At 62.6% G+C, this 54,829-nt stretch carries 48 protein-coding genes; 35 read left to right on the plus strand and 13 right to left on the minus strand.

Annotated features, from left to right (window positions below; genetic code table 11):
- The first annotated feature begins 4 nt into the window (after window positions 1-4).
- Entirely contained in the window at window positions 5-2,020 is a 2,016-nt protein-coding gene (locus tag E2I15_RS37810) for an acetyl-CoA carboxylase biotin carboxylase subunit (protein WP_155262204.1), read from the plus strand.
- A gap of 191 nt (window positions 2,021-2,211) precedes the next feature.
- On the opposite strand, the gene E2I15_RS37815 is transcribed toward E2I15_RS37810, so the two are convergent.
- Window positions 2,212-2,553, minus strand: a complete 342-nt coding sequence (locus tag E2I15_RS37815; RefSeq protein WP_137483562.1) for a hypothetical protein — start codon at window positions 2,551-2,553, stop codon at window positions 2,212-2,214.
- An 87-nt stretch (window positions 2,554-2,640) separates the two neighbouring features.
- On the opposite strand from E2I15_RS37815, the gene E2I15_RS37820 reads away from it, so the two are divergent.
- The 12 genes from E2I15_RS37820 to E2I15_RS37875 all read left to right on the plus strand — a co-directional run bounded on the left by E2I15_RS37820 (window position 2,641) and on the right by E2I15_RS37875 (window position 14,286).
- Window positions 2,641-3,000 (plus strand): VOC family protein, encoded by a 360-nt coding sequence (locus E2I15_RS37820; protein ID WP_137483561.1) that lies wholly within the window; start codon window positions 2,641-2,643, stop codon window positions 2,998-3,000.
- 118 nt (window positions 3,001-3,118) lie between these two features.
- Complete coding sequence (locus tag E2I15_RS37825) at window positions 3,119-3,574, plus strand: flavin reductase family protein (RefSeq protein ID WP_229197888.1); 456 nt, start codon at window positions 3,119-3,121, stop codon at window positions 3,572-3,574.
- 298 nt (window positions 3,575-3,872) lie between these two features.
- Window positions 3,873-4,742, plus strand: coding sequence for a branched-chain amino acid ABC transporter permease (locus E2I15_RS37830; protein WP_137483560.1), 870 nt, complete (start codon window positions 3,873-3,875; stop codon window positions 4,740-4,742).
- Window positions 4,743-4,809: 67 nt separating this feature from the next.
- The gene (locus tag E2I15_RS37835; RefSeq protein WP_137483559.1) at window positions 4,810-5,757 is read left to right on the plus strand and encodes a branched-chain amino acid ABC transporter permease; all 948 of its coding nucleotides are present in this window, start codon (window positions 4,810-4,812) and stop codon (window positions 5,755-5,757) included.
- Window positions 5,754-6,479: an ABC transporter ATP-binding protein gene (locus E2I15_RS37840; protein ID WP_018268995.1), complete on the plus strand. Its 726-nt coding sequence runs from the start codon at window positions 5,754-5,756 to the stop codon at window positions 6,477-6,479. Before E2I15_RS37835 ends, E2I15_RS37840 begins: the two co-directional genes overlap by 4 nt.
- 55 nt (window positions 6,480-6,534) lie before the next feature.
- A complete protein-coding gene (locus E2I15_RS37845; RefSeq protein ID WP_246668437.1) occupies window positions 6,535-7,191 on the plus strand; it encodes an ABC transporter ATP-binding protein in 657 nt (218 codons plus the stop codon).
- Between the two features lie 164 nt (window positions 7,192-7,355).
- The gene (locus tag E2I15_RS37850; RefSeq protein WP_137483557.1) at window positions 7,356-8,123 is read left to right on the plus strand and encodes an enoyl-CoA hydratase/isomerase family protein; all 768 of its coding nucleotides are present in this window, start codon (window positions 7,356-7,358) and stop codon (window positions 8,121-8,123) included.
- Complete coding sequence (locus E2I15_RS37855) at window positions 8,124-8,906, plus strand: creatininase family protein (RefSeq protein WP_137483556.1); 783 nt, start codon at window positions 8,124-8,126, stop codon at window positions 8,904-8,906.
- Window positions 8,907-9,106: 200 nt separating this feature from the next.
- Entirely contained in the window at window positions 9,107-10,237 is a 1,131-nt protein-coding gene (locus E2I15_RS37860) for an LLM class flavin-dependent oxidoreductase (RefSeq protein WP_137483555.1), read from the plus strand.
- A gap of 27 nt (window positions 10,238-10,264) precedes the next feature.
- Complete coding sequence (locus E2I15_RS37865) at window positions 10,265-11,044, plus strand: enoyl-CoA hydratase/isomerase family protein (RefSeq protein ID WP_018268991.1); 780 nt, start codon at window positions 10,265-10,267, stop codon at window positions 11,042-11,044.
- Window position 11,045: 1 nt separating this feature from the next.
- On the plus strand, window positions 11,046-12,917 hold the full coding sequence (locus E2I15_RS37870) for an AMP-dependent synthetase/ligase (RefSeq protein ID WP_137483554.1): 1,872 nt from the start codon (window positions 11,046-11,048) through the stop codon (window positions 12,915-12,917).
- 136 nt (window positions 12,918-13,053) lie between these two features.
- Entirely contained in the window at window positions 13,054-14,286 is a 1,233-nt protein-coding gene (locus E2I15_RS37875; RefSeq protein ID WP_137483553.1) for an ABC transporter substrate-binding protein, read from the plus strand.
- A 63-nt stretch (window positions 14,287-14,349) separates the two neighbouring features.
- Here the strand turns inward: E2I15_RS37875 and E2I15_RS37880 are convergent, their stop codons facing one another.
- The gene (locus tag E2I15_RS37880; protein ID WP_246668436.1) at window positions 14,350-15,213 is read right to left on the minus strand and encodes an AraC family transcriptional regulator; all 864 of its coding nucleotides are present in this window, start codon (window positions 15,211-15,213) and stop codon (window positions 14,350-14,352) included.
- Between the two features lie 1,270 nt (window positions 15,214-16,483).
- Complete coding sequence (locus E2I15_RS37885; protein ID WP_050994044.1) at window positions 16,484-16,951, minus strand: MarR family winged helix-turn-helix transcriptional regulator; 468 nt, start codon at window positions 16,949-16,951, stop codon at window positions 16,484-16,486.
- A 287-nt stretch (window positions 16,952-17,238) separates the two neighbouring features.
- Between E2I15_RS37885 and E2I15_RS37890 the strand changes: the two genes are divergently transcribed.
- The 10 genes from E2I15_RS37890 (at window position 17,239) to E2I15_RS37935 (ending at window position 28,961) form a co-directional block, all read left to right on the plus strand.
- Window positions 17,239-19,497: a xanthine dehydrogenase family protein molybdopterin-binding subunit gene (locus tag E2I15_RS37890; RefSeq protein ID WP_137483551.1), complete on the plus strand. Its 2,259-nt coding sequence runs from the start codon at window positions 17,239-17,241 to the stop codon at window positions 19,495-19,497.
- 2 nt (window positions 19,498-19,499) lie between these two features.
- On the plus strand, window positions 19,500-19,949 hold the full coding sequence (locus tag E2I15_RS37895; protein ID WP_137483550.1) for an SRPBCC family protein: 450 nt from the start codon (window positions 19,500-19,502) through the stop codon (window positions 19,947-19,949).
- A 2-nt stretch (window positions 19,950-19,951) separates the two neighbouring features.
- Window positions 19,952-20,827 (plus strand): FAD binding domain-containing protein, encoded by an 876-nt coding sequence (locus E2I15_RS37900; protein ID WP_137483549.1) that lies wholly within the window; start codon window positions 19,952-19,954, stop codon window positions 20,825-20,827.
- Window positions 20,824-21,303 carry a (2Fe-2S)-binding protein gene (locus E2I15_RS37905; protein WP_137483548.1) on the plus strand — a complete coding sequence of 160 codons (480 nt, stop codon included), beginning with the start codon at window positions 20,824-20,826 and terminating at the stop codon, window positions 21,301-21,303. Before E2I15_RS37900 ends, E2I15_RS37905 begins: the two co-directional genes overlap by 4 nt.
- A 38-nt stretch (window positions 21,304-21,341) precedes the next feature.
- Window positions 21,342-22,553 carry an FAD-dependent monooxygenase gene (locus E2I15_RS37910; RefSeq protein ID WP_246668435.1) on the plus strand — a complete coding sequence of 404 codons (1,212 nt, stop codon included), beginning with the start codon at window positions 21,342-21,344 and terminating at the stop codon, window positions 22,551-22,553.
- 31 nt (window positions 22,554-22,584) lie between these two features.
- The gene (locus E2I15_RS37915; protein ID WP_137483547.1) at window positions 22,585-23,301 is read left to right on the plus strand and encodes an isochorismatase family protein; all 717 of its coding nucleotides are present in this window, start codon (window positions 22,585-22,587) and stop codon (window positions 23,299-23,301) included.
- Window positions 23,298-24,110 (plus strand): alpha/beta fold hydrolase, encoded by an 813-nt coding sequence (locus E2I15_RS37920; protein WP_137483546.1) that lies wholly within the window; start codon window positions 23,298-23,300, stop codon window positions 24,108-24,110. The genes E2I15_RS37915 and E2I15_RS37920 overlap by 4 nt, the downstream gene beginning before the upstream one ends.
- A 60-nt stretch (window positions 24,111-24,170) precedes the next feature.
- A complete protein-coding gene (locus E2I15_RS37925) occupies window positions 24,171-25,223 on the plus strand; it encodes a 2,5-dihydroxypyridine 5,6-dioxygenase NicX family protein (RefSeq protein ID WP_137483545.1) in 1,053 nt (350 codons plus the stop codon).
- Between the two features lie 110 nt (window positions 25,224-25,333).
- On the plus strand, window positions 25,334-26,683 hold the full coding sequence (locus E2I15_RS37930) for an MFS transporter (protein ID WP_170991810.1): 1,350 nt from the start codon (window positions 25,334-25,336) through the stop codon (window positions 26,681-26,683).
- A gap of 2,041 nt (window positions 26,684-28,724) precedes the next feature.
- Entirely contained in the window at window positions 28,725-28,961 is a 237-nt protein-coding gene (locus tag E2I15_RS37935) for a hypothetical protein (RefSeq protein ID WP_137483541.1), read from the plus strand.
- 145 nt (window positions 28,962-29,106) lie between these two features.
- Here the strand turns inward: E2I15_RS37935 and E2I15_RS37940 are convergent, their stop codons facing one another.
- On the minus strand, window positions 29,107-30,894 hold the full coding sequence (locus E2I15_RS37940; RefSeq protein ID WP_246668434.1) for a tetratricopeptide repeat protein: 1,788 nt from the start codon (window positions 30,892-30,894) through the stop codon (window positions 29,107-29,109).
- A gap of 275 nt (window positions 30,895-31,169) precedes the next feature.
- Between E2I15_RS37940 and E2I15_RS37945 the strand changes: the two genes are divergently transcribed.
- From E2I15_RS37945 to E2I15_RS37975, 7 genes are all read left to right on the plus strand, one after another.
- Window positions 31,170-31,415, plus strand: coding sequence for a hypothetical protein (locus tag E2I15_RS37945; RefSeq protein WP_246668433.1), 246 nt, complete (start codon window positions 31,170-31,172; stop codon window positions 31,413-31,415).
- A gap of 223 nt (window positions 31,416-31,638) precedes the next feature.
- Entirely contained in the window at window positions 31,639-32,583 is a 945-nt protein-coding gene (locus E2I15_RS37950; protein ID WP_502707225.1) for a formylglycine-generating enzyme family protein, read from the plus strand.
- A complete protein-coding gene (locus E2I15_RS37955; protein ID WP_170991809.1) occupies window positions 32,583-34,292 on the plus strand; it encodes an arylsulfatase in 1,710 nt (569 codons plus the stop codon). The genes E2I15_RS37950 and E2I15_RS37955 overlap by 1 nt, the downstream gene beginning before the upstream one ends.
- A gap of 77 nt (window positions 34,293-34,369) precedes the next feature.
- Window positions 34,370-35,380, plus strand: a complete 1,011-nt coding sequence (locus tag E2I15_RS37960; protein WP_137483538.1) for an HAD family hydrolase — start codon at window positions 34,370-34,372, stop codon at window positions 35,378-35,380.
- 30 nt (window positions 35,381-35,410) lie between these two features.
- Window positions 35,411-36,706: a DUF3300 domain-containing protein gene (locus tag E2I15_RS37965; RefSeq protein ID WP_137483537.1), complete on the plus strand. Its 1,296-nt coding sequence runs from the start codon at window positions 35,411-35,413 to the stop codon at window positions 36,704-36,706.
- Between the two features lie 310 nt (window positions 36,707-37,016).
- Window positions 37,017-37,226 carry a hypervirulence associated TUDOR domain-containing protein gene (locus E2I15_RS37970; protein WP_137483536.1) on the plus strand — a complete coding sequence of 70 codons (210 nt, stop codon included), beginning with the start codon at window positions 37,017-37,019 and terminating at the stop codon, window positions 37,224-37,226.
- Window positions 37,219-37,782: a DUF488 domain-containing protein gene (locus tag E2I15_RS37975; RefSeq protein WP_137483535.1), complete on the plus strand. Its 564-nt coding sequence runs from the start codon at window positions 37,219-37,221 to the stop codon at window positions 37,780-37,782. The genes E2I15_RS37970 and E2I15_RS37975 overlap by 8 nt, the downstream gene beginning before the upstream one ends.
- A gap of 451 nt (window positions 37,783-38,233) precedes the next feature.
- Here E2I15_RS37975 and E2I15_RS37980 read toward each other — a convergent pair whose 3' ends face one another.
- Entirely contained in the window at window positions 38,234-38,521 is a 288-nt protein-coding gene (locus E2I15_RS37980) for a hypothetical protein (RefSeq protein WP_137483534.1), read from the minus strand.
- A gap of 462 nt (window positions 38,522-38,983) precedes the next feature.
- Between E2I15_RS37980 and E2I15_RS37985 the strand changes: the two genes are divergently transcribed.
- Complete coding sequence (locus E2I15_RS37985; protein ID WP_137483533.1) at window positions 38,984-40,285, plus strand: PQQ-dependent sugar dehydrogenase; 1,302 nt, start codon at window positions 38,984-38,986, stop codon at window positions 40,283-40,285.
- Window positions 40,286-40,428: 143 nt separating this feature from the next.
- Here E2I15_RS37985 and E2I15_RS37990 read toward each other — a convergent pair whose 3' ends face one another.
- The 4 genes from E2I15_RS37990 to E2I15_RS38005 form a co-directional block, all read right to left on the minus strand.
- Window positions 40,429-40,692, minus strand: coding sequence for a hypothetical protein (locus tag E2I15_RS37990; protein ID WP_137483532.1), 264 nt, complete (start codon window positions 40,690-40,692; stop codon window positions 40,429-40,431).
- A gap of 81 nt (window positions 40,693-40,773) precedes the next feature.
- Complete coding sequence (locus tag E2I15_RS37995; RefSeq protein WP_137483531.1) at window positions 40,774-41,628, minus strand: alpha/beta fold hydrolase; 855 nt, start codon at window positions 41,626-41,628, stop codon at window positions 40,774-40,776.
- A gap of 40 nt (window positions 41,629-41,668) precedes the next feature.
- Window positions 41,669-42,268, minus strand: coding sequence for a TMEM175 family protein (locus E2I15_RS38000; RefSeq protein ID WP_137483530.1), 600 nt, complete (start codon window positions 42,266-42,268; stop codon window positions 41,669-41,671).
- Between the two features lie 33 nt (window positions 42,269-42,301).
- Complete coding sequence (locus tag E2I15_RS38005; protein WP_137483529.1) at window positions 42,302-42,997, minus strand: alpha/beta fold hydrolase; 696 nt, start codon at window positions 42,995-42,997, stop codon at window positions 42,302-42,304.
- A gap of 187 nt (window positions 42,998-43,184) precedes the next feature.
- Between E2I15_RS38005 and E2I15_RS38010 the strand changes: the two genes are divergently transcribed.
- From E2I15_RS38010 to E2I15_RS38020, 3 genes are all read left to right on the plus strand, one after another.
- Window positions 43,185-43,790 carry a CGNR zinc finger domain-containing protein gene (locus tag E2I15_RS38010; protein WP_137483565.1) on the plus strand — a complete coding sequence of 202 codons (606 nt, stop codon included), beginning with the start codon at window positions 43,185-43,187 and terminating at the stop codon, window positions 43,788-43,790.
- A 209-nt stretch (window positions 43,791-43,999) separates the two neighbouring features.
- Window positions 44,000-44,347 carry a hypothetical protein gene (locus tag E2I15_RS38015; protein WP_137483528.1) on the plus strand — a complete coding sequence of 116 codons (348 nt, stop codon included), beginning with the start codon at window positions 44,000-44,002 and terminating at the stop codon, window positions 44,345-44,347.
- A 280-nt stretch (window positions 44,348-44,627) separates the two neighbouring features.
- Window positions 44,628-46,664 (plus strand): DEAD/DEAH box helicase, encoded by a 2,037-nt coding sequence (locus E2I15_RS38020; RefSeq protein ID WP_137483527.1) that lies wholly within the window; start codon window positions 44,628-44,630, stop codon window positions 46,662-46,664.
- A 247-nt stretch (window positions 46,665-46,911) separates the two neighbouring features.
- Here the strand turns inward: E2I15_RS38020 and E2I15_RS38025 are convergent, their stop codons facing one another.
- Entirely contained in the window at window positions 46,912-48,405 is a 1,494-nt protein-coding gene (locus E2I15_RS38025) for a sensor domain-containing diguanylate cyclase (protein WP_137483526.1), read from the minus strand.
- Window positions 48,406-48,520: 115 nt separating this feature from the next.
- Here E2I15_RS38025 and E2I15_RS38030 point away from each other — a divergent pair, with 115 nt between their 5' ends.
- Complete coding sequence (locus E2I15_RS38030; protein ID WP_137483525.1) at window positions 48,521-48,799, plus strand: DUF7662 domain-containing protein; 279 nt, start codon at window positions 48,521-48,523, stop codon at window positions 48,797-48,799.
- A gap of 94 nt (window positions 48,800-48,893) precedes the next feature.
- Here the strand turns inward: E2I15_RS38030 and E2I15_RS38035 are convergent, their stop codons facing one another.
- The 3 genes from E2I15_RS38035 to metG all read right to left on the minus strand — a co-directional run bounded on the left by E2I15_RS38035 (window position 48,894) and on the right by metG (window position 54,638).
- A complete protein-coding gene (locus tag E2I15_RS38035; protein WP_018268976.1) occupies window positions 48,894-51,770 on the minus strand; it encodes an EAL domain-containing protein in 2,877 nt (958 codons plus the stop codon).
- A gap of 120 nt (window positions 51,771-51,890) precedes the next feature.
- Window positions 51,891-52,889 (minus strand): NAD(P)H-quinone oxidoreductase, encoded by a 999-nt coding sequence (locus E2I15_RS38040; protein WP_137483524.1) that lies wholly within the window; start codon window positions 52,887-52,889, stop codon window positions 51,891-51,893.
- Window positions 52,890-52,958: 69 nt separating this feature from the next.
- Window positions 52,959-54,638 (minus strand): methionine--tRNA ligase, encoded by a 1,680-nt coding sequence (gene metG, locus E2I15_RS38045; RefSeq protein WP_137483523.1) that lies wholly within the window; start codon window positions 54,636-54,638, stop codon window positions 52,959-52,961.
- Window positions 54,639-54,829 lie beyond the last annotated feature (191 nt).

Genomic DNA, 54,829 nt, shown 5'->3' on the forward strand with positions numbered 1-54,829 from the left:
GACCATGTTCAAGAAAATCCTGATCGCCAACCGCGGCGAGATCGCCTGCCGGGTCATCAAGACTGCGCGCCGTATGGGGATTGCGACGGTCGCCGTCTATTCCGAGGCCGACCGCGATGCGCTGCATGTCGAGATGGCGGACGAAGCCGTGCTGATCGGCCCGCCCGCCGCGGCCGAGAGCTATCTTCTGATCGACAAGATCGTCGAGGCCTGCCGCAAGACCGGCGCGCAGGCGGTGCATCCCGGCTACGGCTTCCTGTCCGAGCGCGAGGCGTTTCCGCGCGCGCTGGAAGCCGCCGGCATCGTCTTCATCGGCCCGAACCCCGGCGCCATCGCCGCGATGGGCGACAAGATCGAATCCAAGAAGGCGGCTGCGAAGGCCAAGGTCTCGACCGTGCCGGGTCATCTCGGCGTCATCGAGGACGACAAGCACGCCGTCCAGATCGCCGACGAGATCGGCTACCCCGTGATGATCAAGGCCTCCGCCGGCGGCGGCGGCAAGGGCATGCGCATCGCGCATTCGAAGGCCGAGGTCGCCGAAGGTTTCAACCTCGCCAAGGCCGAGGCGAAGTCGTCGTTCGGCGACGACCGCGTCTTCATCGAGAAGTTCATCGTCGATCCCCGCCACATCGAGATCCAGGTGCTCGGCGACAAGCATGGCAATGTGATCTATCTCGGCGAGCGCGAGTGCTCGATCCAGCGCCGCAACCAGAAGGTCATCGAGGAGGCGCCGTCGCCGCTGCTCGACGAGATCACCCGCCGGAAGATGGGCGAGCAGGCGGTCGCGCTGGCGAAGGCGGTGAACTACGATTCGGCCGGCACCGTGGAATTCGTCGCCGGCCAGGACAAGAGCTTCTACTTCCTGGAGATGAACACCCGCCTGCAGGTCGAGCATCCCGTCACCGAATTGATCACCGGCATCGACCTGGTCGAGCAGATGATCCGCGTCGCCGCCGGCGAGAAGCTCGCGATCGCGCAGAAGGACGTGACGCTGACCGGCTGGGCGGTGGAATCCCGCGTCTATGCCGAGGATCCGTTCCGCAACTTCCTGCCGTCGATCGGACGGCTGGTGAAATATCGTCCGCCGGCCGAAGCCAGCCATGACGGCATCACGATCCGCAACGACACCGGCGTGCAGGAGGGCGGCGAGATCTCGATCCATTACGATCCGATGATCGCCAAGCTCGTCACCCACGCCCCGTCGCGCGCCGCGGCGATCGAGGCGCAGGCGACCGCGCTCGACGGCTTCTATGTCGACGGCATCAGGCACAACATTCCGTTCCTGTCGGCGTTGATGAACCATCCGCGCTGGCGCGAAGGGCGGCTCTCGACCGGCTTCATCGCGGAAGAGTTCCCCACGGGATTTTCGGCGCGCGCCCCCGAAGGCGAGATTGCGCGGCGGCTGGCCGCGGTCGGCGCTGCCATCGATCACGTGCTCGGCGAGCGCAAGCGGCAGATTTCCGGCCAGATGGGCGGCCGCGTGGTGCAACGCGAGCGCCGCCGCGCGGTGTGGCTCGACCACGCCGAGATCGCACTCGACGTCGCGCGCGAGGCTGACGCGATTGCAGTGCGCTTCATCGGCGCCGACGGGCTGCCCGGCAATCCGCACAATCTGGTGTCGAACTGGGTGCCGGGCGAGCCGGTCTGGCAGGGCACCGTCGACGGCAATTTTGTCGCCGTGCAGGTGCGGGCGATCAACAACGGCTTCCGCCTCGCGCATCAGGGCTTTGAGGTCCCGGTCTATGTCTTCACCGAGACCGAGGCGACCTCGGCGCGGCTGATGCCGGTGGTCTCGGCCGCCGACACCGGCAAGAAGTTGTTGTGTCCGATGCCCGGACTCGTGGTGTCGATCGCGGTGACCGAAGGGCAGGAGGTCAAGGCCGGCGAGACCCTGGCGGTTGTGGAAGCCATGAAGATGCAGAACGTGCTGCGCGCGGAGCGCGACGGCACGGTCAAGAAGATCCACGCCGCCGCCGGCGCCACGCTCGCGGTCGATGCGCTGATCCTGGAGTTCGCCTGACAATAGGGATCGCGATCTTCGCATTCTACCCTAAGGATATGTCGGCTAACCCAAGGCGGAAAAAGGGCGACCGCCCCCATATGCAACGGGCTGCGGGCGATCAAGGTTGACCGATTTTGCGCCCGCATCTGGCTTTCAGTTCCCACCACATCAAGGCGTGCGTAGTTCCACGACACGACGAAGTGAGCATTCTAAAAGCCTTGTTCATGCGACATGCGACTGCTCAAGAATCGAGCTTGTTCGCAGATGCGCGAATGCGCCGGCAGGGTCCAATAAAGGACAATTCGGTCATCGGATAACTCGCGAACTGCCCAAGCGCTCACCAGCGGCGGGTTGACATGGATGATCAAAAGAGAGCGCCAGGAAAATCGCAGCCGGCGCAAGCGATGATACGCGCCCGAAGGCTCTGTCGGGAAGATGACGCAATGAATCGTCTCTCGTCGTCGCATGCGCTGAAAATTCAACAAGCCGGCCCCGATAGCCTGCAGCATAATATGCTGATGGGCGATGCGCGCGGTGAAAACTTCGAACATTAATGCCGACCGCGCGGCGCAAAGATCATCGGACAAGCGTGGCCGGAGGTCACGGATTGATGGTGCGCTCGGAATCGAAAGCAAGAGATGAAGCTCAAGCACATCTATCTTACCGCCCAGGAACCTGAAGCGTTAGCCGGCTTCTATGAAGCGCTTGGACTGACGATCCGCTTCGCCGACGGCGCCAAATGGATTCAATTCGCCGGAGAGAAGGCCGCCTTCTGCATCGCAGGCCCCGGAGAGTCGGCCTCCGAAGGGGCTCGGAACGCGGTCGTCGTATTTGAAGTGGATGATCTGGAGCTGACGCTCGATCGGGCCCGCGCCCTGGGAGCCGAGATTTTCGGCGAAATGCGGGACATGGGGGCGCATGGCCGTGTGGCTTGCTTGAAGGATCCGCAAAACAACACGATCCAGCTCTTTCAAGCGTCGAACAAGCAGGGCGGCTAGCCGACTCCGGACAACTCGGTTCGAGTATTTGCGGGAACCCATCACCATGAACTTCCGAGTGTCACCGATGCCAAACCAACCATCCCCGGTGTTCAGCAGCGCGGAATTCCGGAGCGCAATGCGCAACGTGCCCGGCGCGGTGTCTATCGTGACGACGGGCGTGCGACCGGGCAGGCACGGTTTGACGTTGACGGCCGGGTGCTCATTGTCAACCGAACCATCGAGCGTGCTCGTTTGCGTCAACAAGTCCGCCGGTGGCCACGACACAATAAAGCAGAGCGGATCATTCTGCTGGAACATTCTCACGGCGGATCACGCCGAGCTGGCAAAGAAGTTTGCCGGGCAGGACGGAAGCAAGGGCGACATACGCTTTGCTGACGGTTTGTGGCGTCAACTCACGACAGGTGCGCCGAGTCTCATCGAGGCAATTTGCAGCTTCGACTGTCGCGTGTCCGGTTCGTACGATGCCGGCAGCCATACGATCTTCGTCGGCGAAGTCGTTGCCCAAACAACCAACCTCGATCGCGAGCCGCTTGTCTACGTAAACGGCGAATTCACCGTACCGAAGCGTTAGAAGGTCCCGCGCATGGGCTGCCGAATGAGTGTCGAACTCAGTGAGAATAGCGGCCGGACGCCGACCGAGAATGCGAAGCAAAGGCTCAGGTCATAGCGTCCGGCGGCCAAGAGGATATCTGCACAAACGCAGGAGGAATGCCAATGCGGGGGATCATGTTCGCTGACCAGATCAGGTGGGAATTCAACGCTGGGGTGGTCTCGATCCTATCCGAGCGCGGCCAGCTGCGGGTGGCAGCCTTACTGAGTGTTGCGGTGTCCAATACCCGGCATTCGCTCGCGCCGGTCAGTGCTTGCTGATGCTCTCGCTCTGGCTAAATGTTCTTGCGAGCGGCATTCTGCTCGGTCTCGTTTACGGCCTCGTTGCATTAGGCCTGACCATCATATTCGGCGTCATGCGCGTCGTAAATTTTGCGCACGGCGAGATGGTCGTGTTCGGTGTCTACATCGGCTATTGGACTGTTCGGCTGTGGAACGTCCCAATCATCGTGGCGGCAGCAATCGCCGCGGTCGTGATGTTCGTCTTCGGATATCTGTTAGAAGCGCTGATCGTGAAGCGGTTCGTGAACCGGCCGCATCACTATCAGTTCATTGTTTTCATCGGCCTGTCGTTGCTCTTTAGCGGAGCCCTGTTGGTCGCGTTCGGGCCGGATCCGCGTCCCACTGCTTCGCAGCTGTCGTTTCAGACCGTATCTCTCGGCCTTATGACGCTCGACTTGGCGAGATTGCAGGCGGCAGCGACCGCCGGGCTGCTTATAGCTCTGCTTGGAGCGTATCTGAAGTTCTCCTCGTTCGGCCGCTCGCTGCGGGCGGCGGCGGACAATCGTTTGGGCGGCCTCATCGTTGGACTGAACATTCCACGAGTCTATGCCGTTACCTTTGGCATCGGGGCAGCTTGCGCAGGGGTCGCCGGCGCCCTGATATCTCCCCTGTTCGACGCTCAACCATATCTCGCCGTCGATTTCACTCTCCTTGCTTTCGTGACGGTCATCGTGGGCGGGCTCGGCAGCTTTGGCGGAGCACTCCTCGGAGGTCTGGTGATCGGCGTCGCCGAGGCAATCGCGGCGTTGATGTTCACGCCTTCGATGAAGACGGCGCTTCCTTACGCGCTCCTGATCATCATCCTGGTTTTCCGTCCGAGGGGGTTTTTTGGTGCAAAAGAAATTTGACCGTGGGCTGGAAAGGACTCGGTGGCTTGCCGGAATAACGGTCTTCGCTGTCCTGGGATTGGTCGGGATGCTGGCAAACCCGTACGTCATCTCGCTGATGACGATCGTATTGTTGTTCACCTTCCTCGGACAGTCCTGGAACCTGATGCTTGGGATCGGCGGGCAGCTATCGATCGGTCACGCCCTCTTTGTCGGGCTGGGAGCCTATTCCGTCGGTGTCCTCTACGTAAAGTACGGCATTTCGCCTTGGGTCGGGCTCTTGACCGGAATGATCCTCGCCGGATCCGTTGGCGCGTCGATCGCCTGGTTGAGCTTTCGGTTCGAGGTTCGCGGTATCTATTTCGCGCTGCTCACGATTGCCGCCGCCGAGTTCGCCAGGATTATGTTCAGTGGCTGGGAGTTCGTGGGCGCAATGCAGGGATTGTTCTTTCCTGCGCCAACAGGCGGGATTGAGATCTCCATGCTTCGCGGCGATGCCCGCTTCTACTACTTCGTCGCGCTTGCACTGGCGGCGTTGGGAATAATCGGAACCGAATATATTTCACGATCCTACCTCGGATACGTATGGCGGGCGATGCGCGACGACGAATCGGCCGCACGCGCACTTGGCGTCCGGACCTTCCAGCACAAGATTCTCGTGATCTCGATATCGGCCGCAACGGCTGCCGCGGGCGGTGGAGTTCTGGCGCTCGTTCAAGGGTCGATATTCCCGGACTCGATCATGGGGATGGGGCTATCGGTAGACGTCCTGATAGGGCCCGTGGTCGGGGGGCTGGGGACCACGTTCGGTCCGCTGGTCGGGTCGCTCGCCGCGATTCCGCTCAATCACTTGATGAGCGCGCTCGGCGACAGTCTTCGGATCCCGGGACTGAACAATATTACCTACGGTGTTGTCCTGATCTCGGTCGTCTGGTTCCTGCCAGACGGCATCTGGCCGGCGATTGTGCGCCTTTGCAAAGCTATCCAGGCGCCACCCACGGCATGGCTGTGGCAGTCCCGAAAGGTCGAAGAATGACAACTCTGCTCGAGGTCGAGAACCTGTCCCGATCGTTCGGAGGCTTGGTCGCGGTGAAGGATGTAAGCTTCTCACTTCGAGCCGGGCGGATCACAGCGCTGATTGGACCGAATGGAGCGGGAAAGACGACATGCTTCAACCTGGTCGCTGGTGCCCTGAAGCCGACCAGCGGCCGGGTGCTGTTCGAAGGCCGCCAAATCGACAATTCGCCACCCGAGACGGTTTGCAGGATGGGCATCGCGCGAACATTTCAGATCGTGCGGCCGATGCGTGAGATGTCGGTGCTTGAGAATGCCATGATCGGAGCCTTCAGCTGGACCAGAAACGTAAGCGAGGCCAGATCGAAGGCGTACGAGTCTCTTGAAAGCGTTGGTCTGGCCGCCAAGGCCCACGCGAGGACGGATCAATTAACGCTACCGGACCGGAAAATGCTGGAAACGGCCAAGGCGCTGTCGACCCGGCCCAAATTGCTGTTGCTGGACGAGGTTATGGCGGGTCTGAGACCGACTGAAGCTGCGGGTATTGTAGGCGTACTGCAGAAGCTTGCCGAAGGTGGATTGACGATCCTCCTTGTCGAGCACGTGATGCGCATCGTGATGGAAGTGGCCTCGCGTGTGGTGGTTCTGCATCACGGCGCCAAGATCGCAGAGGGACCTCCCGGAGAGGTGGTTGCAGATCCGAAAGTCCTCGAGAGCTACCTGGGGGCAGGCTTCCATGCTTAGTGGTGCGCTTCTGACGATCGACGGACTTTGTGTCGCGTACGATGGATCCTGCGCATTGAACGGCGTCTCCCTGCAGATCCACAAAGGCGAATTGATCTGCGTCGTTGGCGCGAACGGCGCAGGGAAGACCTCACTCATCAGATCTATCTCGGGCATCGTTCGGTCGTCGAGCGGTGTCATCAAGATGAACGGTGTTGATATCACCGGGATGCCGCCGTGGGAGATCTGCGAGCGCGGCATTGCCCAGGTCGCGGAAGGTCGGCAGATCTTCGGAAGTCTTTCTGTGGAAGAAAACCTGCTGCTCGGAGGGGCGCTGAAGCGCGCGAAGGCCGGGCGGTCCGAAACGCTCGATTTCGTTTATCAGTTGTTTGAGAAGCTTCGGGAGCGCCGGGGGCAGTTGGCCGGCACGCTATCGGGCGGCGAGCAGCAGATGCTGGCTATCGGCCGTGCAATCATGTCGAAGCCCGAGGTCGTCATGTTCGACGAGCCTTCCATCGGGCTCTCGCCCGCCCTGACGGACGTCATGTTTCGTGTGGTGAAGTCCCTGCACGAGCAGGGCGCCACGGTACTGCTGGTAGAGCAGAATGTGGCGAAATCGCTTGCGTTGGCCAATCGCGGCTACGTTCTGGAGAACGGCTCAATCGTGCTCCACGGATCCAGCGACGCGTTGCTGGACAATCCCGAGATTCAGCGCGCTTATCTTGGATTGTAACGGTCCTGAATGGCGGGACTAGCCCGCCATCCGAAAAGGCGGCCGAGCGATCGCGGCAGAAGATGCCGCGAAATAGCCCGGGCACGACCATTTGTGTCGAGCAGCGGCGTCGGGGAAAGGGTGTACCGCAATCAATTCCACAAGGCTTCGCTTAAGCTATTTGTATGGAAGCCGATGACGCCCTTCTAATCGAACGCGACCGCGATGTGGTCACCATGACAATGAACAGGCCGCCGGCGAACGCATTGAATAACGCCCTTGTTGGCCGGCTGCTGGAGGCGTTTCGCGCATTGTCTCGCGAGACGTCGCCGCCGGGCATTGTCCTGACCGGCCAGGGCGAGCGCTTCTTCAGCGCGGGCGGAGACATAAAGGAGGTCGCCGGCATCGAAATATCAAAGCCTCGGATGAGGAGCTTCCACGCGCTTCTTTGCGAGATGGAGAGATACCCCGGGCCCTTCGTGTGTGCCGTGCGTGGATACGCCGTCGGCGGGGCCTTGGAGTTTCTTCTTCACGCCGACTACGTCGTGGCGAACCTTGAATGCAAGATCGGATTTCCGGAGATCAACCACGGCCTCTTGCCTGCAGCCAAGGGAATCCGGAAGGCAGTCGAGAGGCTTGGGCTTCGTGAGGCGCAGGCATTGCTCTACTGGGGCGACTTGACCGACGCCCAAAGGGCACGCCAAATCGGGGCGATCAACGAGATCGCAAGCACCGCGGAAGTGATGGTGAGGGCCGGGGAGGTATGCAGGTATCTTCGTGGAAAGGAGCGCAAGCTGTTTGCGGCGATCAAGCGTTCGCTGAACCTGACGGGCCAAATGGACGATGCTGCGCTCGAGGCGGTGACGATCGAGGATCTTGCGGCCTATCTGGTAGACGATAGTTCGGCACAGGCGCGTTCGCGCTTCCTGTCGAAACAGCCAAGGAAAGCGTGAATGACCGCACCGGCATTGCCTGACGAGCTCCGTCTTGAACTGATGAGCTTCGAACAGGTATCGGTCGCCCTTGCTGCGGGGGTATCGACCGTCCTGATACCCTGCGGAGCTGTGGAGCAACATGGACCGCACCTTCCGCTCTGCATGGATGCGGATCATGCAGACGCCATCGCGGCGAGGCTGGCGCGGCATCTGGGACGCACCCTGATCGCGCCCACCATCAAGGTCGGCTGTTCAGCCCACCATCTGGTCTTTCCGGGGACGATCTCCATTCGCCCGGAGACGTTCGAATCGATCTGCCTGGATTATTGCACAAGCCTTGCGAGGCACGGCTTCAGGCGCATTCTGCTGTTCTCAGGCCACATCGGGAATTTTCCCGCGCTCCAGGACATGCTTCCCCGGCTGAGGAGCGCCGTTCCGGCAGACGTCGAGATCGACGCGTACTGCGATGCAGTCGCCTGGATCGAGAGATGGCGAAGCGCCGTCGAGCAAGCGGGTGGTGACCCGAATGCGGTTGGAGGACATGCCGATATCGCGGAGACCTCGCTCATGATGTTGCTCCGGCCCGATAGCGTTCGGCTCGATCGGTTCGAGGTCGGCCATCTCGGTGCGCTATCCGAGGAGCAGCTTCAGGCAATGTGGAAAAACGGCATCAAGTCCGTCACCGCCAACGGCATCATCGGCAACCCGTTCGGCTCGACAGCCCGGATCGGCGAGCGATGTCTCGCGGCGATAGCAGATCTTCTGGCTGTCTCGTTTGGAAGCCGAAGCAACGTTGTCTGAATCTCTCGTGCTCCTCCGCAGACGAACGCCGAGAATGGTTGTCGAGCCACGCTCAGCGGCGTTGGCTGCGAAAGGGGCAGGCATTGACTGCTCACAGCACAAAATTTGGAAAGTCATGTAACTGCGGGGCGCATTCGAACAAAAATGTTGCCGCGCCCATGAAATGCTTCGCCATCTGACACTCCATGAGGATCCAGAAGATGGCACTTACGTTCGGGTTTTGGTCGGAGCAAGAAACCCAGGTCGGGCAGAGCTATGCCCGCCGACTCCATGAACTCGTGGACGAGGTGCGTCTGGCGGAAAAAGTCGGATTCGACTGCGTCGCGCTTTCCGAGCAACACGTTGCACTCGGCGGCATCTCGAGCTCCGCGCCGGAGGTCGTCTACGGGTACCTTGCAGCCGTTACGTCGCGCGTGAAGCTGAGGTCAGCGGTGACGCTGATGCCCCAGAAGATCAATCATGCCTTGCGATCGGCGGAGCGATTGGCAGTCACCGACATCCTGTCGCATGGCCGCATGGAATTCTACGCCGGCCGAGCCAATACGACTATCGCCATGCGCGCCTTCAACGTTGATCCGAGTGAAACTCTCGCTCAGATGGAGGAAGGTATCGCGCTCCTGAAGAAATCGATGCGCGAAGATATCTTCACCTTCGAGGGCAAGTACTATCAGATCCCGCCGCGGATGCTGGTACCGAAGCCGATACAGAAGCCGCATCCGGTGATCGGCATCGCTGCGACCAGCGAGCGGAGCCACAGCTGGGCCGGATCCGAAGGCCTCGCCGTCATGAGCAACTGCATCTACCAGGGATGGGAGGTCCAGGAAAAACTTCTAAACACTTACCTTCGCGGCTGGAAGCGTGACGAGCAAGGTCCGCTCGATCGGCCGCGCATCGGCATTCCACTTTTCTTCGGCATCGGGTCAACCGATCAGAAAGCGAAGGACGATTACGCCGAGCCCCTCATGCACTATGCGAGGATTTCAACGGACGCCTATCCCCGTCTCGCGAAGCTTGCCGACGACTATGCGTATATGAGCGAGAGCGTGCCAGCCATGGAGCGAGCGGGAAAGGACTGGGACTACTTGCTCAACCACTCCGCGACAACGGTCTGCGGAAGCCCGGACACTGTCATTCGTCAGATCGAGAAGTTCCAGGCGATGGGCGTCGACGAGGTGCTTCTCCATCTCGACTCCGTCAATCACGAGAAAATCATGGAAGCGATCGACATGTGTGGCCGCTATGTGATCCCGCACTTCAACGACAGAAACAATGTCGTCCGGCCTACGGAAGACATTCTCGGACAGATCCGCGCCATGCGACCACACAAGTAAGCCAACCGGAACCAACGGAAGATAGCCATGTCGAAGCAGAACTACAAATATCTGATCGTCGAGAAGCGGCCGAGCGGTGTCGCCATTGTCACGATGAACCGGCCGGAGATTCTCAATGCGATCAATTGGGATATGCACAGCGAGCTCGAGCGGGTCTTCGTCGAGCTGGACGAGGACAAGGCGGTCCGCGCGATCGTTCTGACGGGGGCGGGACGGGGGTTCTGTTCGGGCGGCGATCAGAAAACGCTCGACAAGAGTCCGATCCCGTCGCCGACCCGGGGCGGACGCCATCTGATCCGGAACATGCTGGAAGTCGAGGCGCCCATCATCGCCGCGGTCAACGGCGTCGCGGTCGGTCTCGGGGCGACTCTCGCCTTGTTCTGCGATGTCATCTTCGCGAGTCCGGCCGCGAGGTTTGCCGACACGCACGTTACTGCCGGCGTGGTTGCGGGCGATGGCGGAGCTGTGATGTGGCCCCTGTTGATGGGGCCCGTCCGTGCGAAGCACTATCTGATGACCGGCGACTTCATCTCCGCCGAAAAAGCGGCGTCCATCGGCATGATTAACGAAGTCATTTCGAACAGGGACGTCAAGGATGCTGCAATCGAGTACGCAGAGATGCTCGCGAGCGGTCCAAGAGAATCAATCATCTGGACCAAGTATTGCGTGAACAAGATTATCAAGCAGTACGCGCATCTGCTCCTAGACACCTCGACCGCCCTCGAGACGATCACCTTTGCCGCGCCCGAACGGCGCGATGCCGTTGCCGCCTTCGCTGAAAAGCGCAAGCGCTTCGCGGAGCGTTGAGGTGAGCGCCGAGGGTTTTGCGTCGGGCGCCCAACTCGCCGACGTGACCATTCCGCAGCTCCTGAGCCAGCGGAGGGTAGAGCTTTCTGACGAGATCGCGTTCAAGCAAAAACGTCGCGGTGAGTGGATCGCCACGACCTGGAAGCAGTATTCGGACCTGGTGGCTAAGTTGGCGGCCACTCTGCAAAAGGCTGGATTCGAACGCGGCGATCGCGCGGCGATCATGGGGGATGTGTCCCAGGAATGGCTTCTTGCCGACATGGCGATCATTTGTGCCGGCGGCATCATGGTCGGCGTCTACTTCACCTCATCGGCGGAGGAGGTCGGCTATTATCTCGGCGACTCCGGAACGTCGTTCATGTTCGTCGGGAGTGAACTTCAGCTCGGTACCGTCCTTGCATCGGGCCTTGCTGACCAGCTGAAAAGAATCATCGTGCTCGATCCCGCTTGGAAGAAGGCAGGCGGGCCGGCGAACGTCGTCTCTCTTCATGATTTCTGGAGCGAAACATCGGTTGACGCCGACATCTTGCTGCAGGAGCAGGTCGCGAAAGCAAAGGCGAGCGACCTGACCAGCATCGGGTACACGTCCGGAACGACGGGATTTCCGAAGGGAGCGATGCTGACCCATCTGTCGCTGCTCGCCGGCGCGCACAGCGTAACCCTGTTCACGCCGAAGTTGCGCTCCGATGTCCACCGTGTCGTCGTGCACCTGCCGATGTCACACACGGTGGCACGCGCACAGGCAACGACACTGCCTCTGCTCATCCGCCTGGTGCCGTATTTCGGCGAGAACAGCGCAGAGTTCGCTCAGACGGTCAAGGAAGTGAAGCCGACCTACTTCATGGCTCCGCCGCGGTTCTTCCAGCGGTATGCTACCCAGATTCTCAGCAAGGTTCACTCCGGGTCCGAGAAGCAGAAGCAGGACTATCAGCTCGCGATGACCATCGCCCGCAAGGCCCTTGATGATCGTCAGGCCGGAGGCGTGCCGGAACCGTTCATTTCCAGCCTCTTTGCCGTGTGCCAGCAACAGGTTTTCCGTCCGCTGCTTTGTGACGTCGGGTTCGAGGAACTCACGGTTACATACACCTCGTCTGCGGCGATGCCTCCCGAGCTGATGTCGCTGTGGCAGCTATGGGGATTGCAGCTGAAGGAATGTTACGGACAGACAGAGCTGGTTGGCGCCAACCTAGTGCAGATGGCGGAATGGCCGGAAGCCGGCACCGTGGGCGTACCTCTGCGGGATCCGGCTTGGGAGACCGCTGTTCTCGAAGACGGGGAAATGATTGTCAGGGGGCCCGGACTCTTTGTCGGTTACTGGAATAAGCCGGAAGAGACCAAATCCGCTCTGCGCGATGGCTGGCTCTACACCGGGGACATCGTGGATGTCGATTCGACCGGCCTCTTCAGGCTGGTCGATCGAAAAAAGGAGATCATCAACACTTCCAATGGAAAATCCATCAGCCCGACGCAGATCGAAAACGAGCTCAGGCGCAGCCCGTTTATCTCTGAGGCGGCTGTGCTTGGTGAAGGAAAGAAGTACCTCACCGCGCTGATCGAGGTGAACGCGACCGCGACGACGGATTGGGCCAGATCGCACGGTCTTCGGATCGATCGGTACTCGGAACTGGCGAACTCCGAAATCGTGGTGCGGATGATCGAAGCAGAGATCGGCAAGGCGAATGGCAGGCTCGCCAGGGCCGAGCAGATCAAAGCGTTCCAGATACTGCCGGAAGAGCTTTCTCCCGAGAACGGCACGATGACGCCGACTCGGAAGAAGCGTCGGAAGCAGATCATGGAGAGGTATCGATCACTAATCGATACGCTTTATGACGAGAGCGAAGAAAACCTCGTCAAGGCAGAAATCAGACCCTGAGCCAAATCACGCGGGCGGCGGATCTCGTGAAGCGCCGGGGCGCGAGTACACGTCCCTGGCGCGATAGCGCCTGACTGTTCAGTGAGAGCTATTAGACCGCATCATCATTCTTGCAGCCAACCAAAGGGGGAACTACATGAGAAAGCACAGCGAAAGCGGTTTGACCCGCCGGTCCTTGATCGGTAGCGGAATTGGCGCCGCCGTCGGGTTCGCATCGTGGCGGTCAAGAGCGGCCACCCCGGCCAAGGTCCGCGTCGGCGCAATCAATCCGAGCAGTGGCGTCCTGGCGTTTCCGGGGCAGGCTTGCGTACGCGGCATCGATGTGGGTGCGAAGTTCGCAAAGGAGAAGTTCGGTATAGAGCTGCAAATCATCCATGCGGACACGCAAAGCCGGCCGGAAAACGGACGGATTGCCGCCGAGAACCTGATCAGGCAGGGGTGCACGGTACTTATCGGCGCGTGGGATTCCGGAGCAACCATCTCCGCGCTTCAGGCCGCAGAAGCCGCAAAAGTGCCTATGGTCGTTCACATCGCGAGCGCGACCCAGGTGACCTCCCAAGGATTCACCGAGGTGTTCAGGTATTACCCGACGTCCCTGACAATCGTCAGGAAGTCCCTCATGGAGCTGAAGTCCATCCTGTCCTCGATCAAGGACGCTCCGACAAGCGCCGTCGTCATGCACCTCAACAATACGATGGGACAGTCGACCGCGGCGAGCATCGATCAGGCCTGGAAGGAGGTCGAAGTGCCGCTCAGGATTGCCGAGTATATTCCATACGATGAAAGAGCCAAGGATCTCTCGGTCGAGGTTGCAAAAGCCAAAGCGTCAGGCGCGGACGCGTTGGTCTCCGTCACGCGTGTCAACGATGCCATCATGATCATTCGGGAATGCACCAAGCAGGGGTGGAATCCCAAAATGATCTTCTCACCCAACTCGAATGGCGCGCAGGACAAGGCGTACTATGACGCGTTGGGCAAGTACGGTGACGGCGCGATACTCTCGACCCTGTGGTACAATCCGAAGGCGCCCGACGCCGCGGCGATCTTGAAGCGATTTGCGTCCGATTATCCAAATGACTGGGTCGACGGGAATTCAGGGTGTGCCTTCGAATCTGTTCAGATTGTTGCGGACGCCGTAAGCCGCGCCGGTTCTTCCGAGTCCGCTGCGATCCACGCCGCGCTTAAAGGAACGGACATGATGCCTATCCTGATGTCCAGCGGCAAGATCAAGTTCGACGCCAATGGCCAGAATATGGGCAGCGACGTGACCATCCTTCAAGGGCAGAACGGGAAGCCTCGCGTGGTGGCGCCGCAGTCGGTCGCCGAAGCTGCGCTCCAATACCCTCTCGTCCCATTCAACTCGCGATAGCAGACGCCGCGAGCTGCGGCCCCAGCGGGCGATGTTGGGGCCAGGGCTCCCGGGCGAAGGTCTTCAAGCCAAGGGCTCACGGCCTACGAAACTGGATCGCTCGGCAAGAAAGCGGCGCGGGCTCTTGCCCATTGCCTTTTTGAACATGGTTATGAAGGCGCTGGGGGTCTCATAGCCCAGATCGAGCGAGACGGCCTGAACGGAAGATCCCGCAGACAGCCTCTGCAGCGCGACGAGGATGTGAAGGCGCTGTCGCCAGCGTCCGAACGTCATCCCGGTTTCCTTCAGCACCAGGCGGGCGAAGGTCCGGACACTCATCGCATATCTGGTCGCTAGTTCGTCGATCGTGCTGCGATCGCCGGGGTCATTGAGCAGCGATGCCGCGAGATGCTGAAGTCGGCTGTCGGTGGAGATGGGCAAGTACATCTGTTCGGTGGACATCTGCACTAATTCGTCGAGCAGCACGCGTCCGAGCCGGCTGGTCGGCCCGTCGACCGGATACAGGGGAGGAAAGACGGAGAGCCGATGGATCAGTTCACGGACGAGCGATGATATCGTGAATGTGCAGCATGTGCTCGGAAGCGTACTCGCCTGCGGATCGATGAAGACGACGTAGACCTTGCCATTGTCCGAGACGCAATTGCTGTGCATGACGCCGGCCGGTATCCACACGGCACCCTGTGGCGGAACGATCCATAGTCCGCCGGGGGCACGACACATCACCGATCCATGTGAAGCGACAACGAGTTGCCCTTTCTTGTGTGAGTGGAGCGGAAGCTCGTCGTTGTCTTCACCGGTTTCGATGCAGAATGAGGTGATCGGCCGATCGAACTGATCCGGATCAATCGGATCGTAGTTGATCCGAAGCTCGGGCAAATTCATTCTGGCAAAACCAGGATCCATTTCGGACGTGGATAACATGCTCATCGAATTCGCTCGTTATTGGCTACGGCTCCCGCAATTCAGGAGGCGGAGATAAGAGGCGCGCCTGGAGTCCGGGTGACGATAGCGCTCCGGGACATGCTCGTCACCGAAAAGTAACGCGAGGATGCAAGAATCCGATCCTGCGGGTTAGCCTCGTCCCTTCCCGGAACGAGAATCTTGGTGACTGTCACGGCTGCTCATCGCCGGGCTCCGCGATGGGGAAAGCAGCCGGAAGGCTCAACGAGGAAGCTGCTGCGACAAGACGCGTCTTGGGGCGTGACCGGGCACTGCCCCGACGGTAGAAAATGCCGCGTTCCCGCGTCAATCGGCTCCACCGATCGCGCTTTCACGGCTGTCCGCAAGGGTTTTCGTCAGCAAATGCCGCGACCCCCAATGCTACCAAGGAGCATTGCGCAGAAAGTCGGCACGTACGTGTTGCCGATTGGAAGGCGAAAGCCATGCCGCGCAGGCTGTGAGGTCGAGAGACGGAAGGCCGCGCCGTGCGATCGTTCGGGGGCAATTGAATATGGCGGAGGATAATCGAACTGTCTTCTGCATATCCTTGAGCGCTCAGGAACTGGAGTTCGCGGCAGCGTGCCGAGACTTTGTTCTGCAGAAGAAACCAGAGCTCAGATCGTCCATCGTTGTAGCGAACAATATGCTTTCGATCGCCAACCAGCCACATGTCCGGCAGGCATTCATGGAATTGGGCCTGGCTAGATTGGTCCGCGTTCTGCGGCTCTCGATCGTGGGTAAAGCGATTGCGATCAGGAGAGCACCCAGATTGCTGTTTGATCTCGCGCGCTTCAGGACAAAAATCGTCCGCGCCCTGCGCAGGCGCGCGGGATAGCCGCTCAGGGAACGGCGTCGATCGATCGTGCGATGAAGCCGGCATTCGAAAGATGGCCGGTGATGGGCTCAATCGATTGTTGTGATCGGGTCGTCGTCGGCTATCGACCGACTGGCCTCCGGTTCATGCAGCATGGCGCGGACCGATGTGGCTCATCCCGGCCTTGTCACGCGAAAATGCCGGAAATTAGTGCAAGTCCATCTTCTTCAGCACAAAATGCCGGGCGGTATACCGGATAGTTCTGTCGCTGAGATCGTTCGTTGAGCTGTCTTCGATCGAGATCCGCGTTCGGCGTTTGCGAAGGATCCACATCCTTCGCTTCCTCCCTGGACTTGGCCCGGCTCGTGCCGGGCCATTTTTTTGCTTGGCGGGACCTGAAGCGTTTACGGGATCAGCTTGTCGGCCGGCTCAGCGCTGTGGGGCTCAGCGGCGTATGATTTTCTTGAGGATCTCGGTCAGGGTCCGAAATTCTTCCCTCGTCAAGGGGGCGAATGTCTCGCCGGAAATCTCGCCAATGGTCTCGATCGCAGCGTCCGCCGTCCGCCTCCCTTTGTCCGTTAGTTCGATCTGCCGTCGTCGTGGATCCAAAGGATCCTTGGAGCTCTTGATCAGCCCGCGCGACTTGAGGCGATTGATGACGCCGGTGATCGTTGCTGAATCATAGTGGATCAGTCGTCCCAGGTGATTTTGAGAACATGATCCGACTTCCCTCAGTTTCGCCAGCGTCGAGAATTGGGGTGGGGTCAGTTCTTCGATCATTTTCGCGACAAAGATCGATGTGTGGGTCCGGAGCGCGACGCGCAACAGGAATCCTGGTGCATCGTCCAACCTGTAAGGCTGTGCGGCCTCTTTCGGCTTCTCCGTCGGAGCCGTCTTGGTTTTCGGTTGCACGATTTTCGTCCTCTTGCGGCATTTGGCCGTGGCTCGGCTTGAACAAAGCTGGATGGCTCGGCCTCGGAAGTTCCGAGTTGGTCATTTGTCTACATTCGTTGCCGCCAAGAATCCATGCCGTCTGACCGCGAGCGTGATCCGTCCGGTGCGACAGAAGAGATCACTCGCATACAAGTGTAGCACTTGCATACGAGTGATAAATGGGATAAGCGTTGAGAATTGCCGCCTGGGAGGAGCCGCGCAGGCTTTCTGACCTTCGGCGGCGACCTCGCACCCCGGATCCGAGCATGTCGGTGAATGACAGCATGAGTGCCGTACGACCCGACCTCATCGAGAAGGTAACGGGGCGGGCTGAATACGTTACCGACCTCGTGATCCCGGGGATGTTGCACGGCTTTGTGGTTCGTTCGCCGGCTACTCACGCGCGCATCTCGTCGATTGACGCGAGCGTCGCCAGGTCCATGCCCGGCGTCGTCGACGTGCTCATCGGAGCGGATGTCGTCTCGTTCGGTTGCTGGGGTGTCGTGCTCAAGGACCGGCCGATCATGGCAATCGACCGAGTCCGGTATGTGGGCGAGCCGGTCGCCGTGGTGATCGCTGAGACCATCGAGATCGCCGAAGCTGCCGCGGAGCTCGTCGAGATCGCGTACGACGAACTCCCTCATGCGACGACCATCCGTGAAGCGATGATGGCGGATGCGCCGCTCATCCATGAGCGTCACGAAAACCTCGAAGACTTCTACTTCAAGGGCGGCGCCAGGCCGACACCGGGCAGCAACATCTTCCACACTTACAGGAACAAGGTTGGAGATGTTGACGCTGCGGAGGCGGTCGCGGCGTACATTCACGAAGACCACTTCACGTTTCCGGCGATCTCGCATTTCGCGATGGAGCCGCACACGGTCATCGCCGACTTCCAGGGAGACTCCCTGACGGTCTGGGCAGGTGCGCAGACGCCGACCGCGGTTCAGAAGGTCCTGTCCAGGCTGTTTGGCCTGGCGTTGGCCAAAGTCCGCGTGATCGTCCCATTCGTTGGCGGGGGATTCGGCGGCAAGGCATCCGTCAAGATCGAACCATTGGTCGCCGCCGCATCCTGGAAGGTGCGGCGCCCAGTTCGTGTCGCTCAATCCATGGCGGAATCGATGCTCACCTGTCGAAGGCTCGGCGCTGACATCACGATTCGAACCGCGGTCGATGCCGACGGACGGATCCTCGCGAAGAGTGCCAGGCTTCTGCTCGACGGCGGAGCGTATTCAGATACGGGCTCAGCAGTCGCTACGAAATCGGCAAATCGCATCATGGGACCATACGTGGTGCCGAACATGCGGCTCGAAGCATGTGCGGTTTACACGAACACCGTCCCTGGCGCGGCATTCCGCTCAATCGGTGGCCCGCAGGCGGTTTGGGCCAAGGAATCGCACATGGACAATGTGGCTGCGGCAATCGGCATGGACCCGATCGAGTTCCGCATGCTGAATCTGGCCTCCCGTGGTGAGCGCATCCGCCCCGACCTGCGCGCGCTCGACATGGACATGAGCGAGTTGATCGGCCGGGTGACGCGGTCGTTCGCGCCAGAAGCGAAACCCTCCAACCGAAAGGCGCATGGATTGGCGCTTGCCGCAACCGATCCGGCGAATACGCCGATCAGCAACGCGATCGTGCGTCTCAAGATCGACGGGTCGATTCTCGTTTCGGTCTCCAGCATCGAGGTTGGTCAGGGTGCGCACGCGACGATGGCCCAAATCGCGGCGCAGACATTGAAGCAGAAGGTGTCTGCGGTCACCGTCCTGCGCCCGGATACAGCGGTCGCCCCTTACGACTGGGGTACCGGTGCGAGCCGCTCGACCGTCGTCGTCGGCCTCTCTGTCGAGAGCGCCGCTCTCGACGCAGCCGATCAGATCCTCGATATGGTTGCCGAGGTCTGGGAGCTTCCCCGCGCCGGCCTGTCACTCGTCGAGGGAGGCGTCTCGACCGGTCCAGACGTTCTCACTTTCCATCAGATATTTCACCGCAGCCTGGGTGTCGATTCGGGAGAAGTCGTCGGCCGCGGCGCCATCACGCCCCGTTCGAAGAAAGGCTCCCTGGCGGAGTCACCTCTGTTCTGGGAGACATCCGCGGGTCTCGCAGAGATCGTGGTCGATGAGGAAACCGGCGAGATCCGTGTGCCTCGGTACGCCAGCGCCGCCGACGTCGGTCGTGTGATCAATCGCGTCGCTGCGGAAGGTCAGGATGAGGGGGCTGCTGTCATGGGGCTCGGTCACGCGCTTCACGAGGCGCTCGAGTTCGAGGACGGGCAACCCGTCAACGCGACGCCGATCGATTATTCGATACCGCGGATCTCCGACGTGCCGCCCTCGTTCGACACGATACTTGTCGAAAACGGCGACGGCCCCGGGCCTGGCGGCGCCAAAGGAATGGGCGAGGGAGCAATCCTGCCGGTCGCACCGGCGATCGCCAACGCGCTGTTCGCCGCCTACGGCATCCGAATAACCGATCTGCCAATGACACCCGAAAAAGTGTGGCGCGCACTCCAGAAGAGGAACTGAACATGGAATTCAACATGTCAATGGCGGTGCCGGCGACTCCGGCGCAGCTTTGGAGCACGCTGCTCGACGTTCCACGCATATCGAGCTGCATTCCCGGGTGCGAAAGCGTCGAGGAGATCCAGCGGCTTGCAGCCTACAAAGCAACCGTCAAGCAGAAGATCGGTCCTTTCAAGCTCGAAGTGCCGGCTGACATCATCGTTGAATCGATCACCGAGCCGTCTCACGTGCGCACCCGCGCTACGGGCCGCGACAAGATCACAGGAACGCGGCTGGCGGTTGTCCTCGACGTGACCGTCACGCAGGCCGGTTCTGGATCCACATTTGCCGTGGACGCGAAAGTCGACGTGCAGGGCCGGCTTGCGACCATGGGGTTCGGCATCATCAAACGCCGGGTCGATCAGAACTTCGAAGAATTCGAGAAGCGGCTCAAAGAAATGCTGGGCGCGGCCTGATCATGCTGCCGTCACCCTTCCAATTTGAGCAGCCTTCGACGATTGCCGACGCCGTGCGTGCCGTCGGCGATTCCGGCGATGGCATGTTCTATGCTGGCGGAACCGAATTGCTGCTCGCGCTGAAAATGCGCGTTATCCGCGCAGACCGCCTCATCGACATCAAGGGTATCCCCGGGCTCGATTGCATCGCCGTCAACGGCGTGAACGAGATCGAGATCGGCGCGCGCTGCACGCATAGGAAGATCAGCGGCGACCCCGTTATCCGCGAACACGTGCCGGCGCTTGCGTCGCTCTGCGCCGAGATCGCAAACATCAGGGTCCGGAACGTTGGAACAATCGGCGGCAATCTCTGCTTCGGAGAGCCTCACGCCGATCCGCCGACGATGCTCGCCGCCCTCAACGCACGGCTGGTGCTGGAGGGATCCAAGGGCACGCGTGAAATTCACGCTGATGATTTCATCCGAAGCGAAATGGAAACGGTGCGCGAGCCTGACGAGCTGCTGAGAGTGATTGTGTTCCCGCGGCCCGCGGGACCGGTAACTTATCGCCGGTTCAAGCATGGTGAGAGGCCCTCCGTGAACGTCGCGATGTCCTGGTCACTGAACGCCGGCGGGAGTACGATCAGGAGCGCCCGTGTACGGGTCGGCGCACTTGGTTCGCGGCCACAGCCTTTGACGGTCGTCGAGGGTGCCCTCCGAAACGTAGCGGTAGCAGAGGCCCGTCGGGCGATTGAGACAGCTCTTCCCGCAGCCTTGGATCAGCTCGAAGTCAACGCCGATCGGCATGGCGCGGCCGATTACAAGCGTCACCTTGCAGGCGTGCTTCTTCTGCGTAACGCCGATGAGGCGATCATCGCCGGCGGGAGCTGGCCGAAATGACGCAGGTATTGGCTATCTCGTTCTCGCTGAACGGCAAGACGATCGCCGTCGACGTCCCGGCCCATGTGCTCCTGATCGACCTCATCCGAGATCGTTTGGGCCTCAGGGGAACGAAACGTTCCTGCGACATGGAAGTATGCGGCGCCTGCACGGTCCTTCTTGACGGTGAACCGATCTCGAGCTGCACAACGCTCGCGGTCGATGTGGACCGGCGCGCGGTCACCACAATCGAGGGGGTGACGCCGCCGGACGGACTGTCCCGGATCCAGGAGGCGTTCGTGCTTCATGGCGGTCTGCAGTGCGGCTTCTGCACGCCCGGGTTCATCATGGCGGTCACGGCGCTCTTGGAGACGACGCCACACCCGACAGACGCGGAAATCCGGCACTATCTCGACGGCAATCTTTGCCGCTGCACCGGTTACACCAAGATTTTCGAAGCCGTGAAGAGCCTTGCGGGCCGGCAGGATGCCGCTTGAAACCGCGCGAGACGGCGCAGCTAGTTTTTGGAGGTATCATGAGTATTGATCAGGTCAAAAGAACGAGCGTCTTGATCGCGGGCGCGGGCATCGGCGGCTTGGCGGTGGCGTTATCGCTGCTCCGACGCGGCATCGATTGCGATGTTTTCGAGCAGGCGTCCGAGTTGCGTGAAGTTGGCGCCGGCCTTTGGGTCTCCATGAACGGTGTGCGCGTACTTCGCGATCTCGGCCTCGCCGAGCAAGTCGAACAGAATTGCATCGCGGCCGAGCGACGTTCCATCCGGCTCTGGAACACCGGTGATACGTGGCCCCTCTATAACAAAAGCTCCGACGCGGCCCGCAACCAACCCTATCTTCTGCTGCGCGCGCACCTGTTGAAGATCCTTGTCGACGGCGTACGGCGAGCGAAGGCGGACGCCATCCATCTGAACGCCCATGTTGTCGGATTCAGCCAGAGCCGGGACGAAATTCGGGTCCGGCTCGCGGACGGCCGCGAGATCGAAGGTCTGGCGCTGATCGGCGCCGACGGTTCGCATTCGAAGGTCCGAACCGGGCTGATCGGCCAAATCGAAAGCCAGTACACCAACGCAATCGCCTGGCGTGGTCTTGTGCCGGTCGACCGGCTCGAGCCGCATCAACGGCAGCCCGTGGTGTCGACATGGATCGGGCCGACCGCGCATGTCACGGCATATCCGGTCCGCTGGCAGGACACGGAATTGATGACGTTCTCGGGTCAGGTCGATCGCAACGACTGGCTCCTGGAATCCTGGTCGGAGAAAGGATCTGTCGAGGAGTGCTTGAAGGACTTCGTGGGCTGGCATCCCGACATCATCGCGCTCGTCAGCAATGTACAAAGCCTTCACAAGTGGGGCCTGTTCGTGCGGCCCACGCTGGCTGGTTGGTCGCAAGGACGGGTCACGCTTCTTGGAGATGCGTGCCACTCCATGCTGCCATATCTCGGTCAAGGAGTGAACATGGCGTTGGAGGACGCCTCCGTTCTCGCCCGGTGCCTCGAGCAGCACCCAGGCGATCCAGCGAGCGCTTTCCAGACATATCAGAGCCTGCGCCTGGATCGCACAACCAGGGTTGTGAACTCCGCTGCCGGAATGCTGCCGATCTTTCATAACTCGGCGCTCTCCAGGGCCGAAACGGCGGGAGACTACATCAGGACGCAGTGGGCGCCGGAAGCGACCGCCGCTCGTTACGACTGGATCTACCAGTACGACGCGACCGCCGTTCCTCTTCATTGACATTTCTCCCCACGAGTACCGGTGCACAAGGATGATCGGCAAAGAGCAGCCCTGGGACAGGGTGATACCGCTCGAAGAGCGAGAGACCTATGCGATCACAGGATTGGGTGGCGCAGCTGGATTCGGCAAGCGGCCCGCGCTCCTGGTGATTGACGTGCAGTACCGCTCGGTCGGTGACCGGCCGATGCCGATCCGCGAGGCGATCAAGCAATATCCAACCAGCTGCGGCGAGGCTGGTTGGCAGGCCATGGCGCAGATTTCCGATCTGATAGGGTTGTTTCGCGGCAGAAGATGGCCGGTGATATTTCCGCATGTCGCCTGCAAGGTCAGCCATGACCGGGGGGCATTCGCGGCAAAAATTCCAGCCATCATGCAGATTCCGCCCGAGGGCTACGACTTTGTTCGCGAGGTGGCTCCTGAGCCGGGAGAGCTGCTGCTGCCAAAGACGCAGGCAAGCGCGTTCTTCGGCACCCCGCTCACGACGTATCTCGTCGGGGCCGGGATCGATTCACTGGTGGTGACCGGCTGCACGACAAGCGGCTGCGTCCGGGCATCGGTCGTCGATGCATGCGCGCTGAATTTCAAATCGATCGTGCCGAGCGATGCCGTCTACGATCGTTCGCCGACTTCGCACGCCGTCAACCTGTTCGATATAGCCAGCAAGTACGCAGATGTGATGCCCACCTCGGAAGCCATCGAGCGGCTTCATTCGCTGCCGGCCGATCGTACGCAGGATCGCCCGACATGAGTGTCGCCCAGGTCTCCGGTCTGCTCTACGGCGCTCACGTACGCGCAAACGGCATCCGCCAGCATTACCTGCGCTTCGGCGGAGCCGGTCCTGCCATCATCGTCGTCCCGGGCATCTCGACGGCCGCGGCACAATGGGCGTTCATCGCGGAACGTTTGTGCATCGGACATGACGTTTATGTACTCGACGTCCGGGGGCGCGGCCTTTCCGAAAGCGGGCCGCATCTCAATTATTCGCTGGATGCCTGCGCCTCCGATCTGGTCTCGTTCGCCGAGGCGCTGGAAATAGGCGCATATACCCTGCTCGGCCACTCCATGGGCGCCCGGATCGGAATTCGTGCCGCGCGCTGGCGGCCATCGTCCATGAGACAGTTGATCCTGGTCGATCCGCCGGTCTCCGGACCCGGACGCCGCGCCTATCCAAGTCCGATCGGGCCTCTTCTCAAGCTGCTTCATAGCGCAAGCCTTGGGGAAGCAGACGCGGTGCTGCGAAGCCCGTCCGCGCCGCGCTGGCCAGAAAGGCACATTCGTGCCCGGGCCGAGTGGATGCACACCTGCGACGAGCGCGCCCTGATCGAAAGTCACAAGGGCTTTCATCACGATGACATTCACAATGATCTTGCCAACCTCAGCGTCCGTACTTGGCTACTCGTTGCAGGCAAAGGCGACGTCATCCGCCCCGAAGATGAAAGAGAGATTCAAAGACTATTGCCGTCCATCGAGATCAAGCGACTGGAGAGCGCAGGTCACCAAATGCACATCGACGACACGGAAGGCTTCCTTTCGATCGTCAGCGACGTCCTCGCCTGACCCCTCGAAGGACCGGTCGGAGCGCTGCGAATACATGCCTGGCAAAGGAGATGACTGAAGATGACCCGGCAACGCATCGATGTTGAAATGCTGGAATTGTTCAAGGCCGAACTTGCACTCTGCAAGGTGAGGGAAGGCGAGGTCGTGGCTGTCCTGAGCGGCGGCGAGGATCAGTCGGAGTATGCCCAGACGTTCATGCTGGCCGCGCGGAGCCTTGGCGCGACAACCTTCCACCTCAATGTTCCAAAGTACGGCCAGAGCAAGGTTGCGGGCCAGCAGGGCAGGCACGCGTTGAGCGGCAACCAGCCGGCAATCGACACGCTCAAGCGCGTGGATATGGTGATTGATCTTCTGGGCCTGCTGTTCTCGCGCGAGCAGCTCGAGATTCAGGAGGCGGGCACGCGCATTCTGCGCGTCATGGAGCCGTTCCACATTCTCAAGAAGATGTTCCCGACTGAGGATCTCCGCCGGCGGACCGAGCTCTCGCGAACGCTCCTGCAGTCAGCCAGAACCATGCGCATCACGTCGCCGGGCGGAACGGATGTGACCTACGGCTTAAAGCAGTATCCGGTCATTTCCGAGTACGGATACACCGATGAACCGGGCCGCTGGGATCATTTCCCGTCAGGATTTGCTTTCACGCAAGCCACGGATGGGGACGTCAACGGCACTGTCGTTCTGATGCCGGGCGACATTCTCTGCGCATTCAAGCGCTACATCCAGTCTCCGGTCACGCTCACCATCAAGGAGGGCTACATCGTCGACCTCAAGGGCGAGGGCACCGACGCGACGCTCATCAGGAACTATATCGACAGTTTCGGCGATTCGCGAGGTTGGGCAATCTCGCATATCGGGTGGGGATCGAATGAGCGGGCTGACTGGCACTATATAGCTGCATCTCAGCAGCTCGCGTCGGAGCACATCATGAATGCGCTTTCCTTTTATGGAAACGTTCTGTTCTCGACCGGACCGAATACCGAGCTTGGCGGCACGAACGACACGCCGTGTCATCTCGATATCCCGCTTCGCGGCTGCAGTCTCTGGCTCGACGATATTCACATCCTCGACAAGGGCGAGTTCGCCTACCCGGAGTTGAGGGCACCCGGCCGCTAGGCCTCGCCATCGAACCGGGACCCGGAGCCGCAGTTGCGGCTCCCATGACGCGGAAAGCGCTTCGGCGACGATCATCCACTGTTCAGCTCTTTCAACGGGGAACGCATTGCATGTCTAAAACCGTCTCAGGCGCGGAAGATTACACGGCCAGGCAACGCTATTCGATCATGATCTCGGCGATGCTGGGATACATTCTCGACTTCTACGATGTCCTGATCTTTCCGTTCCTCCTGCCCGCGATCCAGCGCTCAATGTCGCTATCGTTGACCGAGATCGGCTCTCTGCAGGCCCTGACACTCTTCGGATCGGCGATCGGCGGGGCCCTGTTCGGCGTCATCGGTGATCGCCTTGGCCGAAAGACCTCGCTTCAGCTCACGATCGCGCTGTTCTCGGTCGCGGCGATTATTTCCGCGTTCGCATGGAATTACTGGTCGCTTGCGGTGCTGCGGTTCATCACCGGCATCGGTCTTGGCGGCGAGTACGGCGTTGGCATGGTGCTTTTCAACGAGGCCTGGAAGAAAGGCAGCCGCGGCCTGGGCGCGGCTGCGCTGCAGGGCTGCGCCGTGATCGCATCGTCCACGGCGTCGATCGTGGGAATCTGGCTTATCGCGACGTTCAGCGACGAGTGGAGCTGGCGCATCGGCCTGCTGAGCGGCGGAGTGCCGATCCTGCTGATCATCTTCATCCGCTTCTTCATGCCTGAATCGAAAATCTGGCTGGAGTACGAGGCGCAACGCAAGGCCGGTCAGGCTGCGGAGGCGGCCCGCACGCTTCCCCTGGCAGATCTGTTCCGCAACGGGCTGGCGCGCCAGACCGTCACCGCCTGCGTGTGGCTGATGAGCTACATGCTTTGCTACTACAGCATCGTCTCCTTCATTCCGACGCTGTTGCTCCGGGACATGCACACGCCGGGCGACGTCGTTCGCACCACGGCCGTTCTTCTTTCCGTGGTCAGCGGCATCTGCTACCTCGCCAACGGCTTTTTCAACGACAGGGCTGGCCGCCGGTTCGGTGCTCTCGTGCCGGCATTGTTCTGGATCGGGTCCCTGGTTGGCATGGCGGTATGGGGAGGTCAGCTCTATGCCGGCTCGAAGACCGAGTGGCCGATGTTCTGGCTCTATATCGGTTTCGGGATTGGCAATGTCGCGCTTGGCGTGACGGGCGTCTGGATATCGGAGCTCTATCCGGTCAATTTGCGCGCGACGGCGGTGTCCACATTCTATATGGGCGGCCGTGGCCTTGGCAGCATCGCGCCGGTTATCGTGCCCCTTGCGGCCGCTCATTTCGGCGGAAGCCTGCTGAACGGCATGGTTGCCGTGGCCCTTCCCGCTGCAGCTGTCTTCGTTCTTGCCTCTCTTCTGCTTCCTGAGACGCTCGGTCGGGATTTGTCCGCGAAAGGCTTCAAGGCCGATGCGGACTCGGAGCCGGCGATGAAGGCTGCTCCGGTCTCGAGCGTATGATGCACTCGTGAAATGACGAGCAACCGGGGAGATGAGAGCTTGGCGCGCTCATCTCGCCGGCCACCTAGCGTGGGCATAAGTTGGTGCCTCCCAGTGAATTAGGCTGCCAACAGCAAAGCAGGCTCCCGCCATTGCGGATTTTGCGATGTACCGAAGCTCCCGCACCGTGCCGAGCGCTCACGCCACCATACGAAGGACAAACAGCGGTTCTTCGTGTCGGTGGTTGCGTATGATTCTCGCCCCTGGCCACCACCACCCTTGACGCTGCCGGAATCAGCAATCGCTCCATGCAGGCGCTCGTCCCGGCGTAGCCCGGAGGGCGAAGCCGGATGGTTCGATCCCGCCCCCGGGGCACCATCACCATAATCAGCAATCGATGCGTCGATGGCTCACCCGCGAACACGGTCTTCAGTCGCGCCGGGGATGCCGCTGCCGCCAGCGACAGGGCAAGAAGCAGGCGGCCCTTGCAGGCCGCCTGGTAGATTAGCCTGTGGGCAGAGGCTCTATTGGCAGAGATGCTGGAGTCCGTCGGACCCCTTGAAAGTGGTACCGGGCCTGCAGACAATGCCATTGTGCGACGCGTAGGTGTTCCAGTCGCCGTTCCAGGCATAGTAGTCGCCATATGCACCGGGTTGATCATACGTGCCGTATGCGGCGTAGGAATTGCGCCAGCCGCTGAAGGGAGCGGTCGCGATCGCCGCGGCTGTTCCGACGGCAGCGCCGGCCACACCGGCAGCGGCCCCTACCGGCCCGACGGGTTCGCGATAGGCGGTTCGCCGATAATAACCCCGCCTGCTGTCGTACGGGCTCCCGGCTCCTCTGTTGAGACAGTTGGCGCTGGCGAATTGAGATGAACAGGCGGCCGGGTTGGAGAAGACCGCTTGCGCCGATGCGGGGCTCGAAACTGCGGACGCCACTATCACGGCTGCGCCAAGAACTCTTAGACTCATCATGGCTTGCTCCTGGATTTGGTTTGTCTGCGACGCTTGCGAAGCTTGGCATGATCGAATGCCAAACCTGCAAGTTCCCGTTTTCTCGCACGTAACCAAATGCAACCTCCGGAAGTGGTTCCTGTGCATCTCGTGCGCAGCATCAAATCGACGTGACTGATGGACGATTGGAAGGATGACTTCGCAGCGGCACCAGCGCGGCGCAGTGCCGACTGAGGACGGGCCAAGCGACACGACAGGAATCAAAATGCCGCTTTCCGTCGGCGAAGACGCAAAGCTGCGTTCGCCACGCGCGCGCAGGCCTCGTCGCCGAACGCGCTCGCGCAGACCCGGCCAAATTGGCCGGACGCTCCGTGATCTCGAACGCGGTGGAAATGCAGTCAGTCCGGCATCGCGGACGAGGCGATGCCTAACAGACCCTCACGCTTTGCTGAACATACGTGTAACCGTTCCACACGTTTCGCGTCTGATAGCAGGAGTTGTAGGCCGTCGCGGCTCCGATCGCTGCGCCAGTCGCCAAACCGGCCGCGGCAGCTCCGGGGCCCCAACCGCCGCGATAGTAACCGCCCCCGCGGTAATAGCCGCCGCCGGCCCAACGCGCGCGGCCGCCGTGCCAGCCGCCGGCATGCCATCGCGTACCGCCGCCGTGCCAACCAGGTCGCATTCCTCCTCCGTGGAAGTGAGCCGATCGAGCGCCGGCTCCTCCGCGCCGGGCTTGCGCGTCATAAGGAAGTATCATTGCTGCAGATGCGATGAAGCTGAGAACCAGCAAAGCCTTGGTTGGTCGCATATCCGGACTCCTTGCAAGGGTGTCCCGATCAATCCCGCTGAACGGGCTTCGTTCCGTCGATTCAACCGCGTGCCACGTTGGCACAAAATACATATTCAAAAAGCGCGTCGCGGCTTCGGGGGCAAGTGCAACTCGCGGTAATGATGAGTTCGATCCTTCGGACCTCGGCGGCGCAAGGCAGGTACGAACGTGTTCGTACCTTGAAGAACCTCCCCGCATGGAACAATGCTGATGCTCACGTGCCGGCGCAGCAGGATTGGCGAGCTGGTACGGCAGCTGGGTCCACTACAGGGAGACGACTATGTGGAAGACAGGAGTGCTTGGCACGTTGGTTTTGCTCATTGCGGTTCCGGCAAACGCGGCTCCGAAGACGAGTGGCAAGAATGTCGATGCAATTCGTGCTGAATGCTTCAGACAGGCGAATGAAGCCGCCGCCGCCGGCGGCGCGAACATGACAAGCGGAGCGACTGCCGCCCGAAACTCGGCGGGCTATTCCGCCTATCGGGATTGCGCGCGAAAGAACGGCATTCGCCCGTAGGCGTCGCTTTGGTTGCCGCAAGCTTATGGAAGGCCGCCCTCGGGCGGTCCATTCCATGCGCAGTTGCAGCAAATGAGAATTGTGACGGCGGAATGGCCGTCGGAAACTGAAAGCGCAACTGCAAAATGCCAGCTGGCATGGAACGTCAGCTTGCGACGAGAGCCTGGGCTTTGCGCAGTCCGGTCATGAGAGCGTCGACAACCTGATCCGCCGCTCCGTTGCGGCGCAAGAAGCCGGCCGGATCATCGGCGAGCGCTTTGTAGCGCGACATTCCTTTCAAGGCCGTTTGCGTCGCGTCGCGGCGTCCCAGCTCTGCGTTCGCCATCGCAATCAACAGTTGGCTGAATCCGGAATCGCGCAAGGATGCCGTCTCGGCGACATCGAGCATTTTGTCGTATTCACCCCTCAAATAGAGGTCGACTGCAACAAAATGAAAATACCACCCTGGCGGATGCATCGTGCGCTCGATCGCGCGTTTGAGCATCGGAACTCCTTCCGAGAAGTTCCCGCGGATGGAAAGACGCCAGCCGAACTGGGCAAGTATGTCGGGATCGTTGGGGTTGAGATCGATCGCCAGATGGCTGATGCGATCACTATCGGCGTAACGTCCCGTGAAATGATAGGCCGAAGCCAGGGCCTTCAGCGCCAGGGGGTTGTTCGGCTGCAGGGTGATCGCGCGCGACGTCGCTTCGAGGGCCTTGCCATACTCCGTTTGCGGGTTGCCGTCGCCTGAATAGCCCAACCGTCCGGCGTCGAGATGCAACCACCCGAGCATGGCCCATCCATCGCTATACTGCGGATCCCGCTGAACGGTTTGCTGAAGACACTGCATGGCCGGATCGAAGTCGACGCGTCGGAAAGTGCTGCGATAGGCCTGAGCGCGCAGGACGCAGAGATAGCTTTCCATATTCTTGGGTGGATCCGCGCGAATGTCGTTTCTAACCACGCCGTAGGATTGGCCAACGACAGTTGCGATTTCGCTTGCGAGCTCGCGCTGGACATTCATGAGCGACTGAGGATCGAACGGTCGAGCATATGTCCGCATCCATACGATCTGGTCATTCTCGGCGTTGAAGACAGTCGTTGTGACTTGCACTTCTTCGGCGCTCGTTTGAACGCTTCCACGGACGACATAGGAAGTACCGAGAAGACGACCAGGTTGGGGCGCTTCGTCGCCTTTTGCGGACGACCCGTTCGGGGGCGACGTGTAGAGCCGGAATCCTCCGAATCGAAACAGGTTGCTGGTCAGTTCCTGTCCCATGCCGATGGCGAAGAGCCGCGCGTTATCCCCGGGAGTTAGTGGCTCGAATGGCATCACGAGAACCGCGGGTTCGCGTGGCGTCATTGGCGACGGAGGCGGACTTGCTGCAAGCCATATCCAGGCCACCACGCCCGCTGCCAGCGCGGCAGCGACGGGCGCATAGCGCCTGATGCCAGGCTTGGTCGTCCAATTCGCGCGCGTAGCAGCAGCAGTTGCAGAACGATCGTGGAGTTCGAGGGCAGGTTCGCGAGGTGAAGCGTCGGCAATATGCATTTTGTGCCACTCAAAATGGGGCACATAGGAGCCTTTTGGAATTGTGATGCGGACGGGATCGTCCCGGCCCGAATCCACGTAGTAGCTATCGAGGTCGCGGCGCAATCGTCGCGCTTCAAGACGGACGACGGGGTCAGCCTGGGGATCGAAAGAATGGTCGCGCCGAAATACGGCCAACGCAATTGTGTAGCCTTTCAGGCTTTCAGCGCGGCCTGCAAGCGTCTCGTCGACGATGAAACGAAGGAAAGCCTGCCGCCTTTCGCTCGCCTGGAAATGCGGGCTCGAGAGGATGCGGTCCAGCTCTTTCGCTACATGCGCTGGCGGCACCGCGGACTCACCACGCGGCGGGACCTTGGATGAATCGCCGGCGGGATCGTGAGCGAAGGGTACATCAGTCATCAACCGGCATCCCAATCGTCGATCGACCCTAGGCCTTCCCAGCCCATGTTGCAACTCGTAAGCGAAGTAGGCCGCCGGCGCCGATGCGACAACTTTCGATCATCAGAACAATGAGTTCCCGATGGCAGCGACAGCTGGTCGCATCGGGCTTTGAAGCCCTCGCGCCCGAGACAGCAGCGCGCCAACGGGGCGTCGTGCCGTGTACGAACATGTTCGTACCTTGAAGCCCCAATGAACCAGCAGCAAAGGTCACGTTGGCCACAAGCGAGTTCATCATGGAGGAGTTTCGCGCGATTGTGACCCGCTTTCCGCAGCGCGAATTCGAAATTCGGCGCTGCTTCAATCGCGACGCGCAGTTTCGAGCGATTTGCGCAGATTATGACGAAGCTGTGAAAGCGCTTCGTCGTTGGCAACAAGCGGCAAAGGAAGGCGACCGCGAAGGAAGTCGGAAGGCCGCGGATTACGAAAGGCTCGTTGCCGAACTGGAAACCGAGGCCCTGGTTCATCTGAACCGGCCGTGATCGAGGGAGCGTTCGCATAAGCATAACTGGAGCAGTGCGTGAACAATACGATTCTTATCAACCTTTCGATATCAGGCGTGCTTGCCGGGGCACGGTGCATGCTGCGAGCGATCAGACATAGGATCGGCGCGAGGATGCAACCGAGCGGACAAAGCAGGCAATTCGCTACAGCGCGTAGCTGGAGGCAACGTTCGTGAATATTGCGCAGAGAACGGTCGCGAACGTGGACGAAACCCTCGCCTCCGACAGCATGTTCATTCCCGGCGGCACGTTTCGCATGGGATCGGATCATCATTATCCCGAAGAAGCTCCATGCCACACGGTGAGCGTCGACGGCTTCTGGATCGATCGAACACCGGTGACGAACCGGCAGTTCAAGGAATTCGTGCGGGCCACCGGCCATGTGACGTTCGCCGAGGTGGCTCCCGATCCAGCGAACTATCCCGACGCGCTGCCGCATCTGATCTTCGCCGGCTCGCTCGTCTTCACGCCGCCGGATCACCCCGTCGATATGCGCGACTACAGCCAATGGTGGACGCTGCTCAGGGGTGCGAATTGGCGGCATCCCTATGGCCCGAAAAGCAACATCAAGTCGCTGGACGATCATCCCGTGGTGCATGTCACCCACGCTGACGCACTCGCTTATGCGCGATGGGCCGGCAAGGATTTGCCAACGGAAGCAGAGTGGGAGTTTGCTGCGCGCGGCGGTCTCGACGGCGCTGAGTATGGCTGGGGCGATGAATTCGCGCCGGGTGGCGTGCATCAGGCCAATACGTGGCAAGGTCACTTTCCGTTCGAGAACCGGTGCGAGGACGGCCATGCGCGCACTTCGCCGGTGATGACCTATCCGCCGAACGGCTACGGCGTGTTCGACATGATCGGCAATGTCTGGGAATGGACCAGCGACTGGTGGGCGCCGAAACACCGCGCCGACGCAAAGAAGGCCTGCTGCATTCCCCAGAACCCGCGGGGCGGCTCCGAGCATGACAGCCACGATCCGTCGCTGCTGCTCAGCAGGATACCGCGCAAGGTGATCAAGGGCGGCTCGCATCTCTGCGCGCCGAACTATTGCCGGCGTTATCGACCGGCAGCGCGCCATGCCGAGCCGATCGACACGTCAACCAGCCATCTCGGATTTCGCTGCATCACACGTCCAGGGAGAAAGTGATGACTGAGAAGAAAGCAACAGAAACCGTCAGCCGCCGCAACCTGCTCGCGGCCTCCAGCTCGCTCGCCACCATTGCCGCCTTCTCGGCCATGGCGCCCGTCCGCCCTGCGCAAGCGCAGGCGACTACCCCGCAGCCGTCATCGTCTGCCGGTGGAGCAAAGCCGAACATCATCCTGATCCTGTCGGATGATTTTGGTTACGGGGACTCCGGCCCTTACGGCGGCGGTGAAAATCGTGGCATGCCGACGCCGAGCATCGATCGTCTGGCGGCTGAAGGAATGCAGTTCATGTCTTTCTATGCGCAACCGAGCTGCACGCCGGGACGCGCCGCGGTGCAGACCGGCCGAATTCCAAATCGCAGCGGTATGACGACAGTGGCGTTCCAGGGACAGGGTGGCGGGCTTCCTGCAGCAGAATGGACACTTGCCTCGGTTCTGAAGACCGGCGGCTACAAGACCTTCTTCACGGGCAAATGGCATCTCGGCGAGGACGATTTCGCAATACCGAACGCGCAGGGCTATGACGAAATGAAGTATTGCGGGCTGTATCATCTCAACGCCTACACCTACGCCGACCCGACGTGGTTTCCCGACATGGATCCCGAGCTTAGGGCGATGTTCACGAAGGTCACCAAAGGCGCGTTGTCCGGAAACGCAGGCGAGAAGGCGAAGGAAGATTTCAAGATCAATGGCCAGTACGTCAACACGCCGGACAAGGGCGTCGTCGGCATTCCCTTCTTCGACGACTACGTCGAGAAGGCCTCGCTCGAGTATCTGGACCGCAACAAGTCCTCGGGTCCGTTCTTCATGAGCATCAATTTCATGAAGGTGCACCAGCCCAATATGCCGGCTCCCGAGTTCCAGGGTAAATCCCTGTCGAAGAGCAAGTTCGCTGACTCCGTGGTGGAAAACGATACGCGCATCGGCCGTATCATGGACAAGGTGCGGTCGCTCGGGCTCGACAAGAACACCTATGTGTTCTGGACGACCGACAACGGCGCCTGGCAGGACGTCTATCCGGATGCCGGCTATACGCCGTTCCGGGGCACCAAGGGCACGGTCCGCGAAGGCGGCAACCGCGTGCCGTCGATCGCATGGGGGCCGGGCATCAAGGCCGGCACGAAGAATTCCGACATCGTCGGCGGCCTGGATTACATGGCGACGTTCGCAAAGCTCGCCGGCGTGAAGCTGCCGGAGAACGATCGCGAGGGTAAGCCCATCATTTTCGACAGCATCGACATGTCTCCGATCCTGTTCGGATCCGGAAAATCGGAACGCAAGAGCTGGTTCTTTTTCACCGAGTCTGAGCTTACGCCAGGCGCAGCGCGCGTCGGCAATTACAAGGCAGTGTTCAACCTGCGGGGCGATGACGGCGTAAAGACCGGCGGTCTCTCGGTTGATAGCAATCTCGGCTGGAAGGGACCGGAGGCCTACGTGGCGACCGTTCCCCAGGTCTTCGATCTCTGGCAGGACCCACAGGAGCGCTACGACATCTTCATGAATAACTACACCGAGCGCACCTGGATCATGGTCACGATCAATGACTCGATCAAGGATCTGATGAAGACCTATGTAAAATATCCTCCACGGAAGATTCAGAGCGAGACCTACGCGGGACCGGTCACGATTCAACAATACGAACGCTTCTCGTTCTTCAGGGATCAACTCGCCAAGGATGGCTTCCAGATTGGCTTGCCGACGGGCAACTAGCCCATGCGCATTGAACGGCTCCGCAGTTCCGGAGCCGTTCTGGTCTTTGCTTCCGCATCAGAATGGGAAAGGGACTGATGAAGGAAATTCCGATCGATCGGCGCTCGATCCTGGCAGGCCTGCTGGTGTCGGCCGCGACGGCGCCCCTGGCAGGCCGTGCGCTGGCGCAGGCAGATCCGCTGCCGTCGTGGAATGAAGGTCGCGCGAAAAAGTCCGTCCTGGACTTTGTCTCGGCCGTGACCCGGGAGGGGACGCCGGACTTCGTGCCCGCATCGGAGCGGATAGCGACATTCGACAATGACGGCACGCTCTGGTGCGAGCAGCCGATGTACGTCCAGCTCGCATTCGCGTTGGATCGGGTGAAGGCGTTGTCCGGCAAGCATCCGGAATGGAGACGCAAGCAGCCTTTCCAGGCCGTGCTCGACAACGACCTCGCTTCCCTCGCCAAGGCTGGCGAGAAGGGCCTGGTCGAGCTGGTCATGGCAACGCATGCCGGCATGACCACGGCCGAGTTCGAAAAAATCGCCGGCGACTGGATCGCGAGCGCGCGTCACCCGAAATTCAATCGGCCGTATACGGACCTCGTCTACCAGCCGATGCTGGAAATGCTCGCCCATCTGCGCGCCAGCGGCTTCAAGACTTTCATCGTGTCCGGTGGCGGCATTGAGTTCATGCGTCCATGGAGCGACCGGGTCTACGGCATTCCGCCCGAGCAGGTCGTGGGATCGAGCATCAAGACGCAGTTCAAGGTCGACAAGGATGGACCGGTGCTGATCCGCTTGCCCGCTATCGATCTCGTCGACGACGGGCCCGGCAAGCCGGTCGGGATCAATTCACATATCGGGCGTCGGCCGATCGCGGCCTTCGGCAACTCCGACGGCGACTTCCAGATGCTGCAATGGGCGACGCAATCGTCGGGGAAACGCTTTGGCCTGATCGTGCATCACACCGATGCCGAACGAGAATATGCATACGATCGGAAGTCCTCGTTCGGCAAACTCGACAAGGCGCTCGACGCGGCGAACGCCAATGGCTGGATCGTGGTCAGCATGAAGGACGACTGGAAACGGATATTCAGCTTCCAGTAAACCGGGACATAAGAAAAGCGAGGAAGCATAATGAAGATACGTCTTCCGAAATTGTATCGCTTCACCCTTGTTGGCTCCGCGCTGGCCACCGGACTGATGATTACCTTTCCGACATACGCCCAGGCCCCAGCGGCCACGCCGCCGACGCAGAACCAGGCCGCGGCGCCGGCAGCAGCTCCGGCAAAACTTCCTGAGGGACAGATCGAGCAACTGGTCGCGCCGATCGCGCTCTATCCGGATGCGCTGCTGTCGCAAATCCTGATGGCGTCAACCTATCCGTTGGAGGTCGTCGAGGCGGCGCGCTGGTCGCAAGACAACAAGACCGTCGCCGGCAAGGCGCTCGAAGATGCCATGCAGAAGCAGTCATGGGATCCGAGCGTCAAGGCCCTCACGGCGGTGCCGCAAGTCCTGCAGATGATGAACGACAAGCTCGACTGGACCCAGCAGCTTGGCGACGCCTTCCTCGCGCAGGAGCAGGATGTGATGAGCGCCGTGCAGACCCTGCGCCAGCGCGCCGAGGCCGCGGGAAATCTCAAGTCGACGCCGCAGCAGAAGGTGACGAAGAGCGCGCCGCCCGCCGGTGTGACCGCGCCCGCCGGCATGCAGCAGGCGATCTCGATCGAGCCGGTCGATCCCGACCAGTACTATGTCCCGGTCTATGATCCCGGTGTCGTCTACGGGGCCTGGGATTATCCTGACTACCAGCCGTTCTATTGGTATCCGCCGGGCTACGTAGCCGCGGGCGTCATCGGCTTTACCGCCGCTGTCGCCGTCGGTACCGCGATCTGGGGCGGCTGCAATTGGTGGAATCGCAACGTCTATGTCAACGTCAACCGTTACAACCAGTTCAACCGCACCAACATCAGGACCAACAATTGGGCCCACAATCCCGCGCATCGCGGCGGCGTTGCCTATCGTGATGCCGGCGTGGCGAGGCGCTTTGGTAGCGGTAATACTCCCGCCGCGCGCGAAGCGCTGCGCAGCCGGACCGGCGGTCCCGGCGGCAAGGTCTCGAATGCCGGCGCAGGCCGCGCCAAAACCGCCGTCTCACAACGCGCCGGCAATCGTGGTGCCTCGGTATCGCGCCGCACCAGCAGCAGGAGTGTCACACGTGCGCGCACGGGTGCTGGCAATCGCGCTGCGATCTCGCACAGAAGCGTAACGCGCACGCGCGTCGGTGGACGCGTCGGCGGCGGCCGGCCGGCAGCGATCCGTGGTGGCGGCATGCGCGCTGGTGTCGGTAGCTTTCATCGCGGCGGTGGCGGCATGCGCGCTGGCGGCATGCGTGGAGGCGGCGGCTTTCACGGCGGTGGCCGCCGTCGCTGATTGGCGAGATCGCCAAACGGCGTGACCATCCTCACCAGGACGCGATCGTCGCAGGTGGCGGTCTATGGGGACCACCGTCCCCCGGATCGCAACGATCCGACGTGTCCTTCTGCGGATGAAATCCTGGTTGAACTTACGTGCCTCAGGGGCCATGAAATGTCCAACGCGCCGGGAGACGCTTGAATTCCAAAGGCGAGGCCGGAACTTGGCCGGCTGCGAGCTCGTTTGCTCCGGCAGGCTTTTTTGGTCCCGTGCCGCCGATGGGCGGCGTATCGTGCGAGCAATTTCGCACCTGAAGGAGGCGTCAAGCATGGCCGGGAAATTCAAGGTCGGCGATCACGTCAGCTGGAATTCCGAGGCCGGCCGCGTCTCCGGTACCATCATCGCGGTTCACACCAGCGATTTCGACTACAAGGGGCACATGCACCGTGCCTCGGAGGCCGATCCGCAATACGAGATCAAGAGCGACAAGACCGATCACGTTGCGGCCCATAAGGGCAGCGCGCTGCATCATGCCTAGCAAAGACGCGGCGCTTCCGTTCTTCACGATCGGTCATTCCACCCGCAGCCTCGAGGATTTCATCGCTCTCCTCAGCGCGACCACGATCGAGCGCATCGTCGATATCCGAACGGTGCCGCGGTCGCGAACCAATCCGCAGTTCAACAAGGATACGCTGCCCAAGCCGCTCAAGGCCGCGGGCATCTCGTATGAGCATCTGGCCGATCTCGGCGGGCTCCGCGGCAAGGCACGAAGCGTGGCGCCGTCCGTCAATGGATTCTGGAGCAACGAGAGTTTTCACAACTACGCCGACTATGCGTTGTCGCCGCAGTTTCATGCGGCGCTCCAGCATCTGCGCGACGAAGGGCGCCGGCAACGCTGTGCGATGATGTGCTCGGAAGCGGTGTGGTGGCGCTGCCACCGCCGCATCGTCGCCGACTATCTGATCGCGTCCGGCGAGACCGTCGTCCACATCATGGGGGAGGGCCGCCTCGAGCCCGCCCGTCTCACCGAAGGCGCCGTCGTCCAGGGCGACGGCACGGTGGTCTATCCGGCGACGGGTGAACTGGATTTATGAGAGGGCGAAGCTTGCGGCTGCACCGTCGCGCCGCGCCGCCTCACTCCGCGCTGCGCTTCCAATAGCCGGTGCCGAGCTTGCCGGTGATCACGGCAACGGCGTCGCGGATCTCCTAGGAGCCGCCGTCGCTGTTCGCGAAGGCATGCACCTGCGCGACGCGGCCGCGCGCCGCGAAGTCTTGGCGCTCTTGCCGGCGTGATCTAATCCTGCGAGCTGCGGGCAGCCACCATAACAAATCGCCCAGCCGCGGCAATGACGGTTTTTCTCATTGTTTCCTCACCGGGGGCGCGCCGGGCGAATTGCGCAAATATTATCGCGAGAATGTGCAGGACATCGTCTACGGCGCGATGGTGAAGTAGCGGCCTTGACGTTGTAGAACAGTCTGGCGTCACGCGGAACAGCAAAAAGGCCCGTCGCTCGAGCCGGGCGACGAGCCTCAAATTCGCGTGGGCTACCAGCGCCTGTAGACGCCGGTCAGCGTCCCATTGTTGTTCCCTTCAGGACCCACGTCGCCCTGGGTCGAGCTCGGCGTCGGGTGGTTGGTGCCGTTGAACGAACCATACCAGCCGGGCTGCGCCGGAGAGTACATCACATCAGGCTGCACGGCCTGATAGCGGGGGCCGCCATAATATCTCGGACCAGGGTTCCCGTAAGGATAGTAGCCTTGTGCGAACGCGCCTGCCGTTGTTGCGATCAGGGACGCCGCGGCGAGGGACAATATCTTGGTCTTTCGTTGCATTCACACTCTCCTTGCTGGTGTCCCGACCAACGACCGCCACGGAGCGGCGTTCCTGATCTGCCATGCGTTCCGCAAAGGCAAATCTGTGTGAGCGTGGGATCAGGTTCTTGTGAAGGGGCTTGCGCTCCGGGCAATGCCGGCTCTGCCCGGCAGGATGCATCCATCGCCGGATCGTTATGCTTCTATGGCTATAACGGGAAGCGGACGAGGTGCACGCAGCAGTGCTGCGAGAGAACCAAGGCGGTTCGTAAAAGGAAGCCCGCCACTGCGGCGGGCAAGGTCCAGGGAGGAAAACGCCCTGACAAGGGAGCGTGCAGCCAGTCTCCCTGATTCGTGCGCGGCTGCGAAGATCGTATAACTACTGTCATCAGGGCCGGCATTATGCGAATGCTGCTGGGGCCGCGGCCGGCCGGCAAGGGAATGGCAAGGCGCGCTAACACGGCGCAAATACAGGGGAAGTTCATGAGCACGTCTGGAGTTTTTGCCCGCGTCGTCGCGGCGATCGGGGCCGGCGCCTTGGCGTGGCGGCGGATGCAGGGCGCGCAGCCCGCGCCCGCCTGGGGCAGCGCGCCAGAGATCCCGCAGGCCAAACCGCAGGGCGCGATCCCGACGCTCAAGATGCCGACGGCGCGGGGCTGGGACAAGGACCAGAAGCCGGTCGCTGCGCCGGGGCTCAAGGTCAACGCCTTTGCGGCCGGGCTCGATCATCCGCGCTGGATCAACGTGCTGCCCAACGGCGACGTGCTGATCGCGGAGGCAACGCAGATCGCTGGCACCCCGCGCAGCGTCTTCCACTACGCGATGCAGGCGACGATGCGGCGCGCCGCAGCGCTCGGCGTCAGCGCCAACCGCATCACGCTGCTGCGCGACCGCGATGGCGACGGCGTCGCCGAAAGCAGCAGTGCCTTCATGGAGGGATTGAGCCAGCCGTTCGGCATGGCGCTGGTCGGCGACACCTTCTATGTCGGCAACACCGACGGCGTGGTGGCGTTTCCCTATGTTGCCGGCGCCGATCGCATCACCGCGCAAGGACGCAAGCTCGTCAGCTTCAAGCCCGACGGGCACTGGACGCGCAGCCTGCTGCCGAGCGCCGACGGCAAGAAGCTTTATGCCGGCGTCGGCTCGCTCAGCAACATTGCCGAGAACGGCTTTGCGGTCGAGGAAGGCCGCGCCGCGATCTACGAGCTCGATCTCGCAGGTGGCACCAGCCGCATCTTCGCCGGCGGCCTGCGCAATCCGGTGGGCATCGCGTGGGAACCGAGCACCAATGTGCTCTGGACCGTCGTCAACGAACGCGACGGCCTCGGCGACGAGACGCCGCCGGACTATCTGACCTCGGTGCGTGACGGCGGCTTCTATGGCTGGCCCTATTGCTACTGGGGCAAGACGGTGGACGATCGCGTGCCGCAGGATCCGGCGATGGTCGCCAAGGCGATCCAGCCGGACTACGCGCTCGGCGGCCATACCGCCTCGCTCGGGCTGTGCTGGATGCCGCAGGGCACGCTGCCGGGATTCCCCGACGGCATGGTGATCGGCCAGCACGGCTCGTGGAATCGCTCGACGCTGTCGGGCTACAAGGTGGTGTTCGTGCCGTTCGCGAACGGCCGTCCCGCAGGGCCGCCGCGCGACATCCTGTCGGGCTTCCTCGCGCCCGACGAGAAGGTGTCGTACGGCCGCCCGGTCGGCGTCGCGCTCGGCCCCGACGGCTCGCTGCTGGTGGCCGACGACGTCGGCAATGTGATCTGGCGCGTCACGGCGGCGTAGGCTGCGAGCGAGCGCGCGCATTCGCGAAATGAAGCAGGCCGCCGGCTGCGGCGACCTGAGTGGATGGCTCCCGCTTCCTTGATTGCGAGGGCCGGCTCGACGCCCCTGTGAGCGTCGGGGGCGATCTTGTCAGTCCGGTTCTGCTAGTCGCAGCGGCGGACCCTGCGGACCGAGCCGTCGTCACGCTCGATCGTAACGGTGCGGCATCCACGATATCCGCGATCGTATCCGTAGGCGCGATAAGCGGGTCGATCGTAGTCTCGGTAGTAGCGCGGCTCGGGGCCCACCCTCACGCCGCCGAGCGGAGTATCGACGGCAACTTGAGCTGACGCGGGCGTGATGGAGATCGGCGTGGCGACAGCGAAACCGGCAACCGCCAATGCACCGGCCAATAACAGGTTTCTCATGCGCGTTTCCTCCTGAGTTATTGCATCCGCTTTCCAACGATCCAGCTGGGGCAAGAGTTCCTCGGCCTTCGCGGTGCGACGTCAGCGGCTCAGGAACTCGCGGATGCTTAGCGCGATCTCGGCGGCATGCGTCTCCAGCGCGAAGTGGCCGGTGTCGAAGAATTTGACGAGCGCCTTCGGGTTGTCGCGCTTGAACGCCTCGGCACCCGGCGGCAGGAAGAACGGATCGTTCTTGCCCCACACCGCGAGGAACGGCGGCTGGTGGGTGCGGAAGTAAGTCTGGAAGGTGGGGTAGAGCGCGACGTTGCTCTTGTAGTCGCCGAACAGATCGAGCTGCACGTCGTGAGCGCCGGGTCGCGCCATGTAGTAATTGTCGAGGTTCTGGCCGTCCGGCGACACCGTTTGCGGATCCGAGGTGCCGTGGGTGTACTGCCAGCGCGTGGTGTCCGGCGTCAGGAAGGCGCGCAGCGCGTCGCGGTTCGCCGGCGAAGGATCCTGCCAATAGGCCTTGATCGGAGTCCAGCCGTCGCTGAGGCCTTCCTCATAGGCGTTGCCGTTCTGCGAGATGATCGCCGTGATCCGCTCCGGATGCTTGACCGCCAGGCGGAAGCCGGTCGGCGCGCCATAATCGAACACATAGACCGCGAAGCGATCGAAGTCGATCACCTCGGTAAAGCGATCGATGACGCCGGCGATGCGCTCGAAGGTGTAGTTGAACCTGTCGCGCGGCGGCATGTCCGATTGGCCGAAGCCGGGCAGATCCGGCGCCACGATGTGGAACTTGTCCGCGAGTTGCGGGATCAGTTCGCGGAACATGTGGCCCGCGCTCGGGAAGCCGTGCAGCAGCAGCAGCTTTGGCGCGCCGGGCGAACCGGCTTCGCGATAGAAGATGTTGAAGCCATCGACATTGGCGGTGCGGTATTTGACCTGAGACATCTGTCACTCCCTGTGATTGTGATGTGGCGAGTTCTGGGACTTAGGATTTGATTTGCTTGGCGAGCCCGCTGATCGCTTCGGGACGCAGATAGAGCAGCAGGGCGCAGCACACGGTGGCAAAGCCCAGCAGCGGCATGAGCGGGGCGATGGCGGCGCCGGCCGCGAACACCAGCAGCGCGAGCAGCGTGCGGCGCTGCGTCCATGTTCGCACGCGCTCAGAGATCGCGCTCTGGTCGGCTTGTGCCAGCACCGCGCGCTCGAAGGCCAGATAGGCGAGGTCGACCAGGAGGAAGATCACCGCATAGACCACCACCGGCGCGGCGGCCATGTGCGATCGCGCGACCCATGCGGTGGCAAACGGCAGCAGCGAGACCGCGAACAGATGCACGAAGTTCAGCCAGATCAATAGCGGCGTCGGCTGCCGTACCAGATGCAGCAGATGGTGATGATTGACCCAGATCACCGCGATGAACAGGTAGCTCGCGGCGTAGCTGATCGCGGTCGGCCACAGCGGCAGCAGGTCGGCGAACCGCGAGCCCTCCGGCGGCTTCAGCTCCAGCACCATCACCGTGATGATGACGGCGATCACCGCGTCGGAAAACGCACCGAGCCGGTCGGCCGAGAGACGTTTCTCCTGCATGGCAGCTCTCCTGTCCGAAATCGTGGGAAGAGGTCAGTGCTCTGTAACGCTCTCGACCGCCTCCCGGATGATGTCGGTGACGAGCTTCGGCGCGGTGACGATCGGGGTGTGATCGACGGGATGTGAGCGCACGGTCGCCTGCATCCGCGCCGCCATGCTGCGCTGTGTCCCGGGCGCGATCATCCGGTCGTCCTCGGCAACTAGGAACCAGCTCGGGACGTCCTTCCAGAGCGGGCGGCCGACCGGCACGGTGATGCAGGCCGGCGAGATCGGCCGCTGCACGGCGGCGAGCACCGCGAGATCCTCGGACCGTGCGCCCTGCGCGAAGGCCGCTGCGAAAGCGGACTCCGGCAGCCAGATCAGACCATTGGCGTCGGGCGCAAGCTTCGGAGCGAACGGATGCGGCGGCAGCCGGTAGAAGACGTCGGCGACCGTCTCGCCTTCGTCCGGCGCCAGCGCCGCGACATAGACCAGTGCCTTGACGCGCGGCGAGCGGGTCCCGGCAATCACGGCGCCGGCATAGGCATGGCCAACCAGCACCACCGGGCCCGCGACGCGGTCCAGCGTGCGGTTCAGCGCGGCGACGTCGTCGGCGAGCGAAGTAAGGGGCAGCGGCGCCCCCACCGCCGCAATGCCCTCGGCGTCGAGCGCCGTGATCACCCGCGCCCAGCTCGAGCCATCGGCCCACGCGCCATGCGCAAGCACCACGCTGACATTCTCGTTCGACATTGTCCGTTCCCTCGTCTCAGGCCGGTTTCGGCAGTAACCCCAAAAAGGCTATTTGATAGGTTACTGCGCTTATGGTCGATGGTGCGTAACTTGTCAAATGGATTTTATCAGGTTACTATTTCCGTAGCTGAGGAAGCCGTCAGAAAGCCGCCAGGAGGGCGTCACTGTGCAATCCCATCCGCCCGCGATGTTCATCGCAGACAGCCTGGGTCTCGATTTCATCAATTCGATCGCGACGCCGGTCGATACGCCGCTGGACTGGATCGCCGATGGCGACGGCCTGTTGCGCTGGCTTGCGCAGGCGCAGCTGGTGCCGCCCGATGTGCTCGGCGAGCTCAAAGCGCGCGCGACGCCTGGCGAGCTCGACAACGTCGCCGGCCAGGCCCGCGATTTGCGCGAATGGTTCCGCGGCTTCGTCCGCAAGCATATGGGCCGGCCGCTGACGCCGCGGGCGCTCAGGGAGCTCGAGCCGCTGAACCGGCTGCTGGAAAGCGATCAGGCGTTCAGCAAGCTCGTGGCGCATCGCCAAAAGGACGGCGATGACGGTTTCGCGCTGGAGCGGACGCGGCACTGGCGCTCGGCCGAAACATTGCTGTTGCCGATCGGGGAAGCGATGGCCCGGGTCGTCTGCGAGGAAAGCTTCTCCGACATCAAGGCGTGCGAGGGCCCGGCGTGCACGCTGATGTTTGCCGATCACACGCGGGCGCGTGCGCGCCGATGGTGCAGCATGGCGATCTGCGGCAACCGCGCCAAGCAGGCCGCGCACCGCAGCCGGATGAAGGACAGGGGCTGAGATCAGCAAAAGCCACGGCGCCAAAGGGTAACGGCACCTGACGGATTCTCGCGGCGGAGGAGAAGGCAAACTCCCCTCCAGGACCGATCGTTCGGAAGTGCATAAAACCGGAATGAAATCCATAGCGGTTTTCAACCATGCCCCTTGAGCCTTCCTCAACTTCCGCGGCCGATGCTGCATCCGCCGCAGGGATCGAAGGAGCTCACAACATGCCGGCCAAGGGACGAGCGACCGCGACCAACGCCACTACGCAAGGGCGCGAGGACATCCTTAACGCGCGCGCCATCAGCACGCTGGGCGCCGGCGTCGTCAGCGCGATGAGCGCGGTCGGTGCCGCCGTCATCAAGAAGAACAAGCCGGCACTCGGGAAGAATGCCGACTGGTTCTGGCACATGTTCGCGAAATGCGAGGCCAGGGCCGCGCGCATCGCCGAGCAGGCGGCGCGCGATCCGGAGGCCTGCGGCGATGCCACCTTCATCGAGGTCTATGCCGCGCAATTGCCGAAGCTGATGGCAGCGGCGCTCGAGAGCCACGAGAAGGCACTCAAGGCAAAGTGATGCCGCGTCAAGAGGAGTGCCGCAACGGCGCTCGTCCCGCTGTCGCTCCCTCTTGACCTCTCAAGCCGTCACGCGCCATCGCGCTGACCGGCCCTACGGCCCCGATCGGGCAGCCCGCCTGATCCGCGCCCCAGCTTTTCTGCGATGGGGCATGGCGATTTGGCGCTTCTTGGCGTAAAGCACCCCAAATCGTCATGCCGTTGTGCCGCTTGCCGGGTACGCAGCTCCAGGTCGTCCCGCTCGACGTTCTGCGCCCGGACCAATCAAGGTTTCCCATCTCGTGCCGTTCCCGACCACAAGTTCGCCGCTCGCCCGCGCCTTGGCCGAGCGCAACTACGATCAACCTACCCCTGTCCAGCTCGCCGTGCTCGCGGACGACGCCGTCGACCGTGATCTCCTCGTTTCGGCCCAGACCGGCTCGGGCAAGACCGTTGCCTACGGCTTGGCCATGGCAAGGGACCTGCTCGACGGCGCCGAGCGGTTCGAGCCGGCTGCCGCCCCGCTGGCCCTGATCGTCGCGCCGACCCGCGAGCTCGCCCTGCAGGTTCAGCGCGAGCTTGCGTGGCTCTACGAGCATGCCGATGCCCGCGTCGTCTCCTGCGTCGGCGGCATGGATCCGCGCCGCGAGCAGCGCGAGCTTGCCGAGGGCGCCCACATCGTGGTCGGGACGCCCGGCCGGTTGTGCGACCACTTGCGGCGCGGCCGTCTCGACATTTCGGGACTCAAGGTCGTGGTGCTCGACGAGGCCGATGAAATGCTCAATCTCGGTTTCCGCGAGGATATGGAATTCATCCTCGAGACCACGCCGGACACCCGTCGCACCTTGCTGTTCTCGGCGACGTTCCCGCGCGGCATCGTCGCGCTCGCCAAGCAGTATCAGGAGCAGGCGTTCCGGATCGAGGTCGCGGGTGACGAAGGCGGCCATGCCGATATCGAGTATCGCGCCATCCGGGTGGCCGCCGACGATGTCGAGCACGCCGTCGTCAACGTGCTGCGTTTCCATGAGGCGCCGAGCGCGCTGGTGTTTTGCAACACCCGTGAGGCCGTCAGGCATTTGCAGGCGGCGCTGCTCGAGCGCGGGTTCTCCGTCGCCGCGCTATCGGGCGAAATGACCCAGAACGAGCGGACCCAGGCGCTGCAGGCGTTGCGCGACGGACGGTCGCGGGTTTGCGTCGCGACCGACGTCGCGGCGCGCGGCATCGATCTGCCGAGCCTCGATCTCGTCATTCACGCGGATTTGCCGAAAGATCCCGAGGTCATGCAGCATCGCTCGGGCCGCACCGGCCGCGCCGGCCGCAAGGGCGTCAGCATCCTGCTGGTGCCGCCGGCACGGCGGCGGCGCGCCGAATTGCTGCTCGATCTCGCCGGCATCGATGTGGTGTGGGGCTCCGCGCCGCAGGCGGAGGAGATACGCAAGCTCGACCATGATCGCCTGCTGCAGGATGCGGTGTTCTCCGAGGCGGCGACATCCGACGATCTGGCACTGGCGCAGGCCTTGCTCGCCGAACGCTCGCCCGAGGCGATTGCTTCAGCGCTCGCCCGACTCTATCGCGCGCGGCTGCCTGCGCCCGAAGACATTCTCGATCCCGGCGAGGGACGGGGCCGGGACCGCGACGATCGCCGCGGCGAGCGCGCCTCGCGCCGCGATGATCGTGCCGCCGGGCCGCGATCGAAGACCGGCAAGTCCTCCGCGCGTCATGGCATGGAGGAGGCGACCGTCTGGTTCCGCGCCGCGATCGGACGCCGGAAGAATGCCGAAGCCCGCTGGCTGCTGCCGATGATCTGCCGCCGTGGTGGCATCGACAAGCGCGACATCGGCGCGATCAAGATCATGGACACGACCACCGAGTTCGAGATCGCCGCGCGGGTCGCGGATTCCTTCGCGGTCAAGATCAAGCGCCCGGACAAGGAAGACAGCATCCGCATCGAGCCGCTGGCGGGCGCACCGCAGGGCGAGGCGCGCGAGAAGCCGGCGCGCAAGCCGTGGCGCGACAATGACGACGGCGGATACAGCGCGCCGCGCGCCGACGAGGGGGCAGCAAGGCGGGGCGGCAAGCCGGACCGCGGGGCCAGAGCGTTTTCGAGCGAAGCCGCGAGCGGTTCACGTCACGAATACGCTTCAAAGAAGGAATCCAGGGACTCGTTCCGATCCGATCGGGACGGAAAAGGCTTCAAGCCGAAATCCGGCGACGAGCCACGGTTCGGGAAGAAAAGGAAGCATCCGGGCAAGTCGGGCCAGGGCGGCGTCACACCGTGGCCGGATGTGTCGGCGAAACCGAAGTTCGGCAAGAAGCCGAAGAAGAAGCGCCGCGACTGAGGCGGCGCCGGCGCAGCGTTCAGAATGCCGACGTATGAGTTTCGACCTCGCAACAAACTCAGCGTTCTCCCGGCGAAGGCCGGGACCCATTACCCCAAATGCCCATTGTTACACGCGCTGGGGCCACAATCCCGTTCACAATCACATGCGGTGGTTATGGGTCCGGCCTTCGCCGGGACGTCGATGTGGGGGGCTCCGCGTCTAACTGATTGCGTGTGAAGCCAGGTATCTTGCCGCCGCTTGGCCCTCACGCCACCAGCGCGATCTTCGGCACGGTTGCGAGCACCGACTGGTTGCGGCCGTTGGCCTTGGCAGCGTAGAGCGCCCTGTCGGCGGCCTCGATCAGGTCGGACCATTGCTGGCCCGCGGTCGGCCGCATGCTGGCGACGCCGATGCTGACTGTCGTGATCAGCTCGCCCGCGCACCATTGCTGGACCTTGTTGCGGATGGTCTCGGCCAGATTGAAGGCCTCGAGCGCGGTCATGTTGGGCAGCAGCACGGCGAATTCCTCGCCGCCGAAGCGCGCCGGGCAATCGCCGGCGCGGCGTACCGCATCCGAAATGCAGATCGCGATCCCGACCAGCACCTGGTCGCCGGCCTGATGCCCATAGGTGTCGTTGTAGGCCTTGAAATGATCGGCATCGATCATCAATAGCGCGACCGGCTGGCCGTAGCGGCCGGCACGGCGCCATTCGCGCTCGATCTCGCCGTCGAACTTGCGCCGGTTCTTCAGGCCGGTGAGGGCGTCGGTGGTCGCCATCTCCTCGAGCTTGTCCTCGGCGTCGGCGCGGCGGACGATCTCGCGGGCGAGCACCAGCGTTGCGCTGAGCACGAACAGGATCAGAAACGCCATGATCGCGCCGATGCGAATGGCCTCGGTGCGCCAGAGGTTGAAGACGGCTTCGAGCGGCTTGCCGACCACCACGTAAAGCGGACCGGTGCTGCTGCGCCTGACATAGAGCCGCGGCGTGTCGTCGACCGGGCCCTTGCCGGAGAAGGCGCCGCCCACCTTCAGGTTCTCGGCCTTCCAGTCCAGCTGCTCCGCGAGGTTCTTGCCGATCACGTCGAGATCGAACGGCGTCCGCATGATGATGGTGCGGTCGTTGCGCAGCACGGTGATAGTGTCGCCCGGCATGAGGCTCAGCCGCCCGAACAGATCGTGGAAATAGCTGAAGCGGATCGAGCCGACCACGACGCCGAGGAAGCGGCCGTCCTCGCCGACGATGCGCCGGCTCAGCACGATGGCGTAGGCGCCGCGATGCAGCATCGGCCGGCTGACGTAAAGGCCGGCGTCGGGATTGTCGCGCTGGATCGTGAAATACTCCTCGTCGCTGCGGTTCTCCGGCCGCGGATCGAGGCTCGCCGCGTCGATGGTCAAATTGCCCCTGGTGTCGAAGACCTGGATCGCGCCGAAATGTTTTGCGGTCGCGGCGTGATCGAACAGGATCAGCTGGCGCAGCTCCTTGCTGATATTGCGGATTTCCGGCATCTCGAGATTGCTGGCGACCGCGCGCAGCGACAGGTCGTAGAGCTCGATGTTGCGGCTGATGTCGGCCTCGATACCCGATGCCAGATTCTCCAGAGTGCGGCGGGCCAGTTCCTCCTCGCCGCGGCGCATGTCGAACATCACGCCGGCGCAGATCGCGGAGAAGCCGAGGACGGTCGCAACCGACGCCGCGATCAGCAGCTTTGCCGATAGCCGCCAGCGCCTCCTTGCGTCATTTCCCCGTCGAAATGGCATGTCCCGCTCCAATGCGCCGTCATGCAACGGGAAATCTTGTTGTCGCCTTAAATGGCGACAGCGGCCGCCGAATGGGTTAACGGGTGGTTGCCGGACTTTTGTCATCGAGGACGTTGTGAGCGACTACGACGCATTGCGGGATTATCTGAAGAAGCAGCATCTGCCCGAATTCGTGCTGACCTTCGAGGAGATCGAGGCGATCATCGACGCGGCGCTGCCGCGCGCCGCGCATCGGGCGTCGTGGTGGGAGACGTTGCGCAGCCCGCAGGAGAAGATGCCGCAACGCGAGGCCTGCCTCGAAGGCGGCTATATCGCCACCCGTCAGGCCGACGGCAAGAGCGTCAAGTTCAAGCGCATGCCCAACCGTCCTCCCGGCGAACGCCGGGACCCATAACCACAGGGCATTGTTGTTACGAAGGCAACTGGCCCCAGCCCGTCATGGATGGGCCGCGGCGTATGGGTCCGGCTCAAGGCCGGGACGACAAGAGTTAGCTCGCGGCTTCCAGCCGTTCCTCGGTGAGCAGCCGGGTCGCCGCATCCGCGTCCATCGGCTCGCCGAAGGCAAAGCCCTGCGCGTATTCGCAGCCGAGCTGGTAGAGCTCGACGGCGTCCGAATCCGTCTCGGCGCCTTCCGCGACCACTTCCATGCCGAGATCGTGCGCCAGCGCGATGATCGATTTCAGGATCACCGGGCGGGTGCCGCGGCTCGTGGTGCGGACGAAGGATTGGTCGATCTTGATCGTGTCGAACGGGAAGCGCTGCAGATAGGACAGCGAGGAGTGGCCGGTACCGAAATCGTCGAGCGACAGCCCGGTGCCGAGCTCGCGGATCCGTGCCAGCATCTGGGCGGCGTGCTCCGGGTTCTCCATGACCAGCGATTCCGTCAGCTCCAGCTTCAGCGTGCCGCGCGCCACCGAGGAGCGCGACAGCACGGTGCGGATGTCGTGGATCAGATCGTGGCGCAGCAGCTGCCGCGACGACACGTTGACCGACGCGAAGATCGGCTCGCGCGAGCGCATCGCGCGCTGCCACACAGCGAGCTGGCGCGCGGTCTGGTCCATCACGAACATGCCGAGATCGACGATCAGGCCGGTCTCCTCGGCGACGTTGATGAACTCCGACGGCGACATCCGGCCGAGCTTGGGATGGTCCCAGCGCGCCAGCGCCTCGAAGCCGGCGATCGCCCGATCCTCCAGCCGCACGATCGGCTGGTACAGGATCGTGATCTCCTGCCGCTCGATGGCGCGGCGCAGGTCGCTCTCCAGCGTCAGGCGGTCGGTCTTCCGCGCCCGCATCGCCGGCTTGTAGACATCGATGCGGTCGCCGCCGATCCGCTTGGAATGATACATCGCAAGCTCGGCGTCCTTGATGATCTCGTCGGTCAGCGGCGCCGCCGGGTCGGACAGCGCAAGCCCGATCGAGGCGGTCAGGAAGATCTCGCGGTCGTTGAACGCGATCGGGGCGCGGATGGTCTTGCGGATGGTCTCGGCGAAATTGGTGATCCGCGCCGGGTCCTGTTCCGACAGCAGGATCAGGCCGAACTGGTCGCCGGCCATGCGGGCCAGCGTGTCCTGCGGCTTGAGGATGCGGGTCAGCCGCCGTGCCAGCGTCAGCAAAATGGAATCGCCGACCGCAATGCCGACGGAATCGTTGACCTGCTTGAAGCGGTCGAGATCGATCACCATCAAGGTCGGCCGCAGGTTCGGCATGGTCTTGGCGAGATTCGCCACCGCGCCGAGGCGGTCCATGAACAGCCGGCGGTTCGGCAGGCCGGTCAGATTGTCGTGCACGGAGTCATGAAGCATCCGCTCTTCGGAGTTCTTGAACTCGGTGACGTCGGTCAGGGTGCCGACCACGCGCGAGACCTCGCCGTCGGAGCCGACCACCGGCCGCGCCTTCAGCGCGAACCACATGAAGTGGCCGTCGGGCGTGCGCAGCCGGAAATCCTGCACCAGGCGGCCGCGGCGCTGGTCGAGCACGCTGTCCAGCGCGGCGCGGAAGCGGTCCTGGTCGAGCGGGTGCAGCACCTCGAGCCATTTCGCCGCCGGGCCCTCCAGCGTGCCGCGCTTGAGGCCGAGCAGGGCCTCGGTCTCGGGGCTGGTGAACACCTTGTCGGCGGAGACGTCCCAGTCCCAGATCAGGTCGCCCGAGCCGGTCAGCGCCAGCGCACGGCGCTCGACGTCGGAGACGACGCCGGTGGTGGCGCCGCCGCCGGCAAAGGCGTGCTGCATCACCGTGAAACCGATCAGCATCACGATCAGCACCAGGCCGCCGAGCAGCGCCGGACCGACGATGTCGTTGGTGACGGAGCCTGCGACCGTCATGCCGGCCGCGACCACCCAGACCACCAGCAGGAACCAGGTCGGGATCAACAGCACCGCGCGGTCGAAGCCGTGGGTCGAGAGATAGACGATCAGCGCGAAGCCGGCGAAGGCGATCATCACCAGCGACATGCGCGCGATGCCGGAGGCGACCGCGGGATCGAACAGCGCCAGCGCGACCAGCGAGCCGAGGAAGACCAGCCAGCCGATCGTGATGTGCGAGTAGCGGACGTGCCAGCGACTGAGATTGAGATAGGCGAACAGGAACACCAGCAGTGTCGCCGCGAGGATCGCCTCGCCCGCCGCGCGCCAGACGCGCTCGGCGTTGTTCGACATGTCGAGCACCTTGCCCCAGAAGCCGAAGTCGACGCCGATATAGACCAGCACCGCCCATGCCAGCGCCGCGGCGGCCGGGAACATGATGCTGCCCTTGACCACAAACAAGATCGTGAGCACGAGCGCGAGCAGGCCCGAGATGCCGATCACGATGCCCTGGTACAGCGTGAACGAGTTGACCTTGTCCTTGTAGGCGTCGGGTTCCCACAGATAGAGCTGCGGCAGCTTGTCGGTGCGCAGTTCCGCGACATAGGTGACGACGGCGCCGGGATCGAGCGTGATGCGGAACACGTCGGCGGTCGGACTCTCCTGCCGCTCGGGACGATCGCCGACCGACGGCGTGATGGTGGCGATGCGCGACAGGCCGAGGTCGGGCCACAACAGGCCGGACGACACGATGCGGTAGTGCGGCGCGACGATCAGGCGGTCGAGCTGATCGTCGGTGTTGTTGGCGAGCGCGAACACGACCCAGTTCTGGCCGCCTTCGCGGGCGCGAACCTCGATGCGGCGCACGATGCCGTCGGTTCCGGGGGCGGTGGAGACCTGGATGCGGTCGGTTTCACTGCGCTGATGGTCGAGAACCGCCGTCAGATCGATCGCCGGCGCATCGCTGCGCACGCTGACCGCGTCGATCGCATACGCGGCAGGCGCGGCGGCAAACATCATGAGGCCCAGCGCGAGCAGCGCAAGGCACCTGATCAGACGCAATGTCAGTACTCCGCGATCGACAAACTGACCGGGCCCGGCGACCGGCCCGGCGGTGGCGCGATAAATGACACGAAAGCGAAGGGAATCAAAGGGTTTCCGCCCCTGCTTCGGTCGCGAGGGTTAAACCACCAACACAATTTTGCCAATATGTTCGCTGGTCTCCATGCGCCGATGCGCGTCGGCGGCCTTTTCCAGCGGGAATGTGCTGTCCATCAGCGGTTTGACGCGGCCTTCGCGCAGCAAGGGCAGCGCCTTTGCCTCGATCGCCGCGACCATCGCCGCCTTGTCCGCATTACTACGGGGGCGCAGGGTCGAGCCGGTGTGATGCAGCCGCTTGACCATCAGCTTGGCAAAATTGGCCGTCGCCTTCGGTGTTCCCGACAGGAACGCGATCTGGACGATGCGGCCCTCGACCGCGGCGGCGTCGTAGTTCCGGTCGATATAGTCGCCGCCCACCATGTCGAGGATGACATCGGCGCCGTTGCCGCCGGTGGCCTTCTTCACCGCTTCGACGAAATCCTCGGTCTTGTAGTTGACCGCGTGATCGGCGCCGAGCTTGAGGCAGGCATCGGCCTTGTCCTGCGAGCCGACGGTGACGATCACCTTGGCGCCGAACGCCTTGGCAAGCTGGATCGCCATCGTGCCGATGCCCGACGAGCCGCCATGAATCAGCAGCGTTTCGCCAGCCTTGAGCGCGCCGCGCTCGAACACGTTGTGCCACACGGTCATCAGCGTTTCCGGAATCGCGCCGGCTTCCTGCATCGACAGCGAGGGCGGCACGGTCATCGCCTGCGCGTCCTGCGCGATGCAATATTGCGCGTAGCCGCCGCCGGCGACCAGCGACATCACCTTGTCGCCGATCTTGTGCTTTGCGCCTTCGCCGAGCGCGACCACTTCGCCCGCGATCTCGAGGCCGGGCAGGTCGCTGGCGCCGGGCGGCGGCGGATAGGAGCCGGAGCGCTGCGCGACGTCAGGACGATTGACGCCGGCGGCCGCGACCTTGACCAAGATCTCGCCGGCCTTCGGCACCGGCACCGCGCGGGTCTCCGGCACCAGCACCTCAGGGCCACCCGGCTTGCTGATGGCGACGACGGTCATTTGCGCGGGCAGGTTTGGCATGGCTGGTCCCTGGTCAGTGGAGAGGATTGGCGGATGGCATACCGCCTTTTCCACCGAAGCGAAACGCCATTAAGCCCCGAACCGCGCCGTGAGCTGGCCGGCTCTCTCAGGCGTGATTTTCTCGACCAGCGGGCCGAGCCTTGCGACCGGCGTGCCCGTGCCGCGATCCAGCAGCGGGAGGAGTGGGCCATTGGGCCAGCGCGGCACGGCATCGCTCTGACCGAGCGTGCCGAGCACGCGCGCCGCGAGGTGGGGCGCGATGCTCCACGCCAGCGTCGCACTCAGCGCGACAAGATTGAGCCCGACGCGGGTGATGACCGCCGCGCGTTCAGGATCGGACTTGATGGCGGACCAGGGTGCCGCGTGTTGCAGGTAAGCATTCGCGGTGTCCCAGATCGCGCGGGTCGTTGCCGCCGCTGCGCGAAACTCCAGTGCGGTGTGGTGGCGGTGCAGCGTCACGATGCGCTGCTCCAGACCGTGCGCCAGCTGTCGCTCGGCATCATCGGGTACGCCGCCTTCGGGAAAGCGGCCGTCGAAGGCGTGATGGGCGAAACTGATGATGCGATTGGCGAGATTGCCGAAGATGTCGGCGAGATCCTTGTTCACGTCGGCAACGAACCTGGCGACGCCAAAATCGGTGTCGGCGCTTTCGGGCGCGTTGGCGATCAGCCACCAGCGCCAGAGATCGGCCGGCAATTCCGTGAGCGCTGCATCGGTGAAGACGCCGCGCTTTCGGCTGGTCGAGAACTTGCCGCCTTCGTAGTTCAGCCAATGGAATCCCTTGATCACATCGGCGGTCTTCCACGGTTCGCCGGAGCCGATCAGCGTCGCCGGAAAGCTCACGGTGTGGAACGGGATGTTGTCCTTGCCGAGAAACTGGATGTAGCAGACATCGTCGGCCTGCCACCACCATTGCCGCCAGTCGCGGCCCGGCGCGGCGTCGGCCCATTCCTGCGTCGCTGCGATGTAGCCGATCGGCGCATCGAACCAGACATAGAACACCTTGCCCTCGAAGCCTTCGCGCGGCACCGCGATGCCCCAAGCAAGATCGCGCGTGATGCAGCGGTCGCGCAGCTCCGCATTGAGCCAGCCCTTCGCGGTCGACACCACGAAGGGTGACCATCCTTTGCGGCTGTCGATCCATGCGCCGATCCTCTCGACCAGTCGCGACTGCCGCAGAAACAGATGACGGCTCTCGCGGATCTCGAGCGCACGGTCGCCTGACAGCGCCGAGCGGGGATCAATGAGGTCCGGCGGGTCGAGCAGCGTGCCGCAATGGTCGCATTGGTCGCCGCGCGCGCCAGCCTCGCCGCAATGCGGGCAGGTGCCGAGCACGTAGCGGTCGGGCAGGAAGCGCCGGTCGGCCGGCGAGAACACCTGTCGCGAGGTGCGAGCCTCGATCAGCCCGGCGTCGTCGAGCCGGCGATAGAAGTGCTGCGTCAGCGCATGGTTGTGCGGCGCGCTAGTGCGGCCGAAATGATCGAAGGACAGGCCGAAGCGCCGGTAGATGTCGGCCTGAACGGCGTGCTGCGCGTCGCAGAACGCGCGGACATCCTGTCCGGCCTCGATGGCGCCGAGCTCGGCCGGCGTGCCGTGCTCGTCGGTCGCGCAGATGAATAGCACGTCGCAGCCGGTCTGCCGCCGGAAGCGGGCGTGGACGTCGGCGGGCAGCAGCGAGCCGATGAGATTGCCGAGATGCTTGACGCCGTTGACGTAAGGCAGCGCACTGGTGATGAGAAATTTGGTCATGGGCTAAGGTCTTTCGCGTTCGGTGATGCCGACCCCAAGAGAAATTCCGACGCAATCAAATCGGACAATCAAAAAGCCCTCCCGCATGACCGGAAGGGCTTGGGGTCGGCTCATGCCTGGCGCGCAGGCGCACTATCCCGTCCGGTCAGACTCCTTGCGGTCGGGCCGGGGCATTCGCGTCAGATGTTGCA

It is taken from the genome of Bradyrhizobium sp. BR2003 (assembly GCF_009720285.1).
Taxonomy (GTDB): domain Bacteria; phylum Pseudomonadota; class Alphaproteobacteria; order Rhizobiales; family Xanthobacteraceae; genus Bradyrhizobium; species Bradyrhizobium elkanii.

Coding starts and splice junctions, on each gene's coding strand:
- E2I15_RS37810 (WP_155262204.1), top strand. CDS start 5: ATGTTCAAGAAAATCCTGATCGCCAACCGCGGCGAGATCGCCTGCCGG.
- E2I15_RS37815 (WP_137483562.1), bottom strand. CDS start 2,553: ATGTTCGAAGTTTTCACCGCGCGCATCGCCCATCAGCATATTATGCTG.
- E2I15_RS37820 (WP_137483561.1), top strand. CDS start 2,641: ATGAAGCTCAAGCACATCTATCTTACCGCCCAGGAACCTGAAGCGTTA.
- E2I15_RS37825 (WP_229197888.1), top strand. CDS start 3,119: ATGCGCAACGTGCCCGGCGCGGTGTCTATCGTGACGACGGGCGTGCGA.
- E2I15_RS37830 (WP_137483560.1), top strand. CDS start 3,873: ATGCTCTCGCTCTGGCTAAATGTTCTTGCGAGCGGCATTCTGCTCGGT.
- E2I15_RS37835 (WP_137483559.1), top strand. CDS start 4,810: ATGCTGGCAAACCCGTACGTCATCTCGCTGATGACGATCGTATTGTTG.
- E2I15_RS37840 (WP_018268995.1), top strand. CDS start 5,754: ATGACAACTCTGCTCGAGGTCGAGAACCTGTCCCGATCGTTCGGAGGC.
- E2I15_RS37850 (WP_137483557.1), top strand. CDS start 7,356: ATGGAAGCCGATGACGCCCTTCTAATCGAACGCGACCGCGATGTGGTC.
- E2I15_RS37855 (WP_137483556.1), top strand. CDS start 8,124: ATGACCGCACCGGCATTGCCTGACGAGCTCCGTCTTGAACTGATGAGC.
- E2I15_RS37860 (WP_137483555.1), top strand. CDS start 9,107: ATGGCACTTACGTTCGGGTTTTGGTCGGAGCAAGAAACCCAGGTCGGG.
- E2I15_RS37865 (WP_018268991.1), top strand. CDS start 10,265: ATGTCGAAGCAGAACTACAAATATCTGATCGTCGAGAAGCGGCCGAGC.
- E2I15_RS37875 (WP_137483553.1), top strand. CDS start 13,054: ATGAGAAAGCACAGCGAAAGCGGTTTGACCCGCCGGTCCTTGATCGGT.
- E2I15_RS37880 (WP_246668436.1), bottom strand. CDS start 15,213: ATGAGCATGTTATCCACGTCCGAAATGGATCCTGGTTTTGCCAGAATG.
- E2I15_RS37890 (WP_137483551.1), top strand. CDS start 17,239: ATGTCGGTGAATGACAGCATGAGTGCCGTACGACCCGACCTCATCGAG.
- E2I15_RS37895 (WP_137483550.1), top strand. CDS start 19,500: ATGGAATTCAACATGTCAATGGCGGTGCCGGCGACTCCGGCGCAGCTT.
- E2I15_RS37900 (WP_137483549.1), top strand. CDS start 19,952: ATGCTGCCGTCACCCTTCCAATTTGAGCAGCCTTCGACGATTGCCGAC.
- E2I15_RS37905 (WP_137483548.1), top strand. CDS start 20,824: ATGACGCAGGTATTGGCTATCTCGTTCTCGCTGAACGGCAAGACGATC.
- E2I15_RS37910 (WP_246668435.1), top strand. CDS start 21,342: ATGAGTATTGATCAGGTCAAAAGAACGAGCGTCTTGATCGCGGGCGCG.
- E2I15_RS37915 (WP_137483547.1), top strand. CDS start 22,585: ATGATCGGCAAAGAGCAGCCCTGGGACAGGGTGATACCGCTCGAAGAG.
- E2I15_RS37920 (WP_137483546.1), top strand. CDS start 23,298: ATGAGTGTCGCCCAGGTCTCCGGTCTGCTCTACGGCGCTCACGTACGC.
- E2I15_RS37925 (WP_137483545.1), top strand. CDS start 24,171: ATGACCCGGCAACGCATCGATGTTGAAATGCTGGAATTGTTCAAGGCC.
- E2I15_RS37930 (WP_170991810.1), top strand. CDS start 25,334: ATGTCTAAAACCGTCTCAGGCGCGGAAGATTACACGGCCAGGCAACGC.
- E2I15_RS37935 (WP_137483541.1), top strand. CDS start 28,725: ATGTGGAAGACAGGAGTGCTTGGCACGTTGGTTTTGCTCATTGCGGTT.
- E2I15_RS37940 (WP_246668434.1), bottom strand. CDS start 30,894: ATGACTGATGTACCCTTCGCTCACGATCCCGCCGGCGATTCATCCAAG.
- E2I15_RS37945 (WP_246668433.1), top strand. CDS start 31,170: ATGGAGGAGTTTCGCGCGATTGTGACCCGCTTTCCGCAGCGCGAATTC.
- E2I15_RS37955 (WP_170991809.1), top strand. CDS start 32,583: ATGACTGAGAAGAAAGCAACAGAAACCGTCAGCCGCCGCAACCTGCTC.
- E2I15_RS37960 (WP_137483538.1), top strand. CDS start 34,370: ATGAAGGAAATTCCGATCGATCGGCGCTCGATCCTGGCAGGCCTGCTG.
- E2I15_RS37965 (WP_137483537.1), top strand. CDS start 35,411: ATGAAGATACGTCTTCCGAAATTGTATCGCTTCACCCTTGTTGGCTCC.
- E2I15_RS37970 (WP_137483536.1), top strand. CDS start 37,017: ATGGCCGGGAAATTCAAGGTCGGCGATCACGTCAGCTGGAATTCCGAG.
- E2I15_RS37975 (WP_137483535.1), top strand. CDS start 37,219: ATGCCTAGCAAAGACGCGGCGCTTCCGTTCTTCACGATCGGTCATTCC.
- E2I15_RS37980 (WP_137483534.1), bottom strand. CDS start 38,521: ATGCAACGAAAGACCAAGATATTGTCCCTCGCCGCGGCGTCCCTGATC.
- E2I15_RS37985 (WP_137483533.1), top strand. CDS start 38,984: ATGAGCACGTCTGGAGTTTTTGCCCGCGTCGTCGCGGCGATCGGGGCC.
- E2I15_RS37990 (WP_137483532.1), bottom strand. CDS start 40,692: ATGAGAAACCTGTTATTGGCCGGTGCATTGGCGGTTGCCGGTTTCGCT.
- E2I15_RS37995 (WP_137483531.1), bottom strand. CDS start 41,628: ATGTCTCAGGTCAAATACCGCACCGCCAATGTCGATGGCTTCAACATC.
- E2I15_RS38000 (WP_137483530.1), bottom strand. CDS start 42,268: ATGCAGGAGAAACGTCTCTCGGCCGACCGGCTCGGTGCGTTTTCCGAC.
- E2I15_RS38005 (WP_137483529.1), bottom strand. CDS start 42,997: ATGTCGAACGAGAATGTCAGCGTGGTGCTTGCGCATGGCGCGTGGGCC.
- E2I15_RS38010 (WP_137483565.1), top strand. CDS start 43,185: ATGTTCATCGCAGACAGCCTGGGTCTCGATTTCATCAATTCGATCGCG.
- E2I15_RS38015 (WP_137483528.1), top strand. CDS start 44,000: ATGCCGGCCAAGGGACGAGCGACCGCGACCAACGCCACTACGCAAGGG.
- E2I15_RS38025 (WP_137483526.1), bottom strand. CDS start 48,405: ATGCCATTTCGACGGGGAAATGACGCAAGGAGGCGCTGGCGGCTATCG.
- E2I15_RS38040 (WP_137483524.1), bottom strand. CDS start 52,889: ATGCCAAACCTGCCCGCGCAAATGACCGTCGTCGCCATCAGCAAGCCG.
- metG (WP_137483523.1), bottom strand. CDS start 54,638: ATGACCAAATTTCTCATCACCAGTGCGCTGCCTTACGTCAACGGCGTC.